This window comes from Photobacterium sp. DA100 (genome assembly GCF_029223585.1).
Taxonomy (GTDB): Bacteria; Pseudomonadota; Gammaproteobacteria; order Enterobacterales; family Vibrionaceae; genus Photobacterium.
Genome location: NZ_CP119424.1, coordinates 403,700 through 461,370 on the forward strand (window position 1 = coordinate 403,700; position 57,671 = coordinate 461,370).

Sequence of the window (57,671 nt, forward strand, 5' to 3'; positions counted from 1 at the left end):
TGATATTGATATCAAATAGTGGGGCACCCTTACCGTCCACTTCAAAGGAATTAGAGATGACAGAGAAAATTCGTCTGACGCAGATGACCAAGAAAGCCGGGTGAGCCGCTAAAATAGGCCCCAAGGCCATGGCGCAGGTTCTGCAGTCCATTTCACCCCTATTTCCCGAACAAGCGTATCCCAATCTGATGGTTGGGTTGACGGTAAGTGATGATGCTGCCGTCTACAAAATCAACGACGATGTTGCCGTTATCCAAACATTGGATTTCTTTACTCCGATCGTGGATGACCCCTATGACTTCGGTGCCATTGCCGCAGCGAATGCCCTGAGTGATGTCTATGCCATGGGTGGTCAGGTAACACTGGCGATGAATATCTTTTGTGTGCCAACCGACCTTCCTCAAGAGGTTGTCGGCCAAATCCTCAAAGGCGGTGCGGAGAAAGTCCGTGAAGCCGGCGCGGTATTGGTTGGCGGCCATACCGTGGAAGACAGCGAGCCGAAGTTTGGCTTGTCTGTGATGGGTACCATCCACCCGTCCAAAGTGCAAACCAAGGCGGCGGTGGAAAGTGGCGATGTCCTGGTACTGACCAAACCTATTGGTACCGGGCTGATCTCGACAGCTGCAAAACGCGGTAAAGCTAGTCAGGCGGCGATCAAAGCTTCTACTGACAATATGAAAAAGCTAAACCGCAAGGCGGCTGAGATCTTTGCCAACTACCCCGTTAAGGCGTGTACCGATGTCACTGGTTACTCCCTGTTGGGCCATGCCCATGAAATGGCAGAGAAAAGTGATATCTGTATGCACTTCAAGGCGGAGCAGGTGCCGTTCTTACCAGAAGCTGAAGACTATGCCGCTCAAGGGTTATTCCCGGGCGGGGCGAAGCGCAATCTCGAAGCGTATCGTGAAGACATAGCTTTCGACGATGGTCTGGATGAAAGTTGGCATCGCAAGCTGTGCTGCCCGGAAACCTCCGGCGGCCTGCTGGCAGCAGTACCGAAAGATTGTCTGGATGCGTTATTAACTGAATTTAGCAGTCAAGATGAACCCTGTTGGGTTGTCGGGTTTGCCGAGGTAGGTTCTGGCCTCAAGGTCAGCTAACTCGGTCACTAATCAGGTTGTCCGGCCTCAGCCGAGGCCGGCACCTTGCTAAATCAATTCTATCTTGGGATCTCCTCCCATTTGACGCTTGTTTGGAGAAACACATGAAACTCGAACTAGGCAATATCCATGTTCGCGATCTGGCCTTTGGTCCAGTAAGCGAAGTCAAAGAAAATACCGTGGTCATCGATCAGCAGGCATTAATTGCCCACCTGACCGAGCTGGATCACCGTATCCGCTCGTTAGAACTGTCTATCGCCAAACCCGGCGACAGCACCCGCATTATGCCGGTTAAAGATGTTATCGAACCGCGCGTTAAAGTCGGCTGCGAAGGCGATATCTTCCCAGGGCGCCACCTCGGCGAAGAAGCCATGGTCGGTGAAGGCCGCACCCATGTGCTAAAAGGCATGGCAGTGGTGACCACCGGTGAAATCGTTGGTTTCCAGGAAGGGATCATCGATATGAGCGGGCCGGGCGCGGATTACACGCCGTTCTCGTCAACCCTTAACCTGGTTATCCAGTGCGAAGTGGACGATAGCTGTAACCAGTACGATCACGAAGGCGTGGTTCGTTTGGTGGGCTTGGAAGCCGCTCGCTGGATCGGCCGTTTGGCTGAGCATGTTGAGCCACAAGAGATTGAGACTTACGAAACCAAGCCACTGCTAGAGCAAGCTGCACAATTCCCGCACCTGCCGAAAGTGGGTTATGTCTACATGCTGCAAAGCCAGGGCTTGCTGCACGACACTTATTACTACGGTGTTGATGTGAAGGGCATTCTGCCAACATTGATGTACCCAACCGAAGTGATGGACGGCGCGATCATCAGTGGTAACTGTGTATCGGCCTGTGACAAGAACACCAGCTTCGTTCACCAGAACAGCCCGGTCATTTATGACCTATACCGCCACCACGGCACTAAGTATAACTTCATGGGCGTTATCGTGACGAACGAAAACGTCACCCTGAAAGACAAAGAGCGCTCTTCGAACTTCACCGTCAAGCTCGCCAAGCAAATGGGTTGGGAAGCGGCGATTGTCAGCGAGGAAGGCTTTGGTAACCCAGATGCCGACTTGATGATGAACTGTGCCAAATTGGAAGCCGCAGGTATCAAGACTGTATTGCTGACTGACGAATATGCCGGCCAGAACGGTGAAAGCCAGTCATTGGCAGACTCCCACAAGAGTGCCGATGCGGTGATCACCAACGGTAACGCGAATCAGCTAGTGACCCTACCTGCCATGAATACCGTGATTGGCCACGACCGCTATGCCGATGTGGTCGCGGGTGGCTTTAACGGTAGCTTGCATGAAGACGGTTCAATCACTGTAGAACTACAGGCGATTATCGGTGCGACCAGTGAGCTTGGTTTCCACACCCTCACCACCAAAGCTAGCTAAGCGAGGACACGCAAATGACAATTAAAGTCGTATATTACCTAAACCAGTTCTTCGCCCAGAAAGGTGGTGAAGAGATGGCCCACATTCCAATGGAAGTGGCGGAAGGTCCGGTTGGCGTCGGTGCGCAAGTGAACACCATGCTGAAGGACAAAGCAGAAATCACCCATACCATTATCTGTGGTGACTCCTACTTCAACGAAAACGAAAGCCTATGTTGCCACGGCCTGCAGGAAATATTAGCCCAGCTGAAACCTGATCTTGTGGTAGCAGGCCCGGCCTTTAACGCCGGCCGCTATGGTATGGCGTGCGGTACGGTAGCAAAAGTGGCGCATGAGATGGGTATCACTACTATCTCTGGTATGTACCCTGAAAACCCTGGTTACGAACTATTCCGTCAATATGCCTACATGGTTGAAACCGGCAATAGCGCTGCCAGCATGCGTAAAGCGGTGCCGGCAATGGTTAACCTGATCAACCGCTTTATCGACACTGAAGGTGAAATGGGCTCGCCGGAAGAAGCTGGCTACATGGCCCGCGGTATCCGTGTAAACTTCTTCGCGCAAAAGCGTGGTTCTGAGCGTGCGGTTGATTTGTTGATTAACAAGTTGGCGGGTAGCGAGTATACAACCGAATACCCAATGCCAGTGTTTGACCGTGTCGAGCCCCAACCTCCGGTTGAAATGCTCAGCATAGCTAAGTTTGCGTTGGTAACATCTGGTGGTGTGGTGCCTAAAGGTAACCCGGATCATATCGAGTCCTCCAGTGCTTCCAAGTACGGTGAGTACAGCATTCAGGGGCTAGAGTGCTTGACCGAAGATACTCACGAAACCGCACACGGCGGCTACGACCCTGTGGCATGTAACAACAACCCTAACCGCGTACTGCCTGTCGATGTACTGCGCGACATGGAACGCGAAGGCGTCATCGGTAGTCTGCATGATATGTTCTACACCACGGTTGGTAACGGTACGGCGGTTGCCAAAGCCAAAGAATACGGTGCAGAAATCGCGATGAAGCTGCAGAAAGCCGGGGTCACCGCTGCTATCTTTACTTCCACTTGAGGCACTTGCACACGTTGCGGCGCAACGATGGTCAAAGAAATCGAGAAAGTCATGCCAGTGGTTCACATTGCAACCGTAGTTCCAATTTCGAAAACAGTCGGCGCAAACCGTATTGTTCCAGCCGTGGCAATCCCACACCCACTGGGCAATCCGACTATGCAGCCAGCTGAAGAGAAATACCTGCGTCGTCAGTTAGTCGAGAAGGCACTACGTGCACTTCAGACTAAGATTGATGATCAAACGGTATTCTAAGTCGAGACTTGTGTAATTGCCCAATTGCATGAGACCAAGCCAGCCGGTAACGGCTGGCTTTTTTATTTTATACCCAAGTTACCTCAAGGTGCTGAACCTGCATCTTGAAGTAGCTTGGGTATATTCCTAGATGTAATAAAGATTTTATTTATGAACGTGGCTAAATAACCATCTGTGGATTATGGTTATTGATGGCGGTTTTGACTAAATTACTGTGCACTTGTGTGAACATCTATGTATGTAATCTGCGATTGATTTATTGAATGTGTGACGCCGCTTCATAAAGGAATTTTTGCCAAGAGAGTAAGAACATTCTCAATAGAAAATTTTTCACTTTATATATTAAAAATATGATGGGGTATTTTTAAAATAATCACTTGTTTATTCGGTTTGATGTGTTTTGTTATTGATTTAACCAGTATTAAAGTGTTTGAGAAATATTCATAGGTTAAATTAAATCAACAAATAATTTATATAAGGTAAATATATTTATGGTAAGGGCAGTTACTCGTCCTCTCTTTGTCTTTATCTCAATTATTTATAGCGTGATGGCGATCGCATCAGAGAGTATCGAGGCTGCTAGTGAGTTTGGATGGAGGGCGTATAGCGTTGAGAAATTTAATGATGTACCCATTAATCAGATACATAGTTGGAATTTGTACATAACTGATAGTTCAGGAAATCCTACCGACTGTGTTCCACTGCAGGTAAGAGGTGGTATGCCTGCTCATCGGCATGGTTTACCTACTCAACCCCAATGGCACCAAGAGAGAGACGTTGGAAACTACCGAATAGATGGCTTGAAGTTTCAGATGCCGGGTTTATGGCAAGTGGTCTTTTCATGTAAGGATGACAGAGAGCGTACCCATGAATTTATCTTTGAGTTTATGCTTTAGGCGCTTCAATTACCTATTGCTGTGTATGGTGATTATCGGGTGCCCCGGGGAGGGACCCGCTTTTCGCCAGCATTGGAACCAAGATGATCTAAGGATTCTGCAGTCACTGCATTTGTCCAATCTACCGCCAGTCACTGATCCTGGTAATGCTTATATCGGTAATGATGCTGCCGCAGAGCTGGGACGAAAATTGTTTTTCTCACCACAGTTAAGCCAAAAAGGCGATACCTCCTGTGCCCATTGCCACCAACCTAAACATTACTTCACATCGGGTAAAGCGGTAGACGGCAAGCGTAATACGCCCACTGTGGTGGGCAGTGCGGCTTTTTCTTGGCAATTTTGGGATGGCCGGGCTGATAGTTTATGGTCACAGGCACTGTTTCCGCTCGAAGATCCTACTGAGCATGCACTGAGTCGGCTTGAAGTTGTTCATATAGTACTGGACAACTTCCAGGATGACTACAAAGAGGCATTTGGAGCAACGGAACAACTGACTAATTTTCTGAACGAAAAGGCATCATTGCCAAGACAAGCCTCGCCAGTAAACAGTGCCGAAAACTGGGAGTTGTTGACCGATGGGCAGCGCAGCCAAATCAACCAGATTTATGCGTCAATAGGTAAGGCTTTGGCGGCATACCAAGCCAGACTGATGCCCGCAGAGTCGAGGTTTGATAAGTATGTCGAAGCGGTTGTCAAAAAAGATTATGGGTCGGCTCATCAGCTTTTGAGCCCCGCTGAAGAGGCAGGGCTGCGCCTATTTATCAGCGACAGGGGGCGTTGTATCCGCTGTCATAGCGGACCATTGTTTTCAAATGGAGGATTCACCGCAACCGCAGCGCCTGGGAGTCTGCATGATGAAGGGCGCTTGGCGATTATTGAGCAACTGCCAAATAATGAGTTCAATTGCTTAAGCCGATATGCCGATGAAGGTGAAGGTAGTTGTGATGAGCTGGTGTATTTAAAAACAGCAGGTGAAGAGTTACGCCATGCATTTAAAGTCCCAACACTCAGAAATATAAGCTTAACGGCACCGTACATGCACAACGGCGCGTTTAATGAGCTTAGTGAGGTAATGGATTATTACAATCGCTCGCCTCGGAATAGCTTGAACCACACAGAGCTAGAACCGCTTTACCTATTTCCCTTCCAACTCAAACAACTTGAGCAGTTTTTATTGTCACTTGAAAGTGGAATAGCACCTTCATCTGTATGGGAGCTTGCCCACAACCAGGAGAAAGTAGAATGAAATATATTTCCCTGTTGTTTATTAGCCTATTTTCACTACCTAGTTGGGCACATGTACGATGGTTTGTTAACTCCACGCAATATACGGATGTAAGCCTACCGGTTGATGCGTTATTCTATTCGATATTAGTGGCCGTACTGGGTTTTTGTCTCTTTGCGTATGTTGTTACTCGGCAAGGGTTAATCGGCTCGGTGACATCCAATCCTGTTATGACCGACTCCTTCTTTTTTTGGCGGCTTTTAACCGTCGTCATGGCGTTATTTTTTATCCTCAATGTGGTGCTGGGCGAGTTTATTGCGCCGAATCTCCAATTGGATACGGGACGTGAGATGATTGGTGTTTGTTTGCAAGTTGCTGTGGCCACCGTCATGGTTTTTTCGGTAACAATCAGTGGGTTTATGATTTTGTTGATCGCAATGGCCTCGAGCATATTGTTGCCATTTTCAGCAGTGATTGACTATCTTCCAGAGCTTATCGGTATTGGGGGCGCGTTAGTATTGATTGGCCCTTACATTACTCCCTTTGATAAGAAAATGTTCAGTTACTTAGCCCAGCAAATCGGTGGGAGAGAAGCCGCCGTGATTTTGCTTCGTTTTATGTTGGGGTTACAACTGCTGATATTGGGGCTGCACAATAAACTCATGCTGCCAGGTTTATCGCTGACGTTTCTTGAAATGTATCCTTACTATAACTTTTTCCAGTTACTTGGCTGGGAAGCATTCAGTCACTTGCATTTTGTCTGGTTTGTGGGTTTGAGTGAGTCTCTGCTTGGCCTAATGCTAATGTTAGGCTTCGCAAACCGATTGGTGATGGGGTTGCTGGCGACTATTTTCGTGATAACGACCTATGTAGCGGGGCCAGCCGATGTGTTGGGCCATCTCCCTATTTTTGCCATCGCCTTTATTTTGTTGTGTGAGTCGGTCAACAAAGTACCGAGTGCTATCGCTGTGAAAACAATAGGCTTAGGTGACACATAGAAGCGAAATAGCCAGCCTGACTAGGCTGGCTTTCGGTTTTTACTCGTACTCAGAAGCGTAAGTTTCTTCGTAAGTGTGAGAGTAAAGCTCAAACAAGTTACCGAACGGGTCTTCCAGGTAAACCATTTTAGCTGGCTTGTTATCATCTTCTGGGTGGTAGCGCATGATATCCATACGTACTTTACCGCCGAACTTCTCCACTTTTTCAATCGTCGCCGCGAAATCATCGGTCTGAAGGCAGAAGTGGAAAATACCCAGGCGAGAGAAATCAACCTCGTGACGTTCTTGGCGCTCTTTCATTTCGAACAGTTCAACACCAATGCCATCGGTAGTGACAAGGTGGGCAATGTTGAAGCCTTTGAAGCCTTCACCGAAAACAGCGATACACATTCTGCCGATGGCGGTTTCACGCTCTTCAACAACTTTAGTGTTACCCATAACGACTTTCAGGCCTAGAGCATTGGTATAAAACTCAACTGCTTTATCCATATCGCCGACCATGATACCTACGTGATTCATTTTCATAATTTGCTCCAGACTCTGATGTCTTGCTTCGTGATTAGTACAAGATTTGTTTCGATGGAGAGAGTATATGGAGAACTAAAAATTAAATAAAATTATCAAAAATTATAAAAATAATAATTTAATTTTATTGAAAGATATGCCGATTTATATCGTTTCTTCATTGGACGAATATGGACAAGCTCTATAACAAAGGCGAATCGTTGCGTCATCATGAAATCACTCACTCTCACTCCCGTTTCCTTTGTGTAAACTCGCATCCAGGAACAAACGTGTCGAGTACTAAAAAACAAAAACTGATGCGTCAACGTCAGTTTGAACATGCCTTCGGTGGTATCCAACTCAAATCCCTCATACACCGCACCAAGTTCGACATAGGCACTCCAACGCTCGGTGACCGTGCATTTTTGCTCCAGAGAGATCCCCATCTCGTGTATACCGGACTGGGTATGAGGCTGTAAGTTGCCGTCGCGGCAGTGGAGTTACTGCTTTTTCAGCTGTTGATGCTTGGAGCCCACAATAAACTCATGCTACCTAGTTTGTCGGATTAAGTGAGTCGGTGAACACTACAGCTGGTGAGAATTCACCTAAAGTAAAAGAATGTGGTGCTCAAACAAACTGAGAATGCAATCCCAAAGACATGCCAGTTGAAACGATGCCTGATTTGTTGATTATCGGCTTTATTTTCCTGATCGGTTGGCTCGCTCACGCTATCAGTTCACGAGCCCATATCCCCCGTGTCACCATCCTGGTTTCAATTGGTGTGCTAGTAGGGCCGGTCGGGCTGGATATCGTTCCGGCGGCATTTACCCAACACTTTTCAACCGTCACCCACCTAGCATTGGCGATGATTGGTTTTTTGCTTGGCGAAAGCTTTGCAGGGCGGGATCTCATTGCCGAGCGACGCCAGATCTTTCTCATTTCACTCGGTGCCTCTTTGGTGCCTGCAATCGCCGTATTTAGCCTTGTCTTCCTGGCGACCTCCAACCTTGTTTTGTCCTTGGTCCTTGCGGGTATTGCAACGGCAACCGATCCGGCCGCTACCGTCGATGTTATTCATGAGTACAGGGCCCATGGGGCCGTATCCAGGCTCCTCAAGGGGGTCGTTGCGGTCGATGATGCGTGGGGCGTAATAATATTCAGCTTGCTATTGGTTGCCGCGACCACTGTCGCTGGTAATGAGACAAGTGTGGGCGATATTGCACACAGTGCCTGGGAGGTGTTCGGGGCATTGCTATTGGGGGTTGTCATCGGAATACCGATGTCGGCAGTGGTAGGGCGTCACCGGCCCGGCGAGCCGACGCTTGTTGAAGCGATGGGGTTTGTTTTCATCTGTGGTGGTTGTGCTCTCTTCTTAGAAGTCTCTTATTTGCTAGCTTGTATGATGCTAGGGGCAACAGTGGCAAGAAGGGCAAAACATATCGAAAGGCCTTTTCATGATATTGAAACAGTCAGTGATCCTTTTCTCATCATCTTCTTTCTTCTCTCCGGAATGAGCATTGAACTCTCGGCTCTTAACCTGTTGGGTGTTATCGGCCTTGTATACGTGCTTGCCCGGTGTCTTGGCAAAATTTTCGGAGCGGTGGTGTTTGCACATTTTGCTCAGTCATCGCCACAGGTAACCCGTTATTTGGGCTGGTGCTTATTACCACAGGCTGGCGTGGCGATCGGTATGGCATTATTGGTTGGAGAGCGGCTGCCAGAAATTGGCGAGCCCGTTTTGACCTTAGCGGTGACCACGACGGTATTCTTTGAATTAATCGGGCCGCTTGTTACGCGGTGGAGCCTTTACCGTGCCGGGGAATTACAGTGAACAGTTGCATTGATAGGTCAGTCTATTGGTTGTCTGGACCTGAGATGACAAACTTATTTACAGTATCAACGAGATACTCGACTGAGCCCCAGCCGTTACTTTCCGAAAAGCTCTCGTGGTTCTGAAATTGGGGAATTGCCAAGTAACGCCCAGAAAAATTATACAGATACCGAAAAATGCCAATCCACTGCATAAGCTGGGCATGGCTGATCTTGCTGCGGTACGAGGCCGGCAACCAATTGTCGAAGTGGCACCAGAATTGATTGTGCCAGTCGGGGCGGGTAGGGACAGCATTATTCTTGGTCGAAATTTCAAGCTGTCCGGTATGGGTGAGCACGCCAAGGCCTAACTGCCAATGCTCACATTGGTTGTGATGGCTAAACTGGTACCACTTTTCATGCCACCAACTCAGAGTCTGCTTGTTGCTTGTTACTTCAGATGATGCAAAGGAGGGCTCATGGCAAGGAAAAGCATGAAGGTAATACAAATTGGCCTGATCGAGTTTCACCTGTTCGGCAAAAGCGGTTATCGCTGCCCCCCGAATAAAGCTTTCATGCTCTAGTACCAAGTTGAGATCAATATTGCTGGGAAGGTGCTGTTTAAGGTTTTGAAAATGCGAATGGGCCGCATATACAGGCCGTAGCAATGTACCCTCATTGGATTTGGCAAATTCGCGAGTACAGTAAGCCAGCTTGTCAAACTGCTGGCGAGACATAATTTTTTGGTAAGTGAGCTTGGCGGTATGCAACACATCTTTCGAGGGAGGGACGGCTTGTTCAATGCTATCCAAGGTATATTCACCGCTTTCGTCAGGGTGATGGCACTGATGGGCCTTCCGTATATCCATTGAACTTTGTGGTAACAGGTTATCGCTGATCAAAAGCAGATAACCCGTAGCGCTGTCCGCGGTAGTGAGAAACCAGCAATCCAGCCCACGTTGTTTTAACTTGGCTGATTTGACTTTGGTGTTATTGCTTGCGCTAAGACCGGATCGGCAGCGAACAACATGGCTATGGGTATGTAGTGATACCGTATGCTGCTGTGCGAGCCAACATTGTTCGTAGCTATAGCTGACAGCCTCGAGTAACTGTGTGAGTGTACGGAGTCGTTGGTAAAACAGCTTTTTGTTCAAGGCTGAGCGGATTTGCAACTCATTGGCCGGGCAGCCGGACAATAACAAATCGAGAAGAGGTTGGAGGCTCCGGGCCTGCTTTTTGGGGTTGGCCAGACTGGCAACGGTGTGGCATTGGCTACATCTTAGGCGCTGAGTTCCAATACGGGTTTTATCATGGGGCCTCCATTGGCGCTGCACAGGGTTATCGCCTGGTAATTGTCCTTGGCAGCGACACTGTAGCGAAAGTGAAGTGATAGCGTTTCTTCTTTGCTGGTCGATATAGTTGGCCAGCGTAATGATTGGCCGATTCAAAAGTTTGGGCGGATAGGCCCCGCATTTGGGGCAGTAATAGGCAGGGTAGCCCAGGCGTGACGAAGGCGTGTACAAGTTGAGATCTGGATTGCCTAGATTTTCACAGCCGAAGGTTTTACAGCCGTTGTATTCGTTTCGAAACACTTGCCACCTGCATCAGTATATAAAGGGCGAGTATCCTCGCCCTTTATCTCTAGTTTACCGTGTGAACGGCCAGTTTACAGCTCGCTGACATCAACTTGGCGGCCTAGCTCGGGTACGGTTACCGTTTTTTGTTGTTTGAAGGCGTCGATCAATACCTGCATAACGAGATCACCTTCCGATTCCTTCTTGCCTTGGGCAAAAACATGGTAGCCGTCGCCGCCGCTGGCTGCATAGGAGTATGTGGCAACCCGGTAGGTTTGGGTCGGTTCGACGTCTTCGCCATTGATTTTAAGGCTCAGCAAACGTTGGTTTTCTGGCTTGGTGCTATCGTAGGTGGTTTCAATGCCAGCAAACTGGGCAAGTCCGTAAGGTAAGGTGTAGCTGTACTCTAGCAGCTCTTTCACTTGTGCTCCGTTCAGGGAGACGACAGAGAGGGTATCGGTAAACGGGAAGACGTTCATGACATTTTCCATCGTCACAGGGCCTTGATTTAGATCCACCCGAATGCTGCCTGAGCTGATCATCGCAATATCGGCTTGGCCGGCTTCTTTCATCATATCTGCAACCAGGTTACCGATATTCGATTCACGGTAATAGCGGCGAAAAGCGGTGGCATCAATCGTCGCTAGCTCTTCAGCAAGTTGTGGGTATTGCTGGCGTGCATTTTCAATCAGTTGGCTGGTTTTTGGATCACGCTTTAATTTGTCGGACTCAACCGGTATTAACTTACCATCCAGTAAAGTCACTGAGTTCTTATCCGTGTCGATTGCGAACTTGGTGTAACCCAGGTACTTGCCCTGCCCGAAGGTCAGGCCAATGACGGTACCTGTTTCCGGGTGAACAACTGGCTCCCACAGGCCGTGATCCGAATGGCCACCAAAGATAACATCCACTCCTTTCAGTTTACCGGCCATCTCGTAGTCTTCTTCGAACCCACGCTGCACATCAGGATCGGCTTCTTTGTCGGTTTGCATTGGGGCTGTTTTGTTCTGGTGGGTCAGTACCACGACCATATCAACTTCATCACGGATCTTATCAACCCAGTACTGCGCTGTTTCGATGGGATCTTTGACGGTCAGGCCCTTGCGGTTACCTTTCCACATCGTGTTGTAGAAAGCATCAATTCCCATGACGCCGACAACGCCAATTCGTACACCGTCTCGCTCGAGAATGGTGTATGGCTGGGCAAACTGGACATCACCGCTTTCGTAGACAATATTGGCATTCAAAACCGGAAAACGTGCTCGTGGCATCGTGTCGCGAAGGGACTCCCAGCCATATTCGAATTCGTGGTTGCCCAAGGTGATCGCGTCGTAACCCATTGCACTGTAGAGATCGAAAGAAAGTTTGCCGAGGGTTTTCTTTGATAGTGAGCCCGTGTAGATATCACCGGCATCAAGCAAGAAACTGGTTTCTTCTTCGGCCTGGACTTGCTTGATGAGCGTCGCGAGGTAAGGGATGCCGCCGATTCGGCTGATGCCTTCGTTCCAGAATGCGTCGACGGGTTCATAGACGCTCTCGATGTCGTTGGTGTGCAGTAGGGTGACTTCTTTAATCTCTGCCAGAGAAAGTGAAGAAAAACCTGTCAGGGATAGCATGATCGCGACAGTCAGTGGCTTGCGCTGGATAAACGTCATTGTGTTGTGCTCGCAGTAGTTAATCGTTTGCATGTTGGAGATGGTGTGACTTTAGAGATAAATCGGCGCTACAAATTTGACATTCATCACACAACCAAAGCGGTCATTGATGGCTTTTTATAGAAGTTACCTTTTGAGTGAAAGGTGAATGATGCTGCGAATTAGACGGGTCGAGAAGAGGGATATACAAGAGGCTGCTCAATTCAGGCAGCCTCTTATACCCAAGTTACTTCAAGGTGCAGGATTAAGAGGGGTGTCAGCGCCTTCAATCCAAGGCGAAGGTTTGCAGGAATGGCACTCCCTTTCAAAAAGCTTCAACGATGGAGTGAATGGGCTGACACCTCCCGAAGGGCAAGTTTTCTAAGCTCATATTCCGCGTTATTGGTTCTTGATTTAGAGCCACTAGATCTTCGAAACAATGCCTTGTCTATAAGCTTATAAATTCTCGCTGAACCTGCATCTTGAAGTAGCTTGGGTATATTCTGTGGGGTTAAACGACAGCGGCTTGGTATTCGGCAAATCGAACTCCCATTGCGCTGAGGCTGGATTTGATCAGTTGCAGATCGATAAACTGAAAATCGCGGTTCTGCTTTTCGGGAAATAACCGATGGATATCTGCAGCTGTCAAAGTCATGTGGTTTGGGTTTGGTTTGCACAGGACTTGGTAGCGTTCAATCGCTTGCTCAATGGTATTGAGTGAGGCCATATCCAGACCATCCTGTTGGTTGAGCAGAACAATACTCCGGTAAGGAGTTTCGTGTGGCTTCACACTGCCCGCGAGGGGATGGGAGACCAATCTTGCTCCTGTATGAATTTTGTCACGGGCTAATGTCAATACGTCCAGAATATGATCCCGGTGTGTAATGGTGACATGGGGGGATAGGGTCGCAAGGCTTAAGTTGTTGCTAATAATTTCTAGTCTGTCGTATCTCACGTTCTTGTCCATTATTGTTTTAATATCACGCTAGATTATAAATTCATTTGCCATGCACAAATTTGATCTTGTTGGTTGTTTTAATCAAAAAATGGACAATTAAATAAAGATAATCGCTCAGATAAGTAAATATAATTCGATGTTAATTGACTGTAATTAATCTGTATTTAAAACTGATAAAGCCCCTGAGTTGATAATGCTAGTGAAGCGAAATAATGTTAACTTGCGCACGCTTAAGTACATTGTGTTGCATAATGTTCATACTTTGTCTGCGAGCTCACAGAACCATCATTTTGCACTTTAACTTGATGATTATTATGGTTATATTGAATCCATCGAAACGCGGAAGTGGATGGGGTCTGGTGGCCCTCCCGGTCTTCAAAACCGACGTGAGCTGAATAGGCTTTGGCAGGTTCGATTCCTGCTCCTTCCGCCAAATCATTTCTACTATTTCAGAAATTATAAAACATCAGTTATTCGTGTGTTTTATTCAGGGGTGAAAAATGACAGCGGCATTTTAATACCACTGATTCTTTATTAAGTCTCCTTTTATTATTGTCCCTGACTTTTTCAAAGCCCTACTTAATTCTTAACGGCCTGAGTATTTACTCTGGCAGTTTTAATTTTTAACTTATGGGGCTTTATCATGGCAGTAAGCACCTTATCATCGATTCCACAAATTGAAAAAATCTTGCAGCAAGCTTTTTTGGCACCTTTTATAGAGCGCTTGAGTCGTCCTGTAGTCGCCGATGCTGTTCGAGAGCAGGTTGCCCGGTATAAAAAGCAGCATTTACAGGAGCCTGAAAAGTATCCGTTTTCCTTGGAGCAGTTGTATCACAATATTGAGCGAGCTTGCTGGTTGCTTAACCAGCAGCGTTTGCAGCGAGTCGTTAACGGTACCGGGGTTATTGTTCATACCAACTTGGGACGCTCGCCAATCAATGCTGATCTCTGGCAGCAGGTCACCGAAGTTAATACCCACTACAGCAATCTGGAAATTGATTTGAGCACGGGTAAGCGAGGTAAGCGCAAAGGGCTTCTCCAGCAACTGATGCAATATCTGGTCAAAGGCGAGAACACGCTTGTTGTGAACAATAATGCGTCATCGATCTATTTGCTATTACATGAATTGGCCAAGGGCAAAGAAGTGATTGTGTCTCGCGGTGAGCAGATCCAGATTGGCGGCGGGTTCAGGATCCCGGATATTCTTGCACTGTCGGGGGCCAAGCTGGTTGAAGTGGGTACCACTAACATCACAACCACCCAGGACTATCTCGATGCCATTACTGACGAGACTGCGATGGTACTGCTAGTGCATACTTCAAACTTCAAGATCCGGGGCTTTACCGAATCACCTGATGTCAGAGAGTTGGCAAGTGCGCTTCCGGATCACGTGATATTAGCGGTTGATCAGGGTTCTGGTACTACGACGGAGCAGATGCCGGACGAGCCAACGGTTTCCAGCTACATTGATGCCGGGGCGGACTTGGTGTGTTATTCAGGGGATAAAATCCTTGGTGGACCTCAGGCGGGTATGATTTCGGGCAAAGATGCGCTTATTCGACAGCTTGAGAAGAACCCGATGATGCGTGCTTTTCGTCCCAGCAGGATTGTTTATTCGCTGTTGGAAGAGTTGGTGGTGCGAAAGCTGAACCAGCAGGCAGAAGGAAAAGGGGTTGCCGAAACCAAAAGCCATGCTGATCTCAGATTGCTGGAACAAAGAGCTCAAGAATTGGTCGCTGGTTTTGGTGATCTTATTTCGGTGGTGCAATCGGAAATGACGGTCGGTGGAGGATCGCTGCCTGATCAGTCTGAACCCTCCTGGTCGGTGCAGATCAACCCTAGCCAGCCAGCTTTCCAGCGATCTCCTGATAAATTGCTGGCCCTTATGAGGCAGTGGCCACTGCCGGTGATCGGGGTGATAAAGCATGACAAGGTCCAGCTTAATATGGCGACAGTTGAGGCTTCTGAGATCCCGTATTTACGTAACCAGCTGGCGGAGGTGTTGTAATGAGTTATGTTGTCGGAACCGCAGGGCACGTCGATCATGGTAAATCAGCCCTGATAAAAGCACTAACAGGGATAGATACTGCACATTTGCCGCAGGAAAAGAAGCGAGGTATGACCATTGATCTGGGTTTTGCCTATTTTAAACACCAAAATGGCGAGCCAGTTGGGGTGATTGATGTTCCGGGCCACGAGCGCTTTATTCGCAATATGGTTGCCGGGGTGTGGAGCCTCGATATGGTGCTGTTTGTGGTGGCGGCTGATGAAGGGTGGATGCAAATGTCCACCGATCACCTCAAAGTCATCGCGTCGATGGGGGTTGAAAATGTCACCTTGGTGATCACCAAAGCCGATTTGGTGGAAGAGGAGATGTTGGGTCTGGTGGAAGAAGAATCCCTGGAGCAGTTTCTCGATATTGCCGGCTTTATTCCGGACTCGGTCACGGTGTCAGCCCTCCAAGGAGAAGGCATTGAGGGGCTGCGTCAGCACATCTGTCAGAAGCTGGATAAAACGGTAGATGGCGAACGGCAAGACCATGCACGCCACGGCCACTTATACATCGATCGCGTGTTTACCGTTAACGGTGTCGGGACGACAGTCACCGGCAGTCTGTGTGGTGGTGAGTTTGCGGTTGGTCAAAAGCTCTATATGCAGCCCGGCGGTCGTGAGGTGCAGGTTAAGAGCCTGCAGTCATACCACCAGAATATTCAGTTGGCAAAGCCGGTTTCCCGAGTGGCGATTGGTCTCAAGGGGATCAAGAAAAAAGAGGTTGAGCGGGGTTTCTGCTTGACCAGCCATAAGGAGGCTTCATTTGTTACCGATGAAGTGATTGTCCGTCTCAACAGCCAGCTCTTCGAAAACAAATGTCGAAACAACAGCGAAGTGGAAGTGGCGTTTGGGACGTTTAATACATTAGCTAAGATATTTGTTTTCAAGGGGACCAACCTTGCCCGGCTTCGGCTGAAACAGCCTGCAAGCTGCTTCTGGAATCAAAGAGCGTTGCTGATCCAGCATGGTGGCAGTCGTATTCTCAACTGTGGTGCCATCGTCTGGTCGGGGGCTGTTGCGAAGGCGGATCGTAATAAACTCTATGATCTTCTGATGGCGATGCCACAGCATCCTGCATGGGAAGACTACGTCACTATCAATATGTCGCTCTATGGTTTTGCCAAACGCGGAGAGCAAGCTCTCGATGAGTCCGGCTACAAAATTTGTGGTGACTGGCTGTATACCGAAGAGTGCTTCAATCAAACCTATCAGCAGGTCGAAGCAATTCTCAAGCAGGGACAAATTGATCTGTCGTCTATTGAACTGAGTGGAAAGCTGCAAATGGCAGTGGCCCCATTGTCGGCTGTACTTGATGAGTTGGTTCAAGAAGGCAAGATACGACAATGCAATGAGCTTTACTCACTAGGTAGTGGACAGAATGAAGCTCAGTTGTCGCCGACAGCCAAGAAGATCCTTGAGCATATGGAGCAAGCCGGTAAGCAAGGTTACGAGGCGGATAAAGAGAGAATTCCAGGCGCACAGAAGGAGCTGAGAAACTTAGTCAGGCTTGGTTTTGCGGTGCCGATGGAAGGGAAAATATACTACCTCGCATCAATCTATGAGGGGTTGGTACAAGACCTACTCCGTCATCGGCAGGAAGGGGAGCGGTTCGCCATCTCTGAAGCAAGGGAGCGAACAGGACTATCCCGCAAGTATATGATCCCTTTGCTAAATCGCATGGAGGCCGATGGTTGGATCAAGCGGGTTGATAACGACAGACAAGTGTTGAAAGCGCTGGAGACCGAGTGCGTCTAACCCTTACTGTCCTTTTTAGTTGCTAGGAAATGAAAAGCCTATGTCTTAAGTGATATAGGCTTTTTGTTTTGATCTGATTAGCTGTTTTATCGGGGGAGGCTGACGATGTTGCTTACTATTTTCCTATCCATTGGCACTACGGTGATGGCAAAGGTTAACCACTTGATATTAATATAAATGCTAACAACCCTTTCCATGATATTGATCCTAAATTTCGTTTGGTTGCCATGCTAGCGTGTATTTGATTATCGGCGCGACTTAATCATCAAGGAGAGATTTATGTTAGGAAAACACCAAGAAGCGTACGGGGCATTTTATCGCTCGACCCATGATAACGAGCATTTGGACACCAAAACAGAGCTATTGGTTGGCCTTGCGGCTGCAATGGCGATGAATTGCTTACCTTGTACCAACTATTACCTGAAACAGGCCAAGCAAGCGGGGATCACCCAGGGGGAAGTGTCCGATGTGACAGCCAAGGTGATGGCTGTGTCGGCAGGGCAGAAAAAGCTACAGATGCAAGAGGTGCTCGAACGTTACGATATCGACTTGAATACTTTTGCTAAATAACCTTGTGCATTAACCAGAGAGGCGAGATTAGTGCTCGCCCTCTTAGTCTGCTAGTCATCAGTCCAGACATTCTTGAAGTCTGGCCACGACCAGTCGGTCATCGAAACGCCTTGCAGGACTCCCCGCCACCTTAGGGTTTGGCGGTGGTGAAATAAGGGAGAGAGCCAATTTTCATATTGCATGGTGGTCGCAAGGGATTCCAGCTTGTTTAGGTACTCACCTACCTCACAGTGCTCACGGATCTTGACTAACTCTTGAACCAGCCAGCTTCTGGCTTCTTCTGATAGACCTTGGTGTAGGATGGCATTGGAGCAAAACCAACGAAACACGGAAATAGGTAAGTTGTCGTCGACATTGAGGCTGGCGATGATGAGCGTTTCTTCTAAGTCATTTCTTTCAGCCTGTTCATTGAGTTCAGAGAATGAATAGACATTGACTTGGCTTTCAATACCTATCTGATTCAACTTGCTGCTAAGCGCTTGGGCACAGTCGAGAATCACGAGGTGATCATAGATGGCGATATCAAGCCGGTTTGGTAATTCTGCCTCATCTAGGCTCTGCGGCTTAACCTTGGCCCAGTTAGGCAATAGGCTATAGGCCGGCTCGGCGGCTAAGAGCAGTTCGGATAACCCTTCTTGCGCTAGGACCAGTTCCGCAGAAAGTAGCGTACTTAGATACTTTCTCTGGGCGTAATTGAGAGAAGTCTTTGTTTTGTTCATATTGAACAATAGGTACAAACAACCATTCTCGATGCGAGATTGTGTTCTGCCGGTCCCTGGCTCGTCACTTTGAAATAATTGTTCTGGGGGCTGCTGTTCTTCACGAGCGTCGGAGCGGCCAAATTGGATCCGTTCGCTGGGGGTATGGTCGAATTGCCAGATGGTGACGGTGTCGGTGAGCGAGCGCAGCGAGAAGTAATGGTCAAATGCCTGAAGCCGAAGTCGCTTATCAGATTGCTCAATAACTTGAAACGGCCCGCAGCCATCGACAGTGATCCCAGGCTTCGAGACCAGCTGTGCCGGTGGCTGAATTGAATAGCGCAGATCGGAAAGCAATGCGGCAAATCCCAGATCCGGAGAGCTGAGTTCGAAGGTAACGCACTGATGCGAGGCCGAGACATGAACAAGGTGTGATAGCTCTTGCTGGTATTCAGGCAAACTCCTTAGTTGCGTAAACAATTCACCAATCAGCTCTGCATCAATAGCCACCCGGGAATGAAACCGTAACTGTGGCCGGATGTAGAAGCGCCACACTGTCGCGCTATCGTTGTGCTGCCAATGATGGGCAAGCTGAGGGCCAACGTGGCCGGATTGATCACAAGTTGTCAGACACGCATATACTTGCCTGACCAAAAAGCGCTCACTGTTCCGCAGTGGTTTATGCGGTAAGAGTTGGTTGAAAATACGTTGGTAGGTCAGTTGGATGTGAAGCTGGCCCTCTCGCAGGCTAGCTCCGGAGGTTTGCTGCAGCAAGGTACTGAATTGGTCTTGATCCCCCCCAAGCAGTTTCAATGCATTTTCATATTGCCCGCTCCCAATGAGATGCCGGGCCAAGAGATGCTTGAGTTCAACCAGAGAATAATGAAGGTGCAGAATAGAGCGCTGGTTGCGACCTACTTTGGGGGTCCAGCTTAACCATCCCCGATCTTGCAAGGCTTGTAACAACGTCCTGCCATGCCGAGCTGTCGTGCACAGTATGCCCGCCACCTCCGATAGGGAAACCATCACATCTTGTTTTGTACCCAGAGGCATTAAGCGTGAGTAGTACTGAAAAGCTCTTTCATCTTTCATTGGACAGCAAATATGTTGCAAATAAGGAACGCGACAAGTTTAAAACTTCCTTATTTTAAGCTCATGCGGCAAAAAGCGCTAATTTGTATTGGGTTGTCGTCAATAAGGGGAAGTAAAGTTATAAAATTGGACTCTTTTTCTTTTCCTTATTTTTATCGATACTAGCTCTATATTCAGTTTGACTTGCTTGGCCTTGGGCCGCTTAAAGACTCATTAGGGGTAGCTATGACTCAGTTTCCGGACGATTTTTTATGGGGTGGTGCTATTGCCGCTAACCAGGTTGAAGGCGCTTATGATCTCGATGGCAAAGGGCTATCGACCTCGGACATGCTACCTTCTGGGATTTTGAGTCCTCACCAAACCCGGGAGGAGCGTTCGGCTGGCATCAAGGACGTGGCGATCGATTTTTATCACCGTTATCCAGAAGATATTTCCCTGTTCAAGGAGATGGGTTTCAACTGCCTGCGCTTGTCTATCGCCTGGAGCCGTATTTTTCCTAATGGTGATGAGCAACAGCCAAATGAAGCGGGTCTGGCATACTACGACCGCATTTTTGACGAGCTTGCCAAGCACGATATTACACCTTTCGTGACGCTTTCCCATTATGAAATGCCTTACGCACTGGTAGAGAATTACGGTGGTTGGGCAGACCGCAAGCTGATTGAGTTCTTTGAACGCTACGTTCGCACGGTTTTTCAGCGCTATAAAGACAAAGTGAAACTGTGGCTGACTTTCAATGAAATCAATATGTCATTGCATGCGCCGTTTACTGGGGTGGGGTTGCAAGAAGATGCTAGTGAGCAGGCTATTTATCAGGCCATCCATCATCAACTCGTTGCCAATGCCAAAGCTGTGAAATTGTGTCAGCAAATTATTCCTGATGGCAAAATTGGCAATATGTTGCTTGGAGCGATCAACTACCCGTATACCTGTAACCCGGATGATGTGATTGCCGCCATGCACGAGAACAACAAGTGGTTGTTTTTCGGCGATGTACAAACCCGAGGTAAATATCCTGGTTATATGCTGCGCTACTTCCGTGAAAATAACATTGAAATAGCGATGGAGGAGGGCGACCTTGAAACAATTTCTCAGGCTTCTGTCGATTTCATTTCATTTAGCTATTACGCCAGTGGCTGCGCCAGTGCCGATCCGAAACAGAAGGAGGTCGGTAACATTGTCGACAGTGTGCCGAACCCGTACCTAGAGAAAAGTCAATGGGGATGGCTTATCGATCCTAAAGGGCTGCGAATTCTGCTGAACTTCCTATACGACCGCTACCAGAAGCCATTATTTATCGTTGAAAACGGCTTGGGGGCTCGTGATGAAATCGATGAAAATGGTGAAATCCAAGACGATTACCGGATCCAGTACCTCAACGATCATTTGGTGCAGGCGAGGGAGGCCTTGTTAGATGGTGTCGAGTTGATGGGGTTCACTAGCTGGGGGCCTATTGATTTGGTGGCGAACTCAACGGCTGAAATGAGCAAGCGGTACGGCTTTATCTACGTTGACCGCCACGATGACGGCTCCGGCACCCTTGAGCGCAAGCGCAAGAAGAGCTTTAGCTGGTATCAGGAGGTGATTGCAACGCAGGGACGCTCGCTGAAATAAGGTGTTATGTGTTGGCTTTTGCATCTACAAAGCCTCACCATTGGGCGAGGCTTTGTTTGAAGGGTTACTTGGTGAGATCCAAGTCAACCCATACCATGCGGTGGTCAGATGAAACCCCTTTGCTGTTGCCTAGCTCTTCGTCATACACGAGGTAGTAACCGTCTTCGTTACCGGCAGGCCAGAATACGCCAGAGCCTTTGACATCCAATGTTGCCGATGGGATCACGTAGTCTAGGCGAAGACCACTGGTGCTTGTGATATTTTCAACATGCGGGGTATCAGGGTTGCGAGTACAGATACCTTCGTTAAGGCAGAATTCACCACCGTTACTGGTTGGCGCATAGCTACCTAGGGTGCCTTCAACATTGACCATTGAGTGGCTAATCAGGTTCGCAATAGTTTCACGATCACCATCTCCCATTTGATGATCGGCATTCAAATCGCCAGCAACAACGAAGTGACTACCTGCTGGCAGGCCGCCGTAAACGCCTTTGTCATCATACATGTAGTTTTTGGAATCGATGTAATCGTTCCAGAATTGCAGTTCGGCACGGTTACGTTCGGTGTTGTGTTTGGCCGGGTTGTCAAAAATCGGTGGCGCAGGGTGAGAGACCAAGAAGTGCACCACTTCTTTTTCGCCATTTGGTTGAGGAATAATCACTGGGATATCCGCATGGTTTTTTGAAGAAAGTGGGAATTGTGCCCAGGCTTCATCGCTGTACCAAGCATCACCGCATTTTTTATCCGCTGGCAGTTCAACATCACAATTTACGATTTCGATGTTTTTCTCACCAGGCATGTCTTTCCACTTGAAGTGCTGGAAAGTACGTACGTTTTCTTTGTCGATTTCAAACTGGGAGAAAACAGCAAAGGCATATTGACCATGGTAGAACCCAAAACCCCATGCGTCATCACCGGTACCTGAAGCGGTACCGTCAAGGTTCAGATCATAGTCGCTTGGTAGGCCTGTGTTGGTGGCGATGTTTTGCTTGTAGGCAAAGGCAATAGGTTGTTGATCATTTTGAGAGTGGGCCAGGTAGTTGTCATGAAAACCATTTAGGGCTTTCATATCTTCGCCATTGCCGTCGTTGTTGAACTCGGCAAGGACGAAGGCATTCGGGCGTACTCGTTGGATAATCTCAGCAACATTTCGAATTTGAATCACTTTTTCGGCAGTTGCAATTTCTTGGTCAGTTAATGAACGATCTTCATTCTTGTAGCGCTCAATCAATACAGATTGCTCGTCTTGAGTCAGTGACATCTCTGCGACAAGATCTTCGTATGTAGCACGATCAAAAGATAGGTTAAAAGTGGCAAATCGCGCTTCAGTGTACGTATTAACCGAATCGCTGCTGTTACAGCCAGAAAGGGCAGCAAGGGCAATAGATGCTGCAATGAAAGTTTTCTTCATAGTCATTGTATTTGTTGTCGTTCAGAGCTAAATGAGTGATAGAGGCTAAAGAAAGTTTGTGCTCGTATCTGTTGATTCTCAAATAATTGTGAGCCATTTCAAATTATTTTTATGAGTTTGATTGAAATACAACCGGGTTGATAAAAAGTAACCGATTGCTTGTGTGTCTTTTGAGCGTAAAAACGTTTGCTTGTCGGAACTTGCAGAGCGTGAATTGAGTTCCAATAGGTAGTGTTTTCTAATTTTTTGTCACTAAATAGTACTCTGGTGCTTGGGTATCTATACGCACTTTCTTTTAGAAGGCTTGTGCTAGCGTTGATATATCACAGAGACTTTTGTGAAATTGGCCGACAAATTTAAAATGAGATATTCATTCCAACGACTAAATGTTTACATGAAGCAGACTTAAAATTTACTTTCCCCTGAAATAAAGAATCAGGTGTATGACATATTGATTATCTAATTATTCACAATAAATTCTTTGGCTAGTTGTATGTGTGATTATTGTTCTGGGCGCTTGGTTCAAGTGCGTCGTAACTGGATTCAACGATTGAAGTTTAAATCCATATGGAAATGTGTTGATTGTGGCAAGGAGAAAAGGTTATGAAAGACAAGAAGTTGGTTCGACAAATCGTAAAGTCTAAATCTATGAGTTTACTTGAAAAAACCAGAAGCAAGCATATGGCAAAAAGCCAATAAAGTGATTAAAACCCACGTTATTGTGTTTTTTAGGCAGAAATAGTCAACGACAGGACGGTTCTATAGTTTGTATCTTTAACATTATTTCTGTGCTTTAAAAGCAACTTGTCGGTATTTTTCATTTTTGACAAACCTTCAACTGTCACATTTTTAATTGTTTATAAGTATTACAATTTATTGGCTTTCTCTTCAGCAGAAAGCCTATGAATAACAATGATAATAATGTGAACGGAGGAATATATGACGATAGGGAGATACCTACGTTGGAAGGATGAAAATGGCGATGACTTCAGGCCTGTCTCATTGACAGGTACTGAATTGCTCAATGACCGGACTTTGAATAAAAGTACCGCTTTTTCTTACGAAGAAAGGGAAGCTTTTCAGTTGGAAGGCTTGTTGCCACCGCGTGTTCAGACTTTCGAAGACCAATTAAATCGGGTCTATGATGGCTTTCGCAATGCCTCTACCGATATTGAAAAATACCTGTTCTTGCGTGCTCTGCAAGATAGGAACGAAACATTGTTCTATGCGCTGCTCTCCAGGCATATAGAAGAAATGACTCCGATTATCTATACCCCAACTGTTGGTAAGGCCTGCCAAGAATTCAGTCATCGTTACCAAAAAGCCCGCGGCCTTTATATCACCGAAGACAATGTCGAGAACATGGACGAGTTGGCTCGCCACTTTACCGGCAAAGATATAAAAATTATCGTGGTGACAGACAGCCAAGGTATTTTGGGGCTCGGGGACCAAGGGGTTGGAGGTATGGGTATTCCCATTGGGAAGCTGTCTTTATATACCTTGGGTGCCGGTATTCATCCTGCCCACTGCTTGCCGATTGCACTTGATATTGGCACAGACAATCAGGATTTATTGGATGACCCTATGTATCTAGGGGTGCCACGCCGACGCTTGAGAGGCGAAGCCTATAAAGCGTTTATTGAAAAGTTTGTGCATCAGGTAAAGCGCAATTTCCCCAAGGCAGTTCTTCAATGGGAAGACTTCAGCAAATCTAACGCCTTCGATAATCTCTCTGATTATGAAGAGTTCCTGCCATCTTTCAATGATGATATTCAGGGCACAGGTTCCGTGGTGCTCGCCGGTATTCTCGGTGCGGTAAAGATCAAAGGCGAATCACTGGCGGATCAAAGCTATGTCGTTTACGGAGCCGGGGCTGGTGGCGTAGGCGTTGCCGATCAGATCTTTGCAGGTCTGCTTAAAGAAGGCTGCTCTCATGCTGTTGCTCGAGACAAGATCTTTATTTTGGACTCTCAAGGTTTAGTGTTTGATGACCGTGAGGGGTTGGATGAGTACAAGAAACGCTATGCTAAACCGAAAACCCTCGCAGAAGGTTGGCGTGTTGCTGAGGCAGGTAAGGTTTCGCTGACGGAGTTAATCAATAACTATCCTGTTACGGTACTGCTGGGGACAAGTGGGATTGGTGGCGCATTTAAAGAAGAGCATATTCAGAAAATGATGGAATATAGCCAGCGCCCGATGATCTTCCCTCTGTCGAATCCTACAGCGAATTGCGAAGCGCTTCCGGAAGATATCTATCGCTGGAGTGACGGACAGGCGATTGTTGCAACAGGCAGCCCTTTTGGTGACGTTAACTACAACGGCGAGGACTACCGCATAGGGCAGGGTAACAACGTCTTTATTTTCCCTGGCGTCGGCTTGGCAGCGATTGTGTCCCACACGCAAAAGGTGACTCTGGATATGTTTACCACCGCATCCTATGCACTGGCGGAAATGGTCGAGGATGACGACTTGGAGTCTGGCTGTGTTTACCCTCGTATCAGTAACCTGAAAAAGGTATCGCTGCACGTAGCTACCCGGATTCTCAAGGACATGCAGGCCAAAGATCCTAACTGTGATTTAGCGGGTAAAGATATCGCTCACGAGTTGGCTGAACATATTTGGGAGCCGATTTACTTGCCTTACCGGCGGGTGTAGGTATCGGCAAAGATGATAACCCGGCATAAAGCCGGGTTTTTTTACATTTCATGCCAATGATTTAGCATTTCGGGCCACTTTTCTAGAAGCTGATCTGGGTCTTAACGGCTGGTGAATTATCAGGGTTAAAATGTTGTTAAAGCTTAATTTTCCTTTCTATATCAAGCCAGTGTAAGTTCGGGAGGTTCGTTATGCATATGTCGTGCTTTCTTGCAAAATTAAAACAGCTTGCCGTTATCTCTTTGATGGCAGTGTCTGGCGTTGGTCTGTGGTTGTTGATGATGTACCACATTTTCAGAATGGCAGCGTAACGCTAGGACGACGATGTTAAACCTGTTGGCGGTGGCGTTGGGCCCAGATGCCAATAACAACGAATAGCGTTGTGACAACGATAATGAGCCAGTGGTTAGCCAACTGGCTTAACTGCGTTGCCAAGATCGGGGCCGTCGTGACGATAAACAAACCGTAACCAAAGGCATTGATCAAAATAAAAATCATTGTTCTGACAATAAAGTTGGTGCCAATAAGTTGCTTTCGCATAAATCGGTTGATGTCAGCGGCGAACATGACAAGCAGGCAGGTAATGGCTGCCGTTGATATATCATCGGTCCAAGGTCTAATCCAATTACCGATATCAGTAATCAATGAAGTAATAAATTCCATAGGGTAATCCCACAATCCGCACGACATGTTTCTATCGTTGAGCGGTTATCGCTAGTTGAACGTATATAGGCTAAAGACGACCGTATTTCGGTGAGGATTAAATGAAAAAAAGCCATCTGCCACAGAAAAAGTGCTCGGCATGTGGACGCCCGTTCACATGGCGAAAAAAATGGCGCTTATGCTGGGAGCAGGTCCGTTATTGCTCTGAACGTTGCCGTCGACACAAAGCCATCAACTAAAGGTATACTGTTCACTGAATCCTTTTATGTATTACCGTTATGATAGAGATTTCCAATTCAGTTCAATTGGGTGACTGGGAAGTTGAGCTGACAGCGATTCGCGCCCAGGGAGCCGGAGGGCAAAACGTCAATAAAGTCTCGTCGGCTATTCATCTCCGCTTTGATATTTCACGTTCGTCTTTACCGCCTTTTTACAAAGAAAGGCTGCTGGCTTTATCTGATAGTCGGATATCGAAGGAGGGCATTATTATTATCAAGGCTCAGCAATACCGCACCCAGGAGCAAAACCGTGAGGATGCACTGGCAAGGTTGGTGGCTTTGATCAAGTCGGCGGTGGTACAGCAAAAGAAGCGTCGGGAGACCAAGCCGACGCGTTCCTCGCAGAAAAAGCGAATGGATAAGAAAACGCAGCGAGGCCAGACGAAAGTATTGCGCGGCAAGGTGAAGTTTTGACTTGTATTGCAAAATCAATGTCTAACACTAATGTTGTACTTTAATTAGCGTTACATTTAAAGCCTCATTGTTCTATGGAGATAGGGATGTCTGATCAGAAGACCCAAAAATTGTTGCAGCTTTTTTACCGCGAAACGGAGCGGGTAAGGTTATTGGACTTGGATAAATTACCGACTCCGGATAGCAAGGAGCAAGATGCGCTTCAGGTATGGCTGGCAGGCAAGCGGGATTTTTCTCTTGAGGAGCTCACCCAGCAGCACTGGGTCAAAACGTGTTCGGCGGGTTATATCACCGAGCTGGTGCTTTATCCAAATGGTAGCTTGGAAGAATTTACTTTGTTTCGAAGGCAGAAAACGGCAGGGGAGTGGCAGCTCATCAATGGCATGCTAGTGTTGACCATCTATAAGGATGATAATCGCTATACCAGTACCGTTATTGCCAACCAAGGCAGCAGTATCCATTCGGCCATCGAGTATAAAAATGATCAATTACATGCCTATTTGAAGCTGGTACAAACCCGACCTCAAGTTGGGTAGGGGCGTCAATAGCTGGCTCGACCAGCAATCTTAAGGCAAATAAATATGCAATTGTTCTGGAAAAGTATTGGTTAAGCTGGTATCTGTGAATGAGATGTTTTTACTGATTAAGGCGAGTTGAAGCTGAAATGACAGGGACGAATAGATTGAACAAAGTCGCGATTGTTGGTGGCACCCACGGTAATGAATTTAGCGGCATTTATTTGCTACGAAAGTGGCGTGAAACGCCGCAGCTCATTGAGCGTAGTAGTTTCACGGTCGAAACTGTTTTTGCTAACCCTAAGGCGTTCGAGGAAAACAAACGTTACCTTGACTGTGACATGAATCGCCAGTTTGGTGCTGATGATCTCAATAACCCCGATTTGGCTAATTATGAACAAAGCCGAGCAAAAGCGATTAACGCCCAGCTAGGGCCGAAAGGGGATGCAACAACGGATTTTATTATCGATTTGCATAACACGACCAGCAATATGGGCCCTTCGCTGATCTTGCTCCAGAGTGATGCGTTTAACCGACAGCTCGGGGCTTATGTGAAGGCGAAAATGCCGAATGCGGTTGTGGTGCTTGAAGATCATGTTGCGGTTCATGAACACTGCTTCTTGAGTTCCATTTCGCAGCAGGGAGTGATCGTTGAAATAGGCCCTCAGCCGCAGTCTGTGATCCGCCAGGATGTGCTGGATTGGATGGAAGAGATGACCGGCCATATTCTGGACTTTGTTGATCTTCACAACCGTAACGCGGTCCCTGAGCTGCCTGCTAGCTATGAGGCCTATAAATACCATGAAACGTTGAAGCTGCCTGAAAATGAACAGGGTGAGCGTATTGGTATGGTTCATCGAAATGTTCAAGATGCCGATTTCAAAGTGCTTCGTCATGGCGATCCGATCTTTACCCTGTTTGACGGCCAGGAGGTATGCTGGGAGGGGGATTACGAGGCGTATCCGCACTTTATCAACGAAGCGGCCTACTATGATAATAATTTGGCGATGTCGTTAGCCAAGAAAGTGACGGTTGACGTATAAATGACTTGATTTGCTGAATGAAAAACCGCCATTGGCGGTTTTTTTTTACCTAAAACACAATGTTGAAACTTGCATTTCAAATTTTTGTCGCGATAGTCAAAAAAATGACTTGATGAATGGAATTGGTATGGCGTACTATTTGTGCGTCCAAGGAAGGCTCAAGACTTAGAATGTAGCTTTTAAAATCACAGATAGTTAGGTGTTAAAGTGTGTCAGCACTGTAATGTTCAAATGGTCAAAATGCGCCGTAACTGGTGGCAAAAAATCAAATACAAGTCATTATGGAAATGCCCGCAATGTGGCTGCTCTATGTCAATATCTTAAGGTTTGATCATTTGCTTATATAAAAGCCGTAGCTGAAAAGCTACGGCTTTGTCGTTGTATTATGTTGATTTTGAATTGCTTACTGACGGCTTAGGCTTGAGCTTTTACTTTCTTGCCAGCACGTGTTTTGGTAATCATCATCCCTACACCAGCTAGCACAATGGCGCCAGCTAGGAACGGTAAGAGCTCCATAATTTGGCCACTGCGGGTAAAGGTGATCACCAGCATGATCAGCCATCCGCTAAGCATAGGGATCAGGGTACGGCGAACGATATCAAATGGTGACAGCCCAGAGATACCGGCAACGGCAATGATCACACCTGCGATAGGGGAAATCGTGCGGCCAAAGCCTGCTGACAACTGGATTGGCAGGATCATATCCGCGACATTGGTACCGATCTTCTCCGCAATTTGCGGCACCATAGGGGCGAAGGAGAAGAAGGCGGCGTTACCCGAGCCCATCAGTGCTGAAATGGTGAAGGTAAGAATTGCCATGAACAGTACAATCACACTGGCGGCAAACCCCGCACCGCTCGCCAGGTTGAGCAGGGCATCGACGGCGCCGATAGATTTGAGGCCCATGGCAAAGGTTTGGCCGGCAATGATCAGTGTAACGACAGTGGCAAATACTTTCCCCATGTCATTGAAAACCCCCTGTAGCTTCTCGAAGACAGCACGAGCTTGGCGATGGCGGAGGTATTCGCAGCTCAAGCTGATGAAGATACTCAGCATGATAGCAGTGGCCATGCCGACGTTAATTGTGCCAACGCCCATTTTACTGAAGGTCAGCATGAAGAACAGCGGAAGCATCGGCAGCAAGATGTAAAAAATAGGCGCACTGGAGTTTTCATCCGTCGTCTGTGCGTCGATTGGCGAGTTGTTCGCTTCGGCGCCCAGTTTGTGATCAAAGTAGCGCTGGGTGAGGGCATGGATAGCGGCGACAACAATAATCAGGATACTGATCACCGGCAATTGGTCGTTGATGAAGTATTCGGTGATATCTAAACCGGCAGTTTGTGCCGCCATGATCGAGTTGCCGGAACCTGGCCCGAATTCAATGGCACAGGTACTGGCCAGGACTGCGGCAACGGCCGCTTTACTGCAACCTAGCCGTATCAGTACAGGGTAGAGGGTTGCCATGAGCAGTAGGCCAAGACCCGTTGCACTGGAAATGAATAGCGCGAGGCACTGGCCGAGAATAAACGCCATCGCAAGCATCAGATAAGGTGAATTCAGTTTCATCAACGGCTTGGATGTTACCCGAACCATCACCTGGCTGGCCCCAATGGCTGACATCAGCATGGCAAAACCGCCAATTAGCATGATCTTCAGCCCCAGGCCCCCGGCACGGTTGCTGAAGGTGTTGCTGATGTATTCGAAAATATCAAACCCTATCCAGCCGGTGGACTTATCGACAAAACTGGCGTTGTTGGTAAATATCGCCACGATCATCATGGCGATACCTGTGGTAAACAGCACCCCTTGTGGGTTGTAGTTCTTTAGGATAAACCGGCCGGCAATCACGAGCCCTATCAGGGCAATTAACAAACTCATTTTCGTATTCCTTACTCAAAGTTTCCTGTTACCTGCATCTCGCCGTTGAGCATCATCGTTTTGCCATGAGCAATTACGCTATTTAGGCTGAAGTCATCATTGAAGATACACAGATCAGCATCAAAGCCGGCTTCAACCCGGCCTTTTTTAATACCCAGTGAGTCAGCAACATTGGCCGTTACCATGGCAATAGCAAGCTCTGGTGCTATCCCTGCATCAATTAACTTCGGCAATATCAGTAAGTTGCTATTGACATCGGCAGCAGCCATGCCGACGAGGGCTCCAGTTTCATCGAATTTAGGCAAGCTTCCGTTACCGTCAGAGCTGATGGTGATGTGATGGGCCTCTACACCTGAGGCCATCGCGTATTTGACGGCTTGTTCAGGCGGAGTGAAACGGCTACCACCGGAAGTAATATCGATAAATCCGCCTTTGCGGGCAAATTCGATGGCCTGGTTAAATAGCTGCTCGGTACGGGCGACATGGGTTGGCGAGAAATGGTGAATGGGCAGGCCCATCGCTAGAAGCTCATTGACTTGGGCGAATGGGTTATCGAGGCCGCCCATATGGATATGTAGCAGTCCTCGCTTGCCAGAAAGCATGCCTGCAATACGGATATCCGAGACGATACGGGCAAGTTCTTCGGTCGTGGGGAAGGAGCACCGATGGTCGGCAAGTGCAATTTTGACACCGAGGATAGCAGGGATGAAAGTGATATCATCGCGGATCGACCCGGTAATGGTTTTGGTCGGTACTTCGTAAGATCCGGTGTGCATGTAGGCGCTGATACCTTCTTCGCGCAGTGCCGCTGCCTTGGCATACAAGTCCCGTGGAGAACGGGAGATACCGTCGGTACCCAGTACACCAACGGCTGTAGTGGTACCTGCCTGAATCAGTTTATTTAGGGTGACTTGCGGGGTACGGCTGGCAAAGCCCGCTTCGCCACCACCGCCTGTGAGGTGGAGGTGTTGGTCTATCAGGCCGGGAGTAACAATTTTGCCCTGACAGTCGATGGTACTCACATCTTTAAGCGCATTAACTTGCATTGAGGGGCTGATTGCCAGTACCTTGCCGTGAGAAATTAGAATATCCGTCCTGCCAATAGGTAACGGGGAATAAAGCTCAGCGTTTTTAAGTAGGGTAAACATAGGGTGCTCTTTTGTTATTGATTGTAAGTACTGTGTTTGATGCTCAGTCAAACCAGCTGCTTTGGCAGAGGTTCTGTTGTCACCAGCCTGTCTGCTTCAAAAAGAGAGTAACCTTAATTTTTATAAGAGTATTTTTATTTCTATTGCTGTTTTCGAATGAAACTATTCATTCAGATCATAGCTTGACGTATGGCAGGAAGAGTTTATGGATTTTAAATGGTTAGATGATTTTATGAGCCTGAGGGAGTTAGGAAACTTCGGCGCAGCCGCCAAGGCTCGGCATGTGACCCAGTCCGCTTTTAGTCGCAGGATACAGGCGTTGGAGTTGTGGGTCGGCACGCCTTTGTTTGATCGCACATCTTACCCAATCACCCTGACAGAGCATGGTGAGAAGTTTGTCCCTTATGTGGAAAATCTGCTTGAACAGATCAAGGTGACCAAAGAAGATTTTGCCCAGGTATCACTGAAAACTGATAATACTGTTCGTATTGTTAGTTTGCATTCGTTTGCCGTTAACCTGTTACCCAATTTATTTCGGCAGGGAAGTGGGCAGTTCAAAACGCTTAACTTGGCCATCAACCCCTCCGTACAGGGAATAGACAATCATTTCCAGGCTTTACTCGATGGCTCGAGCGATATTCTGTTTGCTTACAATACTCAGGGAATGCGCCCATCATTTTTGATTGAAGATAAGGTGGAAAAGTTGCTGGTGTCTCAGGAGGAGATCATTCCCGTCATTTCACCGAGGCTGCTGGAACAGCACGCTTCAGGAGAAGACTATCCGTATTTGGCATATTCAGAGCATACTTTCCTGCACAATGTCGTTGCCCCTTTAGTTGATAAAAGCCGATGCCCCCTTAATCAGGTATTCGAGACGACATTGACCGAGTCTTTAATAAAGATGGCCGTCAATGGCTATGGGGTGGCCTGGGCTCCTCGCCATGCAATTGACGCCGAGTTGTCGGCTGGGCTTCTGGTCAGGGCATTTCCTGAAATGACAGAGTTGCTGATTACTTTGGATATCGTGTGTTATCGCGCAAAAGAAGCTAATCGTCAATCGGTTAGCCAGTTTTGGCGCGGACTGAGTCAGGTTGTTGATTTGTAGTATTATGGTTAGAAACGTTATTGATTTGCTGGTGTAGTGCTGATCGAGTAAGCGGCTATCAGCGGAATAAATTAAAACCGTAGTAATCACTGCGGTTTTTAGTTTGGTTTTTTGTTAGTTTCTTTTTAAGGCTTTATACGGCTAAGTATTGGTTAAGTGTGATTTTGATATAGCGTTCGACTCCAATACCTCAGATGAATGTCAATTTTTCTTACAATAAAACAGAGGATTATATTGATATAGTATATTTGTTGGGTATTCTTATGGTTGTGCTAGGTTGCATAATAAAACCTTATTTCAATTAATCAAAATAAAAAATGAATATAACCGATGAGCAGTATCTTTATGCTGTTAAATTAAAAAATAAAGCTCACCCTTTTCCCTGCGCTCTTTACGATAAAAATGGCAGTTATTTTTTTATCAATAGAGCTTTCGAGGTTTGTTTTGGTGTAAAAAGCGAGCAAGTGCTTGGAAAAAGCATTTTATCTTTAGAAAGTAATGTAAATGATTTTGTTGGTGTTATCGATGCCCAGAATAAGCATGTAATGAACACTAAAGAGCATCTTTTTTCATTGAATATCGTTCCAACAACATCGGGTACAGAGGCATTTTACGTATCAAAGCGACCTTTAATTAATGCGTTAGATGAGGTCGTTGGGGTGGATGTCAGTATGTTCAATACCGGTTTTATCTTCTCCCTGTTTTCATCATTTAATGACCCTCGTATGTATCAAGAGCAAGGGAATATGCCTAGTGGGCCCCAGGGCTTGTGTGACTGTTTTACACCATTACAAGAAACGTATGCTTACTTCATTATGTGCGGCTTCTCTAATGATGCGATAAGTACCATTCTCAATAAATCCATTAAAACGGTAGAGAATAATATGTCAAGGCTGTTTGACAAGGCACAGTTGTGTTACAGCCCGTATATTAACAGTCGGCGTGAATTTCGTGATTATTTGTTGAGAAATAAGATCACTAATTTGTCACCTGCCGGGACAATGGAAACTTTCATCAAAACATTAACAACGGTGCCGAGTAACCTTGCTGAAGCTGAGAGTGAGGTTATGAGTCAATTTTTGTTATTTAGTGATTTTGGTAAAGTAGGCTGATTCCTTTTGTCTAAATGGGAGCGAAATATTGTTACTAAATTTTTTAAACTCAAGTGCCTTAGAACAATAGTATCTGCATCTATGATTTTTAGCATAGGATAATAGTCTATAACAAAATATCAGTTTTGAGTGGCAGTTCGGCACCGAGCCATATAGCGCTGGTGGTGTGATCAGAAAGCGCATCAAGGGTTACAGGGTGGATAAGTACTGACAGTTCGCCGCGATTGTCGTCTAGCCACTGGCAAAAAAGATGAGTATTCATGCTGAAATGCACTTCAAACATAGGTTTGCTGTGCGGCCCGACTGATTGATGCACCATTGGAAAAATTGCATCAATGTCTTCCCGCTGCGCGATAGCTTGGTGTAAATACTTAGCCAGGTTGCTCTGGTGGTCATCAAAGTAAATATGAGCGTGATACATAACTGTCTCCATGAACTCCAAGTTAAGTTGAAAATCATTGTAAGCCAGCGAGAGAAAGAGACGAGGCGTCTGGTTTGTTGGAGTTATTCGGTTTTATTGAAGGTATGCTGGTTGTTCAACAGTTGTCGGTAGCGAAAAAACTGGATGATCCACCGGGTGAGCAGAAGGTGATCTGTTGGCTGGTCTAGGGAGTTCACCGCTATCTGGTAAGTCTCAGCAGGATAACAGCTCTGCCTGAGTGCCATTAAATCGAGAAGGTACTCGGGGGTGAACTCAGGATGGCCTTGAATGCCAAGAAAGTGATTACCCACTTGCATGATACTGTTTGGGCAATAATCACTACCGGCGAGTATGCGGCTGCCTTGCGGAGGACGAATGACTTGGTCCTGATGGCTAACCAATAGCGACAATGTCTTGGGTGGCGTCGTCAGCCAGGGACTGTGCTGACATTGCTCTGAGTTTAAGGATATTTTTTGTGCCCCTATTCCCCAACCGTTCTCTGAAGTGACGACCTCGCCAGCCAAGGCCTGCGCTATCATCTGGTGGCCAAAGCAAATCCCGACCAAGGGAGTGTGCTGAAAGTACAACTGGTGGACAAACCCCTGGAAAACACTGATCCACCGGCTTTGCTCAAAGACACTATAGCGGCTGCCGCTGGTTAGGTAGCCGTCGCATTCACTTAATGATTGCGGATATTGGCCGTCAATAACCCGGTAAAACTGCAACGCGATGCTTGGGTCCACTGCCGCAAACAGGTTGGAAAACATTGCTGGGTAGTTGCCATGTTTCGGCTGCAATTCGGGCCTGACATCATCACACAGTAATACGCCGAGCTTCATCTTGATTCCTATAAGTCGAGGGTGCCGTTAAGCGCATGGTTAAACAAGGTGGTATATTGCTCTTGGCTAAGATGGATCGGGTTTCCGCTGGCCGCTGCATCATTTACCGACTGCGCTGCAATGGTTGCTTGCTCCTGACCGGTCACGCCAAGCTGAGCTAAAGTGTGAGGGATACGGAGCTGCTTACGCAATGCTAGAGTCCACTCAAGTACGCCATCGAAGCCATCTTTATCCAACTCGAGATAATGGGAGAGCCTCTGCATTTTTTCATGCAGGTAATGCCGATTGGCACAGAGCACGTAGGGCATCAAGACGGCATTGAGCAAGCCGTGATGTAAGTTGTAGCGCGCCCCGAGGGTATGTGCCAACGCATGCATCGCGCCAAGCCCTTTCTGGAAGGCCGTTGCTCCCATGGATGAAGCAATTAGCATCTGGGTTCTTGCCTGTAGGTTGCTGCCGTCAGTGTAGGCAATGGGGAGGTAGAGTTTTATCAGTCTCATGCCTTCAATTGCGATAGCTTCGGCCATCGGGTGGTAGCTCGGGGAGCAATAGGCTTCAAGATTATGCGATAGCGCGTCCATTCCCGTTGCCGCAGTGAGGTGGGGGGGCAGGTCAACGGTCAGTGTCGGGTCCAAAATAACCTGCATCGGCAGCATCTGCGGATGGAAAATGATCCGTTTGCAGTGGCTTTGGCTATCAGTAATGACCGATGCCCGGCCAACTTCAGAACCTGTTCCCGCGGTTGTGGGTAGGGCAATCACTGGGGCGATAAGCGAGGGATCGGCTTTTTTCCAATTGTCGTCAATATCTTCAAACTGCCACAAGGGGTGCTGCTGCTTTGCCACCAAGGCGATGGCTTTGCCGGTGTCGATTGATGAGCCCCCGCCAACGGCGATAACAGCGTCATGCCTGCCTTCGAGAAAGCACCGGATGCCACTTTCTACCTGCTCACCGGTCGGGTTTCCCGAGAAATCGCTGAAAACAGAGATGGCAAGATGGTCGTTTTGGCACGCTGAGATAATACCCCTAATAGCTTGGGTATCGGCCAGCGAGGGATCAGTGACAAATAGTGGGCGCTCAATAGATTGCTGGTGGCACAGTGCAGCCAGTTGCGAACTGGCATTTTCGCCAACAAGGATTTCGGTAGGGTAGTGCCAATGCAGGAGAGTCATGAGTTAGTCCGCCGCCTTGGGGGGAATGGTAGTATTGCTAATGTGCTTGAGGTGGAATGACTTGGGACGAGTCAGCGTCTCAAACCCGAGTGAAGACAGTGCATAGCCTTTTCCGGACTGTTTTATCCCTGTCCAGGCCAGTGCGGGATCCAGGTAGTCACAGCGATTAGCGAAAAAGGTACCGGTTTCGACTTGCTCGCCAATTTTAATGGCTCGCGTCATATCCGGGGTGAAGATGCTGGCAGTTAAACCGTATTCACTATCATTCATTAGGTCTATGGCTTCTTGATCAGAGAAAACTTTCTGGATAGGCAGTACCGGGCCAAAGGTTTCCTCGGTCATGACCTGCATTTGGTGGTTTACGTCCGTTAATACTTGCGGGGCAAGATACGGGCTACCGGGTTTGCTATTGGGGAAGCAGGCCTCTGAGATGTGGGCTTGGGCGCCTTTTTGTTTGGCCTCGACGATTTGCTTGCGGACATGGTCGGCGGCTGACGTCGATATCAACGGCCCCAATGTGGTGTTTTTGTCGAGCGGAAAACCCAGTTGGTACTGATTGACGAGCTGGACTACCTTTTCGACAAATTCGTCATGGATTCGGTGGTCTACATAAACTCGTTCGATGGCGCAGCATGATTGGCCTGCATTGTAGAGAGCGCCGTCGACAATGGTTTCAACGGCTTGGTTTATGTCGGCATCATTGCATACATACGCGGGGTCGTTGCCGCCGAGCTCAAGACCCAGTCCATGGAAGTGGCCGGCCGCTGCCATTTCGATGCTGGCCCCTCCCGCCACGGAGCCAGTGAATACTACATGCTGCACTTGATCGCTGCTAACAATAAATTCTGTTGCTTCATGGCTTAAAAACAGGTGCTGGAAAACCCCGGCGGGAAGTTGCGCTTCATCAAAAGCCTGTTGGAACCGCTGGGCGCTGAGCGGGGTATGGGAGGAAGGCTTTAAGATCACGCTGTTTCCGGCCAATAATGCAGGAATAATGGCGTTGACGGCGGTGAGGTAGGGGTAATTCCACGGAGAGATGACTAATACTGTACCGAGCGGCTCCCGGACCATATATCGGGTAAATCCGGTTTTTTCAGGGAGCTCGATGGTGGCAAGTGCTTGCTCACAATGCTTGATCATGTAGCGAGCTCGCTCCTCTACCCCTTTTAGCTCACTGCTGCTATGGCGTATCGGCCGTCCCATCATCCAGCTCAGTTCGCTGGCTATCATATCCCGGTGGCTGAGCAGGGCATCGATTGCCCGTCGGCAATATTCCTGCCTTTGCGCTAGCGGGGTTTGTTTCCAACTCTTTTGCGCGTTGTTTGATTTATCTAACGAGTGCTGGATGTCCTCATGTGTTGCCATAACAACGGTTGCGACAACACTGCCGTCTGCAGGAGATATCGTATCTTGGGTAACTCCTTGCCGGTTATCAGTTTGGGCTGAATGCTTCAAGGCCTTTCCTCGCATCAGATAATTTCGAAGTAACGGCTGAGCTCCCAGTCAGTTACGTGCTTCCTAAATTCCCTGTCCTCCCATTCGCGCGATGCGGCAAAATGGTCGACGAAGGCCTGACCGAACAGTGAAACAGCGGCTTCTGATTGCTTGAATTGCTGAGTGGCATCCCATAGCGTGCGTGGTAAGGCAAGGGTGTCGCTATGGGTTTGTTGGTAAGCATTTCCTAACACCGGCGGCGAAGGCTCCCAGCCTTGTTCAATACCAATAAGGCCAGAGCCCAGTGCAGCCGCAAGGGCGAGGAACGGGTTGGCATCCGCCGCCCCGATTCGGTATTCAATTCGTTGCGACTTTTCCGTACCGGTTATTACCCTAAGAGATGTTGTTCGGTTTTCGATGCCCCAGGTGGCATCTGTCGGTGCCCAGAAGCCAGGAATCATTCGGCTATAGCTGTTAACAGAAGGAGCGACCATACACAGTAGCTCCGGCATAAGGCGCTGTTGGCCTGCAAGAAAATGCCGTTGGAGCGAGCTCATCGAATGGAGGGCATCGCCGTCGAAAAAGGCATTTTTGCCATTTTGATCGCGTAGTGAAAGGTGGATATGACCGCTCTGTCCGGGGTAGTCATTGCTCCACTTTGCCATGAAAGTTGCCATCAAATCATTTTTCTGGGCGAGCACTTTCATATAGGTTTTAAAGAGTGCGGCCTTGTCTGCGGCATGACAGGCAAAGTCGACCGCTAGTGCGGCTTCTATCACCCCGGGGCCAGTTTCGGAGTGGATGCCTTCAATCGGGAAGTCCATGGTTTCGCCCATCGCGAGGATGGACTTATAGAGTTCGGAGTAGGTCGAGTTGCGTATCATCGAATAGCCAAACCAGTCGGGGGTTATTGGCTCGAGATTGCGAAAGCCCTTTTCTCGGACAGAATGTGGCGTTTCGCGGAAGAGAAAAAACTCGTACTCGAAAGCTGCTCTTGGTATCAATCCCATTGATTTGCATTTATCAAGTACTCGATGCAGCGTGGCCCTTGGGCAGACGGATTCCGCCTCTCCGGCAAATTCAGCCATAAACAGCAGCATGCCATCTTCACCTAATACCTCCCGGCAACTGGAAGGGATGATACGAACTGGGGCGTCGGGGTAGCCTGTATGCCAACCTGTGTATTGGGTATTGTCGTAGAGCTGATCTTTGACATCCCAGCCCAGGACCACGTCGCAAAAGGCAAAGCCATTATCTAGGGAAGAGAAGAACTTTTCCTTGGACATATACTTGCCGCGCATTACACCGTCGTTATCGAACAATCCGACTTTGACGTGGCTAAGCTTGCGCTCTTCGATGATCTGCTTGGCATCTTTAGCCGTTTTGACCTCTCTTGGCACCATAGGTGGGTATCCCTTCTGTTGGCTGAGCGGTGTTCAGTTAAATAGGCAAATAAGCATTGGTATTAGGATTTTTTTATTGTTGTTATAAACCTAGGAAGAGGTCGGACATTCGTCAACTTTATCAGTACGGTGAAAAAGTCTCACTTGCAATTCATTGGTACTATGGCAGCAACTGTGTTCCAATATCGCCAAAATATTTTAATGATAAGTAAAGAAAAGGAAGTTATTGATGTCACTTGTTATTCCTATGGTGATATTCATGCAGCAGCGAATGGCCGAAGCTGGAAATGTCAATGATGCGAAAGCCATGCAAGCGTATATGAAAACCGACCAGCCGTTCTATGGGGTAAAGGCACCTGAGAGGAAGGCAATATTCAAGCAAGCTCGTGAGCATACGAAGATCACGTCTTTCATTGAGTACAAGCGATTGGTGCTTTGGCTATGGTCAGGGGAGAACCGCGAAGAGCAATACCTCGCGCTGGATGTGGCTGAATACTACAAAGCCTTTCGTACTATCGATGCGTTTCCTGTTTACGAAGAGATGCTGACAGAAGCAAGCCACTGGGATACCGTCGATAAGATTGCGTCTAGCTTGATTGGTCCATTGGTGAAGGAACACCGAGAATTAGAACAGGTTGTCCGCAATTGGCGTCAATCAGACAATATGTGGTTACGCCGCGCTTCTTTATTAATCCATCTTAAACATAAATCAGAGACCAACCTTCCCCTGCTGGAAGAAACCATCTTGATGCTAGCCAGTGAGAACGAGTTTTTCATTCAGAAGGCGGTGGGGTGGGTACTCAGAGAATATGCCAAAACGGATGCGCAATATGTGAAGCTGTTCGTGCAACGTTACCAGCAACAACTGCCTCCTTTGAGTCAGCGAGAGGCGTTAAAGAATCTGTAATAATGGTCTTAACTATCAAAATGATAGCCATAAATTCTTTTTACTGTGTCAATCGCAGTTGTTAATATAGTTCTGAGCCGTGATTAACGGTATTACATAGTATAAGGTCGTTTGGCCTTAATAACATAAGAAGGCATTTATTGTGATAGAACGTCAAGAAACTGGTCAGCGTATGAGCCGTATTGTTAAGCATAATGGTACAGTTTACCTGTGTGGCCAGGTGTGTGCGGATGCGACGCAAGGTATTACCGAGCAAACTCAAACTATGCTGGACAAGGTTGAAAAACTTCTGGAACAAGCTGGCAGTGATAAGGAACACATGCTTTCTGCCACAATTTATATCAAAGATATGAAAGACTTCGCTGCAATGAATGAGGTTTGGGACAACTGGGTTCCTGCGGGCCATGCTCCTGCCCGAGCATGCGTTGAAGCCAGCATGGCACGTGAAGCGTTGCTGGTAGAAATTTCTGTTGTTGCTGCTGTTAAAGAATAAGCGGGTCGTTTTCTTAAGTGGAAAGCTGAAATGGTCGATGTAATGACTAAGTGACGGGATTTAGCGCAAAGGGTTTTACAAGGAGGGGATATGACAAAAACATGGTGTAGCGGATGGCCAGCTCGTTTGAGTGCCATGGGCAAAACGCTGTTTTTTGCAGGGGCGATTTCTCTGTTGTCTGTATTGCTTCTACCTCAGCCAGTAGTGGCTAAAGAGATATCTGTAAAGCCCCAACCGACACTGAGCCTTGAAGGTACATTCAACACCCAGCGTGTCTGCTTCTATAAAGGCCAGTCCTATTCGCTAGGAGCGGTGATTGCCATTGAAGGTGTCTTGCTGGAATGCCAGCCGGAGAAGCACTTCGAAACCAATGGTGCTCTTAAGTGGGTTAGGCTCGAAAAGAAGTCTTAGCCTTGGCTAACAGCCCGTAAAAGAAAATGCAGCCATACCCGAAGCGGGATGGCTGCATTGTCGTAACAGGGGGAACTGTTACTTGGGTTCTTGCGATAATCGTTCGAGCGGTATTTGCCACCAAGGGCTAACAGTAAGCTCTTAACGAACTAGGCGGCCGGAATCAGGGCCAACTTTACCTGTCCCACCTTCATGGTGAGCGGTCTTCACTCCCATTTCCTGCATCAAAAATTCTTTCAATGCGGCAGACTCACGGTCGTTGGTCGGTTTCCAGTTAGAGATCACTCGTGCTTTATTGCTGTTCATCGAATATTTCCTTTTCTATTCATGATATGGGCTAAATATCATGTGCTTAGTGATTCATATTTCTGCTGTTATTTTCATACAAAACGAAATCAATTTCCACTATTAATTCGTTTTGCGAATGCACCTGATTTAATAATCATTGATAACAGGGAATCGCTCACAAGCATATCTGACCAGTAGGTTGGATATATATGTAATAAATTGGATTAACTATGTCCTAATTGAATCCATTTATAAATATAGCTGTAAATTGGTACAAAAAAAGCCGATACCACAAAGGAATCGGCTTTTTTTGATGCTGAGAAAATTGTTGTAAAATTACACAATTCTCAGGGGGAGTAAGACCAATTATCGCATCAGCGAACGTGTCTTAAGCTCGAAAATTAATTTTTCTGCGCTGCATTCAAACTGAATACGTGCGGTTAGCTCAGTACTGTCATCAGTCAGTGGGCTGACTTCATGCTTGTAGTTGGCATTAACTTCCTTAGCTAGCGCAAGGTAGTTAGCAAGCTCAGCTTCTAATGCGGTTTTGTTACCGCCGAAGATCTTCACTTCTGCAACATCATCGTTTTCTTTGATGATAAAACCCATTTCGGCTGAAACACCGCATGCTTCGCAGGTTTGGTATTCTTGGCTTTCGTTTGTCATGGCGTTTACTCTATCTCCATTTATATTATGAGGCTATTTTAAAACTTTGTGATGAAGATCGCTATGGGGGAATGTTATTTTTCATAATACAAATAGTATCTGCCCTTTAAAGCCCTGACGGGCAGATACTCTTGGGTCGATTTAGGGTAATGCCGGATAGAGCTGGTGCACTTGGGTTAACGTCTGCTGGAATGGATATTGCTCCATCTTCCCAAAGCCAGATAGCTGGCGGGCTTTGATGGTGTTATGCAACGGACTTGTCATACCGCATAGGAAGCGTGTGATCGCTGCCGCTGAAGGCTGGGTCGGACAAGCTGTGATGAACGGGTCACACCATGCCTTAAGCATATTTTCTGACACATCTGCCAATTGGATATCGGATGGCAGCTTGGCGATACGCCCGCGGCAAACAGAGCAATGACCGCACTGCTGTGGTGCTTGATGATCGGCAAAATAGCTTGCTAACTCGTGGCTGAGGCATTTCTGGCTTTCGAAAAAAGCCAGCATGTTGTCTAGTCTTGCAATCTCGCTCTGCTCTTTGGTCTTGAATAGCTGGTAGAGGCGAGCCGCTTCCTGGCCGATATCGAAGTGGGGATTTGTCACGCGGAATACCTCGGTCATTTGCTTGCTTTCCAATGACACCCAGCCTTTTTCGCTGAAGTAGTCGATGGCAGCCACAACCCGTTTGCGTTCTGCTTGGGTAGTTTGCCAGAGAGCATCGAAATCCACCGTATGCCAAGTACGGGCTTTGGGCGAACACGCAAAGATATGACTGACGAAGCTCTGCCGCTCACCGTGGAATTGATCGATAATAAACTGCTGATCGACAAGCAATTTAAAGCGGTAATCAGCAAAATAGGTATACTGCGGCTCAATGATTCCGGACATTTCCAAGTAAACCAGCAGGGTTTTCAATGGCAGCATGCGGATATTACTTTCTTTGGATAAGCGCAACTGCACCACTTCCCACTGCGGGGCATGCTGTTGGATTAAACCGAGTACTGTTTCAATCGCCGATTGATCGGGTGTATCACCATAAACGAAATTTTCTAGCACATTCAATCCAGACTTGCTTCCCAAGAGGATGCAGTCGGCATGCTGTCCGTCCCGGCCGGCCCGGCCAATTTCCTGGCTGTAATTCTCTATCGACTTGGGGAGGTCATAATGAATGACGCGGCGGATGTCTGCTTTATCGATGCCCATACCAAAGGCGATAGTGGCAATAATGCATTGGTGCTTGCCTGCCATGAAATCAGTTTGGATCTGCTGGCGGCGTTCGCTATCCATCCCGGCATGGTAGGCCTGTGCCATAACCCCTCGATGCTGAAGGGCAGCTGCAAGTTCTTCTGCGGTTTTTTGTAGCGTCACATAGACAATGCTGGGCAGGCAAGGTTCGCTTGCCAGCACATCGTATAGCGCTGATTGCTTTTCTGCCTCGGGCGTCGGAACGATAGATAGATCAAGGTTGGAACGGTAGAAACCGGTGATCACGATATTGCTCGCATCGATACCAAACTTTTGCCCCATATCATTGATCACTGCTGGGGTCGCCGTGGCGGTCAGCAGGAGTACCTGCGGGATATTCAATAACTGGCGATACTGCGGCAACTTGAGATAATCCGGCCTGAAGTTGTGCCCCCACTCGGAAATACAGTGGGCTTCATCGACCACTAACAGAGATATTGGTACCTGGGCTATGAAATGGCGGAAGCGTTCGTTGTTAAGGCGCTCGACCGAGATCATAAGGATCTTTATCGAGCCGGAACGTACCCCTTGCATCACTTGCTGTGTCTCTTCCCAGCTTTGGCTTGAATCAATTGACGCTGCCTGTATGCCTTTGCTGTGCAGGAAGCTGATTTGATCTTTCATCAATGCGAGTAACGGCGAAATGACCAACGTCAGGTGAGGAAGTTGCAACGCCGGCAGCTGGTAGCAAAGTGACTTGCCCGAGCCGGTCGGGAAGATAGCGGCAGCGGACTGGCCAGCAATGACTTTGCCGATCACTTCGTCCTGTCCCGGACGCAGACTATCGAAGCCAAAATACTGTTTAAGGTTATTGAGATACATGGGTACTATACATTGAGAGGGCAATGGCCTGATCATACCGAAGTATGGAGGCATTGCCCACGGGGATAGGCTGATTGCTAGCTAATTCATATTGCCCTGTAGGTTGTGGCGGAGAGTTACACCAATTTGTGAACTGGCTCTAATGGTGCTTAAACCTATCTGCAAGCAGGTAAAAGTCATCAACTCGGCGTTTGAGCCCGGCACTGCTTTGTTCGACTTGGCTAACTGCTTCAAGGTTTTGTTGCGAGGTGTCGGCCAGCGCATGAATGTGCTCACTGGTCTGCTGGGCATGGGACTCCTGGCTCTGGGCTGAAGACGACACCTGATCGACCAGTTCGTTGATGGCTTGCATGTTGTTTTCTACCGCGCCGAGTGCTTCAGCCCCTTGCGTTGCCTGCGCGACACACGCCAGGGTATCGTCGTGGTTATTTTTGATCAGCACTTGCCAGTTTTCGATGGTCGCGAGCATATTGCCGATACTAGCTTGGATTTGTTCGGTCGCAGTCTGGGTGCGGGAAGATAGGGCGCGAACTTCATCGGCAACGACCGCAAAGCCACGGCCATGCTCACCTGCCCGTGCCGCTTCTATCGCCGCATTGAGAGCAAGCAGGTTCGTTTGGTCGGCAATACCACTGATTTCGGACATCACAGCACTGACGGTTTCGGCCTCGGTACTGAGTTTGTCTGTCGCGTCCGTGGCTTGGCGGGCCTGTGTAGACAGCGCGTTCAAACTCGATTGGGTCGCATTGAGCTGAGACCGGGTTACCGCGCACTGGTCCCGCGTCAGATCCAAGAGTTGGTGGCTCTCGCTGGCATGAACCGAAATGGTTCGGGCGGATTCAGAAATATTATCGATCGCTGTCGCAATATGCTGGATATTCTTGTTTTGCACGCCGATCGCATCATTAACCCGGCTAGTAGTGGCGCTCAGGTCATCGGCCAAATCATGTAATGGTGCGGCAGAGTCGGTCATTCGACCCAAAACCGTGCGCATACCAGCAGAAGCCATTTTCAGGTGATAGTCGACAACGGAAAAGTCATCATTTCCTGAAAATATGGCGCGGCTAAGGCTGTCATATTGTGTTTGCATCTCTGCAATTTTCGATGGGGTACTGAACAACTCCTGACGAAACCATATACCCAATACCAGCGCCGGAGAAAGGCCCAGCAAGGCATGTGAGCTCATACCGCCAGAGAACAATGCCGCTGCCGAGGGAAGCGCACAAGCGGCGATGAGCAGCCCGTACTTAACTGAACGAGGCATCGATAAAGAGAACGACTTGCCACTACGCTCAGCCTTGAGCAACTGCTCATAGGCTGATTCTGCCGTTTTGACTAACTGGGCGTCAGGCTTAACCCTGACGGATTGGTAACCGACAATTTTGCCATCATCGTAAATCGGGGTGATGTATGCATCGACCCAGTAGTAACTCCCTGATTTGGTTCGGTTTTTTACAATTCCCCTCCAGGCTTTTCCGGCTTGGATTTGCTGCCAGAGATCGGCAAAGGCCACCTTCGGCATATCTTGATGGCGGATGATGTTGTGGTTCTGTCCCAGCAATTCTTGTTCAGAATACCCGGCAACTCGGCAGAAAGCGGCATTACTGTAGGTGATGACCCCGTTAAGATCTGTGGTGGAAACTAATTGCTCCCCTTCTGCGAATGTCACTTCCTGATTGTGGTTTGGTGGCTGATGGGTAGCGTTGACTGTTGGTGTTGAGCGCGTCACTAGATAACCCTTTGTATGTATATTGTTGTTTTTTATGCAATGAGAGCACACTAATGTGGTAAATGGAAATATTTTGTCTTTTTTTTGATGCATTCTGTTAACTAAGGTGTGTTGCGCTGTTAATTTGTAATCAAATTAAGGAGTTGCCAAATTTTTGACATAATAACGAGATGGGTCATCAATGGCTCAAAGAGTTGTAATTTTAGAGCGGTTGCAATGAACCCGATTGTATAAATTGTATCACTCAAAATTACTATGACTAAAACAGCATTTGGCCAGTTGGCACAGCAATGCCAACAACTGCACGGTCAAGTTGGTCGCTTTCGAGTGTGATAACTGCAATTAATGATTTTGCGTCATTGTATTGGGCTTTTTTATGATAAATCAGTGCGCTAGGCATTGTATTGGTATGGTTGCATACGCTATTCTGGCTACCAACTGAACGCTGTTTATTAAGGAGAACGAGATGCCGTACGATACTTTGATCACTGTGGGGGTATTTATCATAGTGGCAATTGTGTTTATTGCTTCTGGAGTCAAAACTGTTCCTCAGGGAAGTGAGTGGACGGTAGAGCGCTTTGGTCGTTATACCAAAACATTGCGCCCTGGCTTGAACCTCATCGTGCCGTTTATCGATCAAGTTGGAAACAAGATTAATATGATGGAGCGCGTGCTGGATATCCCTGCCCAAGAGGTGATTTCACGGGATAATGCCAATGTGACCATTGACGCGGTGTGTTTTGTACAGGTTATTGATGCGGCCAAGGCGGCTTATGAGGTGACAGATCTCGAGCATGCTATTCGTAATCTTACGCTTACTAATATTCGTACGGTTCTCGGTTCAATGGAGCTTGATGAGATGCTCTCTCAGCGTGATACCATCAATAGTCGCTTGCTGAGTATTGTTGACCAAGCGACGAACCCTTGGGGGGTGAAAGTCACCCGTATCGAAATCAAAGATGTCCAGCCGCCGGCCGATCTCACTTCGGCCATGAACGCCCAGATGAAAGCAGAGCGTAACAAGCGTGCAGAGGTACTGGAAGCCGAAGGGGTGAGGCAGGCTGAAATCCTGCGTGCGGAAGGCCACAAGCAATCAGAGATCTTACGAGCTGAAGGTGACAAGCAAGCTGCAATCTTGCAGGCAGAAGCTCGGGAGCGTGCTGCAGAAGCAGAAGCAAGAGCGACGGCTATGGTTTCCGATGCCATTGCCAAGGGTGATCTGCAGGCTGTGAACTACTTTATTGCTCAGGGGTACACCGATGCGCTGAAAACCATCGGCCAAGCCGAAAATGGTAAAATTATAATGCTACCGCTGGAAGCGACAGGCCTTATGGGCTCTATTGCGGGGATCACTGAGATCCTTAGCCAGACCGGGGGCAAAAAAGAGGGCGAAAAGGGTAAACCGGCATGATCACGCTACTTGAGCAAATGAATGTGTGGCACTGGTTGGCGCTGGGCCTAGTGCTGCTGCTGTTGGAATTGTTGGGTACTGCCGGCTATCTGCTGTGGCTTGGGGTATCGGCATTGCTGGTTGGCGTGATTCTCTTCTTTATTCCACTAGGCTGGGAGATGCAATGGCTGACTTTTGCTGTGTTCTGTTTGTTCACGACCTGGCTGTGGTGGCGCTATCAGCATACGAAAGATAAAGCCGGTGATAAACAACGCAGCCTGAACCAGCGCAGCGAACAACTGGTTGGGCAAACTTGCGTGCTTGAGAAAGACTTCCCTATCGGGTCAGGGCGTTTGCAGCTTGGCGATACCACGTGGTCGGCCAAATCAGAGTTCAATATACCAGCTGGTACGCTGGTAGAAGTTGTTCGGGTTGAGGGTATTGTGGTTGTTATCAGAGAAAAAGTGAGCCAGTAAAAAACCGATATACAGGTTGCGATAACTGTCGATGGCGCACAATGGTAAGTTTATCGGCTCTGTATCGACTATATTGTCTCCGTGCTTAAGGGAAGTGCTTATAGCATGACTTAATAATGCCACTCTTGCTGATTTCCCCAATTCGCAAAGCGGCGGCATTATTGAGTGTAATTAACATTAATGAAATGTGTTTGTTATTTGCTGGAATCGCCTCTGCACTCGCAGAGGCTTTTTTTTGTTTCCTGTTGTAAACGGATTGTTTCCAAATTGGTGGTGTTGGTGAGTATGTGCAAGCGATAGAATCCAATGCAACCGATTACGTCGGTGGTATAAACATAACAAGTCAGTCAGATAGAAGAAGATAAAATGAAATTGGAAGCAGTAGATTATAACGCGCCCGATGCTGCCGAGCGCTTTGTTGAATCCCTTCGAAATACGGGCTTTGGGGTACTGAAGAACCATCCGATCCAGCAGCAGCTGGTTCAGTCGATTTATGATAATTGGCATGGCTTTTTCAACACCGAAGAGAAAGAAGCGTTTCGATTCAATGTCGAGACCCAGGACGGTTTTTTCCCAGCCGAAGTCTCTGAAGTTGCCAAAGGCCACACCAAGAAAGACATCAAAGAATATTTCCATTATTACCCTTGGGGCCAGTGCCCTGACACGCTCAAAGCAGAGCTTCAGCGCTACTACGAGGAAGCGAACAAACTGGCTAGTCAACTGCTAGGCTGGGTGGAAGCTTACTCTCCAGATGGGGTATCAGAGCGTTACTCTCAGCCACTGTCATCCATGATTGATGGTAGCGAGAAAACCTTGCTGCGCGTACTTCATTACCCGCCGTTGAACGGTGACGAAGAGCTCGGTGCGATCCGTGCAGGCGCCCATGAAGATATCAACCTGCTGACGGTGCTGCCCGCTGCCAACGAGCCTGGCTTGCAGGTGCTGACCAAGGAAGGCGAGTGGCTGGATGTTCCATGCGACTTCGGTAACTTGATCATCAATATCGGTGACATGCTGCAAGAAGCTTCTGGTGGCTACTTCCCGTCGACAACCCACCGCGTGATCAACCCAGAAGGTGCCGACAAGACCAAAGCGCGTATTTCACTGCCGCTATTTTTGCATCCAAAGCCAGAAGTGGTGCTGTCAGAGCGTCATACCGCAAATAGCTACCTGATGGAGCGGCTACGCGAATTGGGTGTTATTTAATTTAGGTTGTTTACCTATTGTTATTGAAAGCCAGCCTTCGGGCTGGCTTTGATTTTTATCAAACGGCAACAAAACATTCGTCAATCGCAGTGATGACTAGCATATCTGCAACTACACTTACCAGAGCCTCATAATCTGCTGAAAAAACAAACTAAAGAACAGGTGGTAAGTTATGAAATATTTTACATTAGTATTTGGTACCTTATTGGCCATCATGCTGACAGGTTGTGAGCCGCCGGAGCGTGGCAACACAGCTGCATTTACATTGCCTCCGGGCAATGCGGCTCATGGTGAAGAATTGTTTATTCACTACCAGTGTTTGAGCTGCCATGTCATGGAAGGTTATGAGCGACCAGAGGTACTAGACGAGTCCGGTGTGAGTGTTGTGTTGGGAGGCAGAGTTCCAACACTTAAGAAATATCAAGAATTGGTTATTTCGGTGATTAACCCTTCGCACCGCATTGCTCCAGGATATGATCCACAAGTTGTCACTCGGTCGGGAGAGTCGATTATGCCAAGTTATAACGACGTTATGATGGTTACCGACTTGGTAGATTTAATCACTTTTCTGGAAAGCAAGTATGAACTCGAGCCTTATGAATATACCCAGTACCGAGGCTTTTATCATTGAGTCCACACGTAACTTATAGCCAACCGACCGGTTGGCTTTTAATTGTGTTTTTTAAACCTGATGGATGGTTCCCCATTGGAAAGCAGGCAAACCAACCCCCCGTAACGCATCAATGTAACAGTTGATGCGCGTTTGCCCTTTAGGTATGTGGCAGGGTGATAATCCATCGTCAACGGCGATATGGTCAAAAGTAATGTGAGAACCTTGTCTTCCGTCTTCGACTCGTTTCTGGCTAAGCTGAATCGTCTCAAACAGTATTTGTGAACGGTGAACATGACTAGACGCGCTGACCAAGGTGGCGTGCTGTATCGGATGACGTTGCAATATAGCCAAACTGTTTCTGGCGTTCTCTATAGTGTTGGCGGCTTGCTCTTCCCTGATGATCCGGCAGCTCTTTATTCCATGCTCGACCAGCCACTTCTTCATTTGTGCCGCTTCTGTGGTGCCTGCCACCTCAACTCCACCAGTGACAATGATGAGGCTGCCCGGAAAGCGTTTGGCAATATTGAGGGTTTGCTCCAACCGCATTTTTAGTGGAGGGGCGATTGTACCGTCCCTATTGAGTTTATAGCCAAGGGTCACAATGGCATGCCGTGAAGCTGATGGTTGTTCAGGGGAGAGGGCATTGTGACGATAACAAATAGGAGTATTGAGGCTTTTCTCAAGAATAGCGATAATTCCCATTGCGTCTTGCGCGTAACAGGCATCAAGATCAGAGAGTTGCTCTATATGCTGGGTGACAGGTGTTATGTTTCCCTGGTAGTGATGCCATAGTGCAAGATAGAAATGGAGTGTCATTTGTTGCCGGTGATTGGCAACGGGCAGCGCTTGGGAGTAGCCCAGAATCGCTTGTTCGATATTCCCTTTGAAGCTGCTGATATTCGCCTTGGTTAAGAGAATATCGGCTTGTTCAACACCCACAGCCGATCTTAAAGCTTCAGATAGGTAATACAATACAGCGTCAAGGTTGGAAACGATTTTACCGTTTAAATAGAAGCTGTTGCGTTGGGGGCTGTTGTAGGCGTCCAGTGCCTGTTTGGTATAGTCCATCTTTGTCTGTCTACAATTTTTGCGATAGCTGCTAGTTGTTCATCGTATCCTGCACTCTAGCGAATGCAAAGCACAGATTATTCAAAAGTCACTTAAAAACAGTATGTTGAATTTTCCGTATCTTGGTCTTGTCGCTGAAGGCTATGCAATAAGTCGGAGGGATTGAAACATAGATGAAGACTTGGACTAGCTTTAAAAGCAGGTACTCCAGATCGATAAGAGGGTAAAGATGGCAAGTACATTTGAGCAGCACGGTGCATTTAGCTGGTCTGAGTTAATGACAGATGATCCCGAGAAGGCGGTTGAGTTTTACCGTCAAGTGATTGGATGGGATGTTGAAGCGATGCCGATGGAAGGAGGTACGTACCACGTAATAAAAGCAGGTGGTGAACCCGTTGGTGGCATCACGGGGAAGCCGGAGGGCTACGAGAATATACCAAATCACTGGGGGAGTTATATCACGGTAGAGGATGTGGATGACACTGTCGCAGCGGCAAAAGCTGCAGGTGGCTGTATTGTCTATGAGCCCAAAGATATTCCGGGTGTCGGGCGCATTTGTGCCATCAGTGATCAAGATGGGGCCATTGTTTCGGTGATTGCTTACGAGAACACAAAAACGGAAGACGAACCCAGTTAGAACGGCTATTTGATAAGCAAACAAAAAAGCCGCAAGGGGATCTTGCGACTTTTCAAATTGATGATAAAACCCTTACTTAATGCACTTTAGCAAGTAATTGATGATAGGGTCGCTGGTATCCTTCATCTTTAGTGCTTGTGGCAGGTAAGTCGGCTTTTTGAGGATCTCTCGGGTGATCAGCTCATCAAGCAGCGGTTTGAATTCAAAACCGGTTTTACCGATGAACATCGACGTGAGATCATCATTGGCATATGCATGCAGCGCATCCTTCAGTCCCTTCAGGTATAGGTAGTCCTTGGTGAAGCCTCCGCCACGGTATGCCCGGGCGGTAACGGTAAAGGCTTGATCATCGCTGATACCATAATCATGCTTGAGAACATGGAAGGTCTCATTAAAGCTCTCCCCCTTGACCATCATATCGACTGCAATAACCCTTAGCGCCAGTGTCTTCAGGCGATGAAGCGGGAAACTCCCCGATAGGTGCTCACACAATATGGCCAAACCTTCCTGCGAGTGGGTGTTACCCGGCAGGCCAAGCTTAAGCACCTTCAGTGGCTGCAAGTCTGCGTTGGCACTGGTTACAAGATGCACCCCGAGCTCGTGGTGGATCAGGGCATCCAAGTCTTTGCGGTTAAACTTCGCGCCTTGGTTGACCTTGATTGTCCGGCCACTGACCATCGCACGGGCGATCAATTGTTTGGAGCCCGCGACTTTGCACTTCATCCCATATTCATCAGCAGCTTGTCTGAAAGCTTCAATCGCTTCCTGAGCTGAGATTGTCTCTTCTTCCGGCTCGCTGTACTCACCGGCGTGCAAGATAAAGTTCGCATTGGCGATGTCGTTCTGATCCGGCTGGCCATAGTAACGCAGCGAGTTGTACAAGAACTCTTCGGTGCCGATACTGGTCAGCAGGTCGATACGCACAGCAAGCTGATCGATGACCTTGCGGTACATCGCCTGGATATCCGCATCACGGATATCTTCCACTGGCAGACGGTAAAGCTGTTCGCGGAACTTGAACGGGTCCAGATTCAGCTGACGGTACGTAAAGTCAGGCCGGTAGTCATATGGACGGTGCAAGAACCGACGCTTCTCCTGCTTGATATTCAGCGGGTTGATATAGCTAAGGGTATTTACCCCTCTGGCAATCGAAAACAGTTGGCGATCGAGTTTCAGAACCTCTCGTGGCAACTTGGAAGCAAGCACATGGCTGCTGGTCAGTTTCTTGACCTTGGTCCGGCGCAAGATGGTTTCTGCGGCGTGTTCGGTCAACACGTTTTTCATATCGGCACGCAGTTTCTCGATAACCAACGGGAAGCTTTCACCGCGCTCTTCGTCCATGAAGACCTTCTTCACTTCCAACGGCATGATCAGTGTATTGGTGAAGTTGGCTTTGACAAAGCTGGCTTGATAGCCCATCCCTTGAAAAACATCATTCACTTCTGCCGTGACGTCAATATTTGGCAGCTCGATGTTGCGCAGCTTGCCGACCAAGCTGTCGATTTCCTTGCGCCAGCGGCGGGTATTGACTTGCTTGGTACCCAAGTTAAATACCGGCACATCTCGTTCAATGCGCTGGTAGTTGTACGAGTGAATATCATACAGCAGGCAAAGGCCAAACTTGCTCTCCAGCGTGTCAATCAGGCACGCCAGAATGCGGTAGTAGCAGTTATGCTTGGCCAGTGACACGGCCCGCTCGTCATCAGAAAGCGGTGTTTGCCAAACCGGTTTGCCCCAGGCTTCGTCGTAAATGCAGTTTTCAGGCGCACGGTTCAAGTCATACTCGTAGCGTGAGTCCTCGCCCTGAAGCACGATAGGCAGCGAGGAAATGAAATCGCCCGTGAAGGGATCTTCCTCAAAATAACGTTCTTCTTCGGCCAGCAAACAGTTTGGCATCAGATCACCGCGCAGGCGGTGACCATGATGGATAGCTGTTGCGATATACGGCTGATATTCGCTGATGCGAATGGTCAAGCTTCCATCGTTAAGCTGCGCTTCAAACGGAACAAGTTGCTGGATTTTCTCCAGAATTTCCGCTTCAGAAAGTTGTAGCATCAGCAATCACCTGACGAAATTCATTTTTACGGTTGATACTGACTTCTTTTGCCATCACAACACTTTCAGCAAAATCAATGACCTGTGCTTGAAGCTTGGTACGATTCAAACGGTTGATTCGAGTGATGCCGCCAGGGCTTAGCACGTTTACTTCAACCAGTTTGCCGTTGATAACATCCAACCCAACAAAGTAAAGGCCATCGCGCACCAGTTTCGGACCAATATGCTTACACAAGCGAAGCTCTTGTTTGGTCAGCGTATGCTTCACTTCTTTGCCGCCGGCGTGGATGTTAGAGCGCACATCACCTTTGGCCGGTACGCGGCGCATTGCACCAATTGGCTCACCGTTGAGCATCATGATGCGAACATCACCTTCTTCTGCACCTTCGATGTAATCTTGCAGAATCACGTAGTTCTTGTCGTCGCCAATGTAGAAATCCAGCAGCGATTTCACGCTAGACTTGGCACTTTTCTCTACAAGAATGACACCTTTGCCACCGTAGCCGTTTAGCGGCTTCATGATCATGCGATCATTTGGGTTCTCTTCCAGAACACGTTCCAAGTAATCGCGGTTCTTCGACACATGAGTCACCGGAATGAACTCATTGCTTGGATCTGGCAGCGATGTGGTGTACAGCTTGTTGTTCGCCACTCGTAAGCCGTCGATGTCGTTCATGATAAAGGTATGGTCACGAACGGAATCTAGGAAGTTCAATGCCATGGTATCCAGTGGCGGGTTGGCGCGCATGAAAATGACATCAAAGCCGGCCAATGGCAGCTGGGCCTTGCGAAATTCCGCCTTGCGGTAAAAGCTCGGAATATTGCTTGAAACTTCCGCCTTTTTCAGCACTTGGCAGAATGCAATGGCCGTGCTGTGTCGCATAGTCAGATTATTCGGTGTTGTAATGGCAACCGTGTGACCGCGAGTGGCAGCCTCGTGGATCAGACGCAGTGTCGAGTCGTTTTCTGGCTCAACTTTGTCCCACGGATACATAACAAAACAAATCTTCATAACAATCGCCTAATTACTGTCTCTTTTGACAGGGATAAAAAAGAAGTAAGCCATCGCACTAAGGGTGGATGGCTTATTCGATAATAAGTAATGTATTGAGTAAAAGTGCTTTACTCAGTTTAGATGTCTAAATCGTTATCGACATCTTCATCTTCGTAGTCGTTATTGCTTTGTTTTCGTTGGGAAACACAAAGGGTATAACTGCGTACTTTATTTGTGGTTTTGTTCGTGTATTTAACCCAGCATTTAGCATAACTGGATTGAATTTCTTTTGAACCTGTGATCTCAGACAGAAAATCTTGTTCATTGTCCGTTTCTGGGACCAGTGAACCATCAGCGAGGCCGCGCATAGTGCGACCATAGTTTTCTAAGATTTGAGCTTCGCTAACGGTGAAAACACCTGAACGGCTGAAGCCTCGTGGGAAATTTTTATCGTCGTAAAATTTGCCTACACTTCTCATCGAATATGCTTCCGAACGTAATTTACGCAGATATTCTTTCAGGTTGTTGATCTTGTAAATCAAAAAATTTTCGTCGTCACGATAAAAAAAATTGATTAAGATGGGATGAGAATCAGATGTAATATGCGCCCTTTATACTATTATCTTCGATGTCGAGGACCTAGTGGATACTGAACTACTCAGAACCTTTCTTGAAGTGACCAAAACACGTCATTTTGGTCGTGCTGCAGACAACCTGTTTCTTACTCAGTCTGCAGTGAGCTTTCGCATTCGCCAACTTGAAACCCAGTTGGGGAATGACTTGTTTTCACGCCAGAGGGGTAATGTCCACCTCACCGCTGCCGGTGAACGTCTGCAGCCTTATGCAGAGGCCATACTGCAAACCTGGGGCAGGGCAAGGCAGGATGTGGCTTTAACTGAATCGCTCAATCAACAGGTGACAATAGGAGCCTCACCGATGTTTTGGGAATTCGACGGGATCTCGGATTGGGTCAGTCGAATTTATCAGCACGTCGATGGGCTTGCCTTACGTTTGGAGTCAATTCCACGTCAAAGCTTGGCGAAGCAGCTATTGGATAAAAGTGTGGATGTGGCGATCACCTCGGAGCCTCCCAAGATAGAGAACTTGCAGGTCACCAAGGTACGAGAATACCAACTTCAATTAGTGACGAGAGAAAAAGGCTGTTGCATGACGCAGCTCAAGTCTCTTCCGCTGGTCTATTTGGATTGGGGTACCCGTTTTTCGGTTGAGCACAGCCGGATTTCTGAATTGCAGAAGACGCCGATCATGCATACCCACTCCAGTAAGATGGCATTGGAATTCCTGATTAATAATAAAGGAGTCGGTTTCTTGCCTTCTCCTGTTGTGGCATCCAGCGTGCAGGATGGCTTATTGTTCCCAGTCGAAGGTGCCCCGGTGATGGAGCAGTCGCTGTATCTGGTATGGCGGGAAGACAGCGAAAAAGCAGAGATGCTTGAAGCCATGCTAGCCGTACCTTTCAATCAAATTATTGAAAGTGTGTAACATGAAATTTGTGATCTATAACCATTAGAAAGTTTTATCAAGACAAGTTAAATTACTTGTTGTACATAAATTATAGTGATCTCATATTCTCTTACTATCTCCCCAAGCTTTATTGGGAGATTGCGATACGAGAACATAGATGTATATCACAAATGGCATTATGGGATTGATGACGTTGGTTTTATTTGTTGCCGGTCCGCTGGTCTTTAGCACCTTTGTCATAATCCAAAGCTATACTTCACTTAATATTGGTAATGATATTATGCTTCTGGCATGTATCGTTGCTGTGGTTCAGCTAATCTGTATTTGTTACTTACTCTGGAATGGTTTCAGGAAACAATCATGGCTAAATTAGATCAAAAATTCTCTAAAGGGTCTAAGTCAAAACATAATTTTGATTTTGAGGATGATTTTCAAGACCTCAACCAATCATCAAAGAAGAAAAAGCGCCGTATCGCACGCCAGCGTGACGCATTTCCGGAGTATGACGACAGCAGCTATTGATTCAGTGATTCGATGAAACGATAAAGGGCGCTTGATAGCGCCCTTTGTGTTTTTTGGCGTTCGTGGTTTACGCTTAAAGGCAGGTATCTGTTAAGAGGCTACTCCCATGTCGAAAAATCCGATGTCGATGGAAAACGTCCAAAAGTTGGTAGGTGAGCAAGTCAAGGTGTTTGACCAGTCTGGTCATGAAGCAGAGTTCACCGTGAGCAAGGTTACACCGCAACCTCGGCACGGCTTTGATGATCTCGGACGGTTCATTGAGCATTTTGTCATCACTTTTCAGGGGGACGGAAGTACCCATTTCCCTGATGGCCATTATCACTTCAAGCATCCCAAGTTGGGAGAAGTGGAGTTACATGTTATTCATAAACACGACCATGACTACGAGGTGCTGGTGGAAACGGAGTTGGTCATTGGCCAGATCGGTTGAGGTATCTTGATCAATATTTCTCGTTGTAAATCATGTATACTGGCCCTAGTTTGAATTTAGATACTGCAACACAAGAGTGAGATGATGCTAGACAATCTTTCTATCCCAGAAGACATCAAAAAAGAGCCTGAATTAGCAATTCCATCGATTGAGGAGCAAAAGCGCATTGTTGAAGAGCTCAAGCGCTTAGAAGAAGCCGGTGAGTTGACGCCTGAAGTGCTGGAAGAGTTCATGACAGGTAAGCGAACAGCACCGGAAAGCGAATAACGTTATTCTTGGCGACAGGTATTTGAAAAACGGCATCATGATATCCATCATGGTGCCGTTTTTTTTGAGGGGGTAATCAATGTGGTTTCATCAGTATGGGTTGGCTGAATAGCTGATTTGGCAGCTGATTATTATTTGATAGCATTATTTTGTGGTACACAATGAAATCTTATTAATAGAGTGACTGCCACTAAGCTATTAAATTAAAATGATTTTAACTCATTTCTAGTGATTAAATACTAAAACAAGTGATTTTTTTGTTGTGAAATTCATACTTTCACTATACTTAAATGTATGCAGAAGGAGGCAGCGTTGTATTTAAAGTTGTAATTATTCATTTATTAGGAGTGCAATGAATGATTGAAGAAATTCAGTTCTATGAACCTAACGAAGACTATGGCTTTTTATCTAACTTTGCCTACAGTCCTATCCAGTTAAGTGATGTAATTTGGCCTACCAGTGAACATTATTATCAAGCACAAAAATTTACTGACTTATCTATTCAAAAACAGATATTAAAAGCATCAACCCCAGATGAAGCGTTCAGGTTAAGCCGTGAATTTGCTCATTTGGTTAAACAAGATTGGCTGGATGTTCGCCATTCAGTGATGCGATATATCGTGTTTGAAAAATTCCGGCAAAACCCGCGTTTTACGCACTTGCTTGTTAGCACTGGTGATAAACTACTGACTGAGCACTCGCACAAAGACAGCTATTGGGGGGATGGCGGAGATGGCAAAGGGCAGAACGAGCTGGGTAAAATCCTCATGGAAGTGAGGGATTACTTCGCTGAACAAGAGCCTTATAGTTATGTTAACTTCGTCGACAGTGCCAAATTGCCGACCCGTTGGGGAACATTTCGGATGTATGGGTTTATAGAGCGGGCAACGGGCAAGGAACATCTTGCGTTGGTCTATGGAGAACTCAAGCAAGGTGAGTCGCCGCTGATCCGCCTGCATTCAGAATGCCTGACTGGTGATGCACTGTTCAGCGCCCGTTGTGACTGCGGCTTTCAGTTATCAAGAGCGATGGAAAATATCGTCAATGCCGGTTGTGGCGTCTTATTTTATTTACGCCAAGAAGGACGAGGAATCGGGCTCATCAATAAAATTCGTGCCTATCATCTTCAGGATGAAGGGGCGGATACTGTTGAAGCAAACGAAGCGCTTGGCTTTGCTGCTGATATGCGAAACTATTCTTTTTGTAAAGGTATGCTGAGTTTTTTAAATATTGAGTCTGTTAAGCTGATGACCAATAATCCTAGAAAGGTTAAAGCGCTTAAGGATG

Annotated in this window: 53 protein-coding genes and 1 tRNA gene (1 of these 54 cut by a window edge); 32 read left to right on the top strand and 22 right to left on the bottom strand. The window is 47.5% G+C overall.

Annotation, left to right across the window (positions count from 1 at the left end; translation table 11 throughout):
* The first annotated feature begins 56 nt into the window (after positions 1–56).
* The 5 genes from selD (at position 57) to PTW35_RS19555 (ending at position 6,929) form a co-directional block, all read left to right on the top strand.
* Positions 57–1,100 carry a selenide, water dikinase SelD gene (gene selD / locus PTW35_RS19535; protein WP_281028595.1) on the top strand — a complete coding sequence of 348 codons (1,044 nt, stop codon included), beginning with the start codon at positions 57–59 and terminating at the stop codon, positions 1,098–1,100.
* A gap of 104 nt (positions 1,101–1,204) precedes the next feature.
* A complete protein-coding gene (locus tag PTW35_RS19540; protein ID WP_044621426.1) occupies positions 1,205–2,497 on the top strand; it encodes a glycine/sarcosine/betaine reductase component B subunit in 1,293 nt (430 codons plus the stop codon).
* 14 nt (positions 2,498–2,511) lie between these two features.
* Positions 2,512–3,810: a glycine reductase complex selenoprotein B gene (gene grdB, locus PTW35_RS19545; protein WP_281028596.1), complete on the top strand. Its 1,299-nt coding sequence runs from the start codon at positions 2,512–2,514 to the stop codon at positions 3,808–3,810.
* A gap of 867 nt (positions 3,811–4,677) precedes the next feature.
* Entirely contained in the window at positions 4,678–5,952 is a 1,275-nt protein-coding gene (locus tag PTW35_RS19550) for a cytochrome c peroxidase (protein WP_281028597.1), read from the top strand.
* Positions 5,949–6,929: a hypothetical protein gene (locus PTW35_RS19555; protein WP_281028598.1), complete on the top strand. Its 981-nt coding sequence runs from the start codon at positions 5,949–5,951 to the stop codon at positions 6,927–6,929. The genes PTW35_RS19550 and PTW35_RS19555 overlap by 4 nt, the downstream gene beginning before the upstream one ends.
* 39 nt (positions 6,930–6,968) lie before the next feature.
* Here PTW35_RS19555 and PTW35_RS19560 read toward each other — a convergent pair whose 3' ends face one another.
* On the bottom strand, positions 6,969–7,454 hold the full coding sequence (locus PTW35_RS19560; protein ID WP_039459513.1) for a VOC family protein: 486 nt from the start codon (positions 7,452–7,454) through the stop codon (positions 6,969–6,971).
* A 170-nt stretch (positions 7,455–7,624) separates the two neighbouring features.
* Here PTW35_RS19560 and PTW35_RS19565 point away from each other — a divergent pair, with 170 nt between their 5' ends.
* A complete protein-coding gene (locus tag PTW35_RS19565; RefSeq protein WP_281028599.1) occupies positions 7,625–7,912 on the top strand; it encodes a hypothetical protein in 288 nt (95 codons plus the stop codon).
* 179 nt (positions 7,913–8,091) lie between these two features.
* Positions 8,092–9,264, top strand: coding sequence for a cation:proton antiporter (locus tag PTW35_RS19570; protein WP_281028600.1), 1,173 nt, complete (start codon positions 8,092–8,094; stop codon positions 9,262–9,264).
* A gap of 22 nt (positions 9,265–9,286) precedes the next feature.
* On the opposite strand, the gene PTW35_RS19575 is transcribed toward PTW35_RS19570, so the two are convergent.
* The 3 genes from PTW35_RS19575 to PTW35_RS19585 all read right to left on the bottom strand — a co-directional run bounded on the left by PTW35_RS19575 (position 9,287) and on the right by PTW35_RS19585 (position 13,405).
* Positions 9,287–10,834 carry a hypothetical protein gene (locus PTW35_RS19575; RefSeq protein WP_281028601.1) on the bottom strand — a complete coding sequence of 516 codons (1,548 nt, stop codon included), beginning with the start codon at positions 10,832–10,834 and terminating at the stop codon, positions 9,287–9,289.
* Positions 10,835–10,908: 74 nt separating this feature from the next.
* Positions 10,909–12,432 (bottom strand): bifunctional UDP-sugar hydrolase/5'-nucleotidase, encoded by a 1,524-nt coding sequence (locus PTW35_RS19580; RefSeq protein ID WP_281029106.1) that lies wholly within the window; start codon positions 12,430–12,432, stop codon positions 10,909–10,911.
* 529 nt (positions 12,433–12,961) lie between these two features.
* Positions 12,962–13,405, bottom strand: coding sequence for a GrdX family protein (locus tag PTW35_RS19585; RefSeq protein WP_281028602.1), 444 nt, complete (start codon positions 13,403–13,405; stop codon positions 12,962–12,964).
* Positions 13,406–13,749: 344 nt separating this feature from the next.
* On the opposite strand from PTW35_RS19585, the gene PTW35_RS19590 reads away from it, so the two are divergent.
* The 4 genes from PTW35_RS19590 (at position 13,750) to PTW35_RS19605 (ending at position 17,785) form a co-directional block, all read left to right on the top strand.
* Positions 13,750–13,841: transfer RNA gene (locus tag PTW35_RS19590), tRNA-Sec, on the top strand.
* Between the two features lie 210 nt (positions 13,842–14,051).
* Complete coding sequence (gene selA / locus PTW35_RS19595) at positions 14,052–15,416, top strand: L-seryl-tRNA(Sec) selenium transferase (protein ID WP_281028603.1); 1,365 nt, start codon at positions 14,052–14,054, stop codon at positions 15,414–15,416.
* Positions 15,416–17,215, top strand: coding sequence for a selenocysteine-specific translation elongation factor (gene selB, locus PTW35_RS19600; protein WP_281028604.1), 1,800 nt, complete (start codon positions 15,416–15,418; stop codon positions 17,213–17,215). Before selA ends, selB begins: the two co-directional genes overlap by 1 nt.
* 279 nt (positions 17,216–17,494) lie before the next feature.
* On the top strand, positions 17,495–17,785 hold the full coding sequence (locus PTW35_RS19605; protein ID WP_281028605.1) for a carboxymuconolactone decarboxylase family protein: 291 nt from the start codon (positions 17,495–17,497) through the stop codon (positions 17,783–17,785).
* A gap of 50 nt (positions 17,786–17,835) precedes the next feature.
* On the opposite strand, the gene PTW35_RS19610 is transcribed toward PTW35_RS19605, so the two are convergent.
* Positions 17,836–19,575, bottom strand: coding sequence for an SgrR family transcriptional regulator (locus PTW35_RS19610; RefSeq protein WP_281028606.1), 1,740 nt, complete (start codon positions 19,573–19,575; stop codon positions 17,836–17,838).
* A gap of 225 nt (positions 19,576–19,800) precedes the next feature.
* On the opposite strand from PTW35_RS19610, the gene ascB reads away from it, so the two are divergent.
* Positions 19,801–21,189, top strand: a complete 1,389-nt coding sequence (ascB, locus tag PTW35_RS19615; protein ID WP_281028607.1) for a 6-phospho-beta-glucosidase — start codon at positions 19,801–19,803, stop codon at positions 21,187–21,189.
* Between the two features lie 64 nt (positions 21,190–21,253).
* On the opposite strand, the gene PTW35_RS19620 is transcribed toward ascB, so the two are convergent.
* The gene (locus PTW35_RS19620) at positions 21,254–22,606 is read right to left on the bottom strand and encodes an endonuclease/exonuclease/phosphatase family protein (RefSeq protein ID WP_281028608.1); all 1,353 of its coding nucleotides are present in this window, start codon (positions 22,604–22,606) and stop codon (positions 21,254–21,256) included.
* A 933-nt stretch (positions 22,607–23,539) separates the two neighbouring features.
* Between PTW35_RS19620 and PTW35_RS19625 the strand changes: the two genes are divergently transcribed.
* Positions 23,540–25,255: an NAD-dependent malic enzyme gene (locus PTW35_RS19625; protein WP_281028609.1), complete on the top strand. Its 1,716-nt coding sequence runs from the start codon at positions 23,540–23,542 to the stop codon at positions 25,253–25,255.
* 327 nt (positions 25,256–25,582) lie between these two features.
* On the opposite strand, the gene PTW35_RS19630 is transcribed toward PTW35_RS19625, so the two are convergent.
* Positions 25,583–25,918, bottom strand: coding sequence for a DUF3392 domain-containing protein (locus PTW35_RS19630; protein ID WP_044621413.1), 336 nt, complete (start codon positions 25,916–25,918; stop codon positions 25,583–25,585).
* 101 nt (positions 25,919–26,019) lie between these two features.
* Between PTW35_RS19630 and PTW35_RS19635 the strand changes: the two genes are divergently transcribed.
* The 4 genes from PTW35_RS19635 to PTW35_RS19650 all read left to right on the top strand — a co-directional run bounded on the left by PTW35_RS19635 (position 26,020) and on the right by PTW35_RS19650 (position 28,168).
* Positions 26,020–26,157 (top strand): DUF2256 domain-containing protein, encoded by a 138-nt coding sequence (locus PTW35_RS19635; protein ID WP_082008466.1) that lies wholly within the window; start codon positions 26,020–26,022, stop codon positions 26,155–26,157.
* A 39-nt stretch (positions 26,158–26,196) separates the two neighbouring features.
* Entirely contained in the window at positions 26,197–26,610 is a 414-nt protein-coding gene (gene arfB, locus PTW35_RS19640; protein WP_281028610.1) for an alternative ribosome rescue aminoacyl-tRNA hydrolase ArfB, read from the top strand.
* 86 nt (positions 26,611–26,696) lie between these two features.
* Positions 26,697–27,146 (top strand): hypothetical protein, encoded by a 450-nt coding sequence (locus PTW35_RS19645; RefSeq protein WP_281028611.1) that lies wholly within the window; start codon positions 26,697–26,699, stop codon positions 27,144–27,146.
* A 128-nt stretch (positions 27,147–27,274) separates the two neighbouring features.
* Positions 27,275–28,168: an aspartoacylase gene (locus PTW35_RS19650; protein WP_281028612.1), complete on the top strand. Its 894-nt coding sequence runs from the start codon at positions 27,275–27,277 to the stop codon at positions 28,166–28,168.
* A gap of 414 nt (positions 28,169–28,582) precedes the next feature.
* On the opposite strand, the gene dcuC is transcribed toward PTW35_RS19650, so the two are convergent.
* The gene (gene dcuC, locus PTW35_RS19655; protein WP_281028613.1) at positions 28,583–30,046 is read right to left on the bottom strand and encodes a C4-dicarboxylate transporter DcuC; all 1,464 of its coding nucleotides are present in this window, start codon (positions 30,044–30,046) and stop codon (positions 28,583–28,585) included.
* Between the two features lie 11 nt (positions 30,047–30,057).
* Positions 30,058–31,194, bottom strand: a complete 1,137-nt coding sequence (gene iadA, locus PTW35_RS19660; RefSeq protein WP_281028614.1) for a beta-aspartyl-peptidase — start codon at positions 31,192–31,194, stop codon at positions 30,058–30,060.
* Positions 31,195–31,399: 205 nt separating this feature from the next.
* On the opposite strand from iadA, the gene PTW35_RS19665 reads away from it, so the two are divergent.
* Positions 31,400–32,299, top strand: coding sequence for a LysR family transcriptional regulator (locus PTW35_RS19665; protein WP_281028615.1), 900 nt, complete (start codon positions 31,400–31,402; stop codon positions 32,297–32,299).
* Between the two features lie 317 nt (positions 32,300–32,616).
* Positions 32,617–33,411, top strand: coding sequence for a PAS domain-containing protein (locus PTW35_RS19670; protein WP_281028616.1), 795 nt, complete (start codon positions 32,617–32,619; stop codon positions 33,409–33,411).
* Positions 33,412–33,517: 106 nt separating this feature from the next.
* Here PTW35_RS19670 and PTW35_RS19675 read toward each other — a convergent pair whose 3' ends face one another.
* From PTW35_RS19675 to PTW35_RS19695, 5 genes are all read right to left on the bottom strand, one after another.
* Complete coding sequence (locus PTW35_RS19675) at positions 33,518–33,832, bottom strand: DOPA 4,5-dioxygenase family protein (RefSeq protein ID WP_281028617.1); 315 nt, start codon at positions 33,830–33,832, stop codon at positions 33,518–33,520.
* 83 nt (positions 33,833–33,915) lie between these two features.
* Positions 33,916–34,671, bottom strand: a complete 756-nt coding sequence (locus PTW35_RS19680; protein ID WP_281028618.1) for a GMP synthase — start codon at positions 34,669–34,671, stop codon at positions 33,916–33,918.
* A gap of 8 nt (positions 34,672–34,679) precedes the next feature.
* On the bottom strand, positions 34,680–35,843 hold the full coding sequence (locus PTW35_RS19685; RefSeq protein ID WP_281028619.1) for an iron-containing alcohol dehydrogenase: 1,164 nt from the start codon (positions 35,841–35,843) through the stop codon (positions 34,680–34,682).
* 3 nt (positions 35,844–35,846) lie between these two features.
* Complete coding sequence (locus tag PTW35_RS19690; RefSeq protein ID WP_281028620.1) at positions 35,847–37,298, bottom strand: aldehyde dehydrogenase family protein; 1,452 nt, start codon at positions 37,296–37,298, stop codon at positions 35,847–35,849.
* Positions 37,299–37,312: 14 nt separating this feature from the next.
* Entirely contained in the window at positions 37,313–38,680 is a 1,368-nt protein-coding gene (locus PTW35_RS19695; RefSeq protein ID WP_281028621.1) for a glutamine synthetase, read from the bottom strand.
* A gap of 229 nt (positions 38,681–38,909) precedes the next feature.
* Between PTW35_RS19695 and PTW35_RS19700 the strand changes: the two genes are divergently transcribed.
* The 3 genes from PTW35_RS19700 (at position 38,910) to PTW35_RS19710 (ending at position 40,491) form a co-directional block, all read left to right on the top strand.
* Entirely contained in the window at positions 38,910–39,587 is a 678-nt protein-coding gene (locus PTW35_RS19700) for a DNA alkylation repair protein (RefSeq protein ID WP_281028622.1), read from the top strand.
* 142 nt (positions 39,588–39,729) lie between these two features.
* Entirely contained in the window at positions 39,730–40,080 is a 351-nt protein-coding gene (locus PTW35_RS19705) for a RidA family protein (protein WP_281028623.1), read from the top strand.
* Positions 40,081–40,170: 90 nt separating this feature from the next.
* Positions 40,171–40,491 carry a DUF1496 domain-containing protein gene (locus tag PTW35_RS19710; protein ID WP_281028624.1) on the top strand — a complete coding sequence of 107 codons (321 nt, stop codon included), beginning with the start codon at positions 40,171–40,173 and terminating at the stop codon, positions 40,489–40,491.
* A gap of 141 nt (positions 40,492–40,632) precedes the next feature.
* Here the strand turns inward: PTW35_RS19710 and PTW35_RS19715 are convergent, their stop codons facing one another.
* From PTW35_RS19715 to PTW35_RS19730, 4 genes are all read right to left on the bottom strand, one after another.
* A complete protein-coding gene (locus PTW35_RS19715; protein ID WP_281028625.1) occupies positions 40,633–40,797 on the bottom strand; it encodes a hypothetical protein in 165 nt (54 codons plus the stop codon).
* A gap of 348 nt (positions 40,798–41,145) precedes the next feature.
* Complete coding sequence (locus PTW35_RS19720; RefSeq protein ID WP_281028626.1) at positions 41,146–41,445, bottom strand: YfcZ/YiiS family protein; 300 nt, start codon at positions 41,443–41,445, stop codon at positions 41,146–41,148.
* Between the two features lie 141 nt (positions 41,446–41,586).
* A complete protein-coding gene (locus PTW35_RS19725) occupies positions 41,587–43,512 on the bottom strand; it encodes an ATP-dependent DNA helicase RecQ (RefSeq protein WP_281028627.1) in 1,926 nt (641 codons plus the stop codon).
* Between the two features lie 139 nt (positions 43,513–43,651).
* The gene (locus PTW35_RS19730) at positions 43,652–45,241 is read right to left on the bottom strand and encodes a PAS domain-containing methyl-accepting chemotaxis protein (protein WP_281028628.1); all 1,590 of its coding nucleotides are present in this window, start codon (positions 45,239–45,241) and stop codon (positions 43,652–43,654) included.
* 466 nt (positions 45,242–45,707) lie between these two features.
* Here PTW35_RS19730 and PTW35_RS19735 point away from each other — a divergent pair, with 466 nt between their 5' ends.
* From PTW35_RS19735 to PTW35_RS19750, 4 genes are all read left to right on the top strand, one after another.
* Positions 45,708–46,652: an SPFH domain-containing protein gene (locus tag PTW35_RS19735; protein ID WP_281028629.1), complete on the top strand. Its 945-nt coding sequence runs from the start codon at positions 45,708–45,710 to the stop codon at positions 46,650–46,652.
* Positions 46,649–47,107 carry an NfeD family protein gene (locus PTW35_RS19740; RefSeq protein WP_281028630.1) on the top strand — a complete coding sequence of 153 codons (459 nt, stop codon included), beginning with the start codon at positions 46,649–46,651 and terminating at the stop codon, positions 47,105–47,107. Before PTW35_RS19735 ends, PTW35_RS19740 begins: the two co-directional genes overlap by 4 nt.
* A gap of 366 nt (positions 47,108–47,473) precedes the next feature.
* Entirely contained in the window at positions 47,474–48,313 is an 840-nt protein-coding gene (locus PTW35_RS19745) for a 2OG-Fe(II) oxygenase family protein (protein ID WP_281028631.1), read from the top strand.
* Between the two features lie 172 nt (positions 48,314–48,485).
* On the top strand, positions 48,486–48,944 hold the full coding sequence (locus tag PTW35_RS19750; protein WP_281028632.1) for a cytochrome C: 459 nt from the start codon (positions 48,486–48,488) through the stop codon (positions 48,942–48,944).
* A gap of 51 nt (positions 48,945–48,995) precedes the next feature.
* Here the strand turns inward: PTW35_RS19750 and PTW35_RS19755 are convergent, their stop codons facing one another.
* Entirely contained in the window at positions 48,996–49,994 is a 999-nt protein-coding gene (locus PTW35_RS19755) for a YdcF family protein (protein ID WP_281028633.1), read from the bottom strand.
* Between the two features lie 229 nt (positions 49,995–50,223).
* Between PTW35_RS19755 and PTW35_RS19760 the strand changes: the two genes are divergently transcribed.
* A complete protein-coding gene (locus PTW35_RS19760) occupies positions 50,224–50,631 on the top strand; it encodes a VOC family protein (protein WP_281028634.1) in 408 nt (135 codons plus the stop codon).
* Positions 50,632–50,703: 72 nt separating this feature from the next.
* Here PTW35_RS19760 and PTW35_RS19765 read toward each other — a convergent pair whose 3' ends face one another.
* The 3 genes from PTW35_RS19765 to maoP all read right to left on the bottom strand — a co-directional run bounded on the left by PTW35_RS19765 (position 50,704) and on the right by maoP (position 54,159).
* Positions 50,704–52,686, bottom strand: coding sequence for a flavohemoglobin expression-modulating QEGLA motif protein (locus tag PTW35_RS19765; protein ID WP_281028635.1), 1,983 nt, complete (start codon positions 52,684–52,686; stop codon positions 50,704–50,706).
* The gene (gene gshB / locus PTW35_RS19770; RefSeq protein WP_281028636.1) at positions 52,670–53,698 is read right to left on the bottom strand and encodes a glutathione synthase; all 1,029 of its coding nucleotides are present in this window, start codon (positions 53,696–53,698) and stop codon (positions 52,670–52,672) included. The genes PTW35_RS19765 and gshB overlap by 17 nt, the downstream gene beginning before the upstream one ends.
* A 119-nt stretch (positions 53,699–53,817) precedes the next feature.
* Positions 53,818–54,159 (bottom strand): DUF413 domain-containing protein, encoded by a 342-nt coding sequence (gene maoP / locus PTW35_RS19775; RefSeq protein WP_281029107.1) that lies wholly within the window; start codon positions 54,157–54,159, stop codon positions 53,818–53,820.
* A gap of 163 nt (positions 54,160–54,322) precedes the next feature.
* Between maoP and hdfR the strand changes: the two genes are divergently transcribed.
* The 5 genes from hdfR to ribA form a co-directional block, all read left to right on the top strand.
* Positions 54,323–55,183 carry an HTH-type transcriptional regulator HdfR gene (gene hdfR / locus PTW35_RS19780; RefSeq protein ID WP_281028637.1) on the top strand — a complete coding sequence of 287 codons (861 nt, stop codon included), beginning with the start codon at positions 54,323–54,325 and terminating at the stop codon, positions 55,181–55,183.
* A 342-nt stretch (positions 55,184–55,525) separates the two neighbouring features.
* Positions 55,526–55,687, top strand: coding sequence for a hypothetical protein (locus PTW35_RS19785; protein ID WP_281028638.1), 162 nt, complete (start codon positions 55,526–55,528; stop codon positions 55,685–55,687).
* A 106-nt stretch (positions 55,688–55,793) separates the two neighbouring features.
* A complete protein-coding gene (locus PTW35_RS19790) occupies positions 55,794–56,117 on the top strand; it encodes a hypothetical protein (protein WP_281028639.1) in 324 nt (107 codons plus the stop codon).
* An 84-nt stretch (positions 56,118–56,201) separates the two neighbouring features.
* Positions 56,202–56,384 (top strand): ATPase, encoded by a 183-nt coding sequence (locus tag PTW35_RS19795; protein ID WP_281029108.1) that lies wholly within the window; start codon positions 56,202–56,204, stop codon positions 56,382–56,384.
* Positions 56,385–56,740: 356 nt separating this feature from the next.
* Positions 56,741–57,671: the 5' portion of a GTP cyclohydrolase II gene (gene ribA / locus PTW35_RS19800; protein WP_281028640.1), read on the top strand. 122 nt of this gene lie beyond the right edge of the window; 931 of the gene's 1,053 nt are visible here — the first part of the coding sequence; its start codon is at positions 56,741–56,743; its stop codon lies off the right edge, out of view.

Bases quoted from the DNA above. Each gene is read 5' to 3' on its own strand.
- selA (WP_281028603.1), top strand. From the start codon at position 14,052: ATGGCAGTAAGCACCTTATCATCGATTCCACAAATTGAAAAAATCTTG.
- PTW35_RS19755 (WP_281028633.1), bottom strand. From the start codon at position 49,994: ATGGACTATACCAAACAGGCACTGGACGCCTACAACAGCCCCCAACGC.
- PTW35_RS19740 (WP_281028630.1), top strand. From the start codon at position 46,649: ATGATCACGCTACTTGAGCAAATGAATGTGTGGCACTGGTTGGCGCTG.
- PTW35_RS19620 (WP_281028608.1), bottom strand. From the start codon at position 22,606: ATGACTATGAAGAAAACTTTCATTGCAGCATCTATTGCCCTTGCTGCC.
- selB (WP_281028604.1), top strand. From the start codon at position 15,416: ATGAGTTATGTTGTCGGAACCGCAGGGCACGTCGATCATGGTAAATCA.
- PTW35_RS19650 (WP_281028612.1), top strand. From the start codon at position 27,275: ATGACAGGGACGAATAGATTGAACAAAGTCGCGATTGTTGGTGGCACC.
- PTW35_RS19645 (WP_281028611.1), top strand. From the start codon at position 26,697: ATGTCTGATCAGAAGACCCAAAAATTGTTGCAGCTTTTTTACCGCGAA.
- PTW35_RS19680 (WP_281028618.1), bottom strand. From the start codon at position 34,671: ATGAAGCTCGGCGTATTACTGTGTGATGATGTCAGGCCCGAATTGCAG.
- PTW35_RS19685 (WP_281028619.1), bottom strand. From the start codon at position 35,843: ATGACTCTCCTGCATTGGCACTACCCTACCGAAATCCTTGTTGGCGAA.
- dcuC (WP_281028613.1), bottom strand. From the start codon at position 30,046: ATGAGTTTGTTAATTGCCCTGATAGGGCTCGTGATTGCCGGCCGGTTT.
- PTW35_RS19725 (WP_281028627.1), bottom strand. From the start codon at position 43,512: ATGTATCTCAATAACCTTAAACAGTATTTTGGCTTCGATAGTCTGCGT.
- ascB (WP_281028607.1), top strand. From the start codon at position 19,801: ATGACTCAGTTTCCGGACGATTTTTTATGGGGTGGTGCTATTGCCGCT.
- PTW35_RS19540 (WP_044621426.1), top strand. From the start codon at position 1,205: ATGAAACTCGAACTAGGCAATATCCATGTTCGCGATCTGGCCTTTGGT.
- PTW35_RS19745 (WP_281028631.1), top strand. From the start codon at position 47,474: ATGAAATTGGAAGCAGTAGATTATAACGCGCCCGATGCTGCCGAGCGC.
- PTW35_RS19695 (WP_281028621.1), bottom strand. From the start codon at position 38,680: ATGGTGCCAAGAGAGGTCAAAACGGCTAAAGATGCCAAGCAGATCATC.
- iadA (WP_281028614.1), bottom strand. From the start codon at position 31,194: ATGTTTACCCTACTTAAAAACGCTGAGCTTTATTCCCCGTTACCTATT.
- PTW35_RS19565 (WP_281028599.1), top strand. From the start codon at position 7,625: ATGGACAAGCTCTATAACAAAGGCGAATCGTTGCGTCATCATGAAATC.
- gshB (WP_281028636.1), bottom strand. From the start codon at position 53,698: ATGAAGATTTGTTTTGTTATGTATCCGTGGGACAAAGTTGAGCCAGAA.
- PTW35_RS19750 (WP_281028632.1), top strand. From the start codon at position 48,486: ATGAAATATTTTACATTAGTATTTGGTACCTTATTGGCCATCATGCTG.
- PTW35_RS19630 (WP_044621413.1), bottom strand. From the start codon at position 25,918: ATGGAATTTATTACTTCATTGATTACTGATATCGGTAATTGGATTAGA.
- PTW35_RS19635 (WP_082008466.1), top strand. From the start codon at position 26,020: ATGAAAAAAAGCCATCTGCCACAGAAAAAGTGCTCGGCATGTGGACGC.
- PTW35_RS19700 (WP_281028622.1), top strand. From the start codon at position 38,910: ATGTCACTTGTTATTCCTATGGTGATATTCATGCAGCAGCGAATGGCC.
- PTW35_RS19765 (WP_281028635.1), bottom strand. From the start codon at position 52,686: ATGCTACAACTTTCTGAAGCGGAAATTCTGGAGAAAATCCAGCAACTT.
- arfB (WP_281028610.1), top strand. From the start codon at position 26,197: ATGATAGAGATTTCCAATTCAGTTCAATTGGGTGACTGGGAAGTTGAG.
- PTW35_RS19570 (WP_281028600.1), top strand. From the start codon at position 8,092: ATGCCAGTTGAAACGATGCCTGATTTGTTGATTATCGGCTTTATTTTC.
- PTW35_RS19670 (WP_281028616.1), top strand. From the start codon at position 32,617: ATGAATATAACCGATGAGCAGTATCTTTATGCTGTTAAATTAAAAAAT.
- PTW35_RS19735 (WP_281028629.1), top strand. From the start codon at position 45,708: ATGCCGTACGATACTTTGATCACTGTGGGGGTATTTATCATAGTGGCA.
- PTW35_RS19665 (WP_281028615.1), top strand. From the start codon at position 31,400: ATGGATTTTAAATGGTTAGATGATTTTATGAGCCTGAGGGAGTTAGGA.
- PTW35_RS19790 (WP_281028639.1), top strand. From the start codon at position 55,794: ATGTCGAAAAATCCGATGTCGATGGAAAACGTCCAAAAGTTGGTAGGT.
- PTW35_RS19785 (WP_281028638.1), top strand. From the start codon at position 55,526: ATGGCTAAATTAGATCAAAAATTCTCTAAAGGGTCTAAGTCAAAACAT.
- PTW35_RS19710 (WP_281028624.1), top strand. From the start codon at position 40,171: ATGACAAAAACATGGTGTAGCGGATGGCCAGCTCGTTTGAGTGCCATG.
- PTW35_RS19760 (WP_281028634.1), top strand. From the start codon at position 50,224: ATGGCAAGTACATTTGAGCAGCACGGTGCATTTAGCTGGTCTGAGTTA.
- PTW35_RS19580 (WP_281029106.1), bottom strand. From the start codon at position 12,432: ATGCTATCCCTGACAGGTTTTTCTTCACTTTCTCTGGCAGAGATTAAA.
- PTW35_RS19605 (WP_281028605.1), top strand. From the start codon at position 17,495: ATGTTAGGAAAACACCAAGAAGCGTACGGGGCATTTTATCGCTCGACC.
- PTW35_RS19610 (WP_281028606.1), bottom strand. From the start codon at position 19,575: ATGAAAGATGAAAGAGCTTTTCAGTACTACTCACGCTTAATGCCTCTG.
- maoP (WP_281029107.1), bottom strand. From the start codon at position 54,159: ATGAGAAGTGTAGGCAAATTTTACGACGATAAAAATTTCCCACGAGGC.
- PTW35_RS19555 (WP_281028598.1), top strand. From the start codon at position 5,949: ATGAAATATATTTCCCTGTTGTTTATTAGCCTATTTTCACTACCTAGT.
- PTW35_RS19550 (WP_281028597.1), top strand. From the start codon at position 4,678: ATGAATTTATCTTTGAGTTTATGCTTTAGGCGCTTCAATTACCTATTG.
- PTW35_RS19675 (WP_281028617.1), bottom strand. From the start codon at position 33,832: ATGTATCACGCTCATATTTACTTTGATGACCACCAGAGCAACCTGGCT.
- PTW35_RS19720 (WP_281028626.1), bottom strand. From the start codon at position 41,445: ATGACAAACGAAAGCCAAGAATACCAAACCTGCGAAGCATGCGGTGTT.
- PTW35_RS19625 (WP_281028609.1), top strand. From the start codon at position 23,540: ATGACGATAGGGAGATACCTACGTTGGAAGGATGAAAATGGCGATGAC.
- PTW35_RS19560 (WP_039459513.1), bottom strand. From the start codon at position 7,454: ATGAAAATGAATCACGTAGGTATCATGGTCGGCGATATGGATAAAGCA.
- PTW35_RS19715 (WP_281028625.1), bottom strand. From the start codon at position 40,797: ATGAACAGCAATAAAGCACGAGTGATCTCTAACTGGAAACCGACCAAC.
- PTW35_RS19795 (WP_281029108.1), top strand. From the start codon at position 56,202: ATGCTAGACAATCTTTCTATCCCAGAAGACATCAAAAAAGAGCCTGAA.